Annotated in this window: 66 protein-coding genes (1 of these 66 only partly in view); 57 read left to right on the top strand and 9 right to left on the bottom strand. The window is 66.6% G+C overall.

Annotated elements, in window-relative coordinates:
* The coding region (locus K7W41_RS02990; protein ID WP_224604537.1) for a DUF418 domain-containing protein at nucleotides 1-1,212 on the bottom strand (1,212 nt) is incomplete at its 3' end.
* Between the two features lie 46 nt (nucleotides 1,213-1,258).
* On the opposite strand from K7W41_RS02990, the gene K7W41_RS02985 reads away from it, so the two are divergent.
* Nucleotides 1,259-1,846: a TetR/AcrR family transcriptional regulator gene (locus K7W41_RS02985; RefSeq protein WP_224604536.1), complete on the top strand. Its 588-nt coding sequence runs from the start codon at nucleotides 1,259-1,261 to the stop codon at nucleotides 1,844-1,846.
* A 190-nt stretch (nucleotides 1,847-2,036) separates the two neighbouring features.
* On the opposite strand, the gene K7W41_RS02980 is transcribed toward K7W41_RS02985, so the two are convergent.
* Both K7W41_RS02980 and K7W41_RS02975 read right to left on the bottom strand, forming a co-directional pair.
* Nucleotides 2,037-3,053, bottom strand: a complete 1,017-nt coding sequence (locus K7W41_RS02980; protein WP_224604570.1) for an acyltransferase family protein — start codon at nucleotides 3,051-3,053, stop codon at nucleotides 2,037-2,039.
* Nucleotides 3,054-3,281: 228 nt separating this feature from the next.
* Nucleotides 3,282-4,388: a prephenate dehydrogenase gene (locus K7W41_RS02975; protein ID WP_224604535.1), complete on the bottom strand. Its 1,107-nt coding sequence runs from the start codon at nucleotides 4,386-4,388 to the stop codon at nucleotides 3,282-3,284.
* A gap of 73 nt (nucleotides 4,389-4,461) precedes the next feature.
* Here K7W41_RS02975 and K7W41_RS02970 point away from each other — a divergent pair, with 73 nt between their 5' ends.
* Nucleotides 4,462-5,214: a TSUP family transporter gene (locus K7W41_RS02970; RefSeq protein ID WP_224604534.1), complete on the top strand. Its 753-nt coding sequence runs from the start codon at nucleotides 4,462-4,464 to the stop codon at nucleotides 5,212-5,214.
* Between the two features lie 241 nt (nucleotides 5,215-5,455).
* A complete protein-coding gene (gene msrA, locus K7W41_RS02965) occupies nucleotides 5,456-6,007 on the top strand; it encodes a peptide-methionine (S)-S-oxide reductase MsrA (RefSeq protein WP_224604533.1) in 552 nt (183 codons plus the stop codon).
* Between the two features lie 79 nt (nucleotides 6,008-6,086).
* Here the strand turns inward: msrA and K7W41_RS02960 are convergent, their stop codons facing one another.
* Nucleotides 6,087-6,749: an MOSC domain-containing protein gene (locus tag K7W41_RS02960; RefSeq protein WP_224604531.1), complete on the bottom strand. Its 663-nt coding sequence runs from the start codon at nucleotides 6,747-6,749 to the stop codon at nucleotides 6,087-6,089.
* Nucleotides 6,750-6,838: 89 nt separating this feature from the next.
* Here K7W41_RS02960 and K7W41_RS02955 point away from each other — a divergent pair, with 89 nt between their 5' ends.
* Complete coding sequence (locus K7W41_RS02955) at nucleotides 6,839-7,288, top strand: hypothetical protein (RefSeq protein WP_224604529.1); 450 nt, start codon at nucleotides 6,839-6,841, stop codon at nucleotides 7,286-7,288.
* Entirely contained in the window at nucleotides 7,285-7,632 is a 348-nt protein-coding gene (locus tag K7W41_RS02950; protein ID WP_224604527.1) for an RNHCP domain-containing protein, read from the top strand. Before K7W41_RS02955 ends, K7W41_RS02950 begins: the two co-directional genes overlap by 4 nt.
* Before the next feature lie 598 nt (nucleotides 7,633-8,230).
* On the opposite strand, the gene K7W41_RS02945 is transcribed toward K7W41_RS02950, so the two are convergent.
* The 4 genes from K7W41_RS02945 to K7W41_RS02930 are packed head-to-tail and all read right to left on the bottom strand — an operon-like array spanning nucleotide 8,231 to nucleotide 11,388.
* Nucleotides 8,231-9,460 carry a tyrosine-type recombinase/integrase gene (locus K7W41_RS02945; RefSeq protein WP_224604524.1) on the bottom strand — a complete coding sequence of 410 codons (1,230 nt, stop codon included), beginning with the start codon at nucleotides 9,458-9,460 and terminating at the stop codon, nucleotides 8,231-8,233.
* A gap of 60 nt (nucleotides 9,461-9,520) precedes the next feature.
* Entirely contained in the window at nucleotides 9,521-10,204 is a 684-nt protein-coding gene (locus K7W41_RS02940; RefSeq protein WP_224604522.1) for a hypothetical protein, read from the bottom strand.
* Nucleotides 10,205-10,213: 9 nt separating this feature from the next.
* On the bottom strand, nucleotides 10,214-10,882 hold the full coding sequence (locus tag K7W41_RS02935) for an ImmA/IrrE family metallo-endopeptidase (RefSeq protein WP_224604519.1): 669 nt from the start codon (nucleotides 10,880-10,882) through the stop codon (nucleotides 10,214-10,216).
* Complete coding sequence (locus K7W41_RS02930) at nucleotides 10,879-11,388, bottom strand: helix-turn-helix transcriptional regulator (protein WP_224604516.1); 510 nt, start codon at nucleotides 11,386-11,388, stop codon at nucleotides 10,879-10,881. The genes K7W41_RS02935 and K7W41_RS02930 overlap by 4 nt, the downstream gene beginning before the upstream one ends.
* A 205-nt stretch (nucleotides 11,389-11,593) precedes the next feature.
* Here K7W41_RS02930 and K7W41_RS02925 point away from each other — a divergent pair, with 205 nt between their 5' ends.
* From K7W41_RS02925 to K7W41_RS02795, 27 genes are all read left to right on the top strand, one after another.
* The gene (locus K7W41_RS02925; RefSeq protein ID WP_224604513.1) at nucleotides 11,594-11,827 is read left to right on the top strand and encodes a helix-turn-helix domain-containing protein; all 234 of its coding nucleotides are present in this window, start codon (nucleotides 11,594-11,596) and stop codon (nucleotides 11,825-11,827) included.
* Nucleotides 11,824-12,105: a helix-turn-helix domain-containing protein gene (locus tag K7W41_RS02920; protein ID WP_224604510.1), complete on the top strand. Its 282-nt coding sequence runs from the start codon at nucleotides 11,824-11,826 to the stop codon at nucleotides 12,103-12,105. The genes K7W41_RS02925 and K7W41_RS02920 overlap by 4 nt, the downstream gene beginning before the upstream one ends.
* Before the next feature lie 57 nt (nucleotides 12,106-12,162).
* Nucleotides 12,163-12,414 carry a hypothetical protein gene (locus K7W41_RS02915; RefSeq protein WP_224604508.1) on the top strand — a complete coding sequence of 84 codons (252 nt, stop codon included), beginning with the start codon at nucleotides 12,163-12,165 and terminating at the stop codon, nucleotides 12,412-12,414.
* Nucleotides 12,415-12,523: 109 nt separating this feature from the next.
* The gene (locus tag K7W41_RS02910; protein ID WP_224604503.1) at nucleotides 12,524-12,907 is read left to right on the top strand and encodes a hypothetical protein; all 384 of its coding nucleotides are present in this window, start codon (nucleotides 12,524-12,526) and stop codon (nucleotides 12,905-12,907) included.
* A complete protein-coding gene (locus K7W41_RS02905) occupies nucleotides 12,904-13,083 on the top strand; it encodes a hypothetical protein (RefSeq protein WP_224604500.1) in 180 nt (59 codons plus the stop codon). The genes K7W41_RS02910 and K7W41_RS02905 overlap by 4 nt, the downstream gene beginning before the upstream one ends.
* Nucleotides 13,080-13,280 (top strand): hypothetical protein, encoded by a 201-nt coding sequence (locus K7W41_RS02900; RefSeq protein ID WP_224604495.1) that lies wholly within the window; start codon nucleotides 13,080-13,082, stop codon nucleotides 13,278-13,280. Before K7W41_RS02905 ends, K7W41_RS02900 begins: the two co-directional genes overlap by 4 nt.
* Nucleotides 13,277-14,554 (top strand): recombination directionality factor, encoded by a 1,278-nt coding sequence (locus K7W41_RS02895; RefSeq protein ID WP_224604492.1) that lies wholly within the window; start codon nucleotides 13,277-13,279, stop codon nucleotides 14,552-14,554. The genes K7W41_RS02900 and K7W41_RS02895 overlap by 4 nt, the downstream gene beginning before the upstream one ends.
* A 52-nt stretch (nucleotides 14,555-14,606) precedes the next feature.
* A complete protein-coding gene (locus K7W41_RS02890; protein WP_224604489.1) occupies nucleotides 14,607-15,311 on the top strand; it encodes a hypothetical protein in 705 nt (234 codons plus the stop codon).
* Nucleotides 15,308-15,484, top strand: coding sequence for a hypothetical protein (locus K7W41_RS02885; RefSeq protein ID WP_224604486.1), 177 nt, complete (start codon nucleotides 15,308-15,310; stop codon nucleotides 15,482-15,484). Before K7W41_RS02890 ends, K7W41_RS02885 begins: the two co-directional genes overlap by 4 nt.
* The gene (locus K7W41_RS02880; protein WP_224604484.1) at nucleotides 15,481-18,204 is read left to right on the top strand and encodes a DNA methyltransferase; all 2,724 of its coding nucleotides are present in this window, start codon (nucleotides 15,481-15,483) and stop codon (nucleotides 18,202-18,204) included. The genes K7W41_RS02885 and K7W41_RS02880 overlap by 4 nt, the downstream gene beginning before the upstream one ends.
* Complete coding sequence (locus tag K7W41_RS02875) at nucleotides 18,201-19,343, top strand: hypothetical protein (protein ID WP_224604482.1); 1,143 nt, start codon at nucleotides 18,201-18,203, stop codon at nucleotides 19,341-19,343. The genes K7W41_RS02880 and K7W41_RS02875 overlap by 4 nt, the downstream gene beginning before the upstream one ends.
* Nucleotides 19,340-20,698 carry a replicative DNA helicase gene (gene dnaB, locus K7W41_RS02870; RefSeq protein WP_224604480.1) on the top strand — a complete coding sequence of 453 codons (1,359 nt, stop codon included), beginning with the start codon at nucleotides 19,340-19,342 and terminating at the stop codon, nucleotides 20,696-20,698. Before K7W41_RS02875 ends, dnaB begins: the two co-directional genes overlap by 4 nt.
* The gene (locus K7W41_RS02865) at nucleotides 20,695-21,498 is read left to right on the top strand and encodes a helix-turn-helix domain-containing protein (protein WP_224604477.1); all 804 of its coding nucleotides are present in this window, start codon (nucleotides 20,695-20,697) and stop codon (nucleotides 21,496-21,498) included. Before dnaB ends, K7W41_RS02865 begins: the two co-directional genes overlap by 4 nt.
* Nucleotides 21,495-21,743 (top strand): hypothetical protein, encoded by a 249-nt coding sequence (locus K7W41_RS02860; protein ID WP_224604475.1) that lies wholly within the window; start codon nucleotides 21,495-21,497, stop codon nucleotides 21,741-21,743. The genes K7W41_RS02865 and K7W41_RS02860 overlap by 4 nt, the downstream gene beginning before the upstream one ends.
* The gene (locus tag K7W41_RS02855) at nucleotides 21,740-22,327 is read left to right on the top strand and encodes a hypothetical protein (protein WP_224604473.1); all 588 of its coding nucleotides are present in this window, start codon (nucleotides 21,740-21,742) and stop codon (nucleotides 22,325-22,327) included. Before K7W41_RS02860 ends, K7W41_RS02855 begins: the two co-directional genes overlap by 4 nt.
* Complete coding sequence (locus K7W41_RS02850; protein ID WP_224604471.1) at nucleotides 22,324-22,506, top strand: hypothetical protein; 183 nt, start codon at nucleotides 22,324-22,326, stop codon at nucleotides 22,504-22,506. The genes K7W41_RS02855 and K7W41_RS02850 overlap by 4 nt, the downstream gene beginning before the upstream one ends.
* Nucleotides 22,506-22,763 (top strand): hypothetical protein, encoded by a 258-nt coding sequence (locus K7W41_RS02845; protein ID WP_224604470.1) that lies wholly within the window; start codon nucleotides 22,506-22,508, stop codon nucleotides 22,761-22,763. Before K7W41_RS02850 ends, K7W41_RS02845 begins: the two co-directional genes overlap by 1 nt.
* Nucleotides 22,760-23,038, top strand: a complete 279-nt coding sequence (locus K7W41_RS02840; RefSeq protein ID WP_224604466.1) for a hypothetical protein — start codon at nucleotides 22,760-22,762, stop codon at nucleotides 23,036-23,038. Before K7W41_RS02845 ends, K7W41_RS02840 begins: the two co-directional genes overlap by 4 nt.
* A complete protein-coding gene (locus K7W41_RS02835) occupies nucleotides 23,035-23,871 on the top strand; it encodes a sce7726 family protein (RefSeq protein WP_224604463.1) in 837 nt (278 codons plus the stop codon). The genes K7W41_RS02840 and K7W41_RS02835 overlap by 4 nt, the downstream gene beginning before the upstream one ends.
* Nucleotides 23,871-24,182: a hypothetical protein gene (locus tag K7W41_RS02830; RefSeq protein ID WP_224604460.1), complete on the top strand. Its 312-nt coding sequence runs from the start codon at nucleotides 23,871-23,873 to the stop codon at nucleotides 24,180-24,182. Before K7W41_RS02835 ends, K7W41_RS02830 begins: the two co-directional genes overlap by 1 nt.
* Complete coding sequence (locus K7W41_RS02825) at nucleotides 24,179-24,589, top strand: hypothetical protein (RefSeq protein ID WP_224604458.1); 411 nt, start codon at nucleotides 24,179-24,181, stop codon at nucleotides 24,587-24,589. The genes K7W41_RS02830 and K7W41_RS02825 overlap by 4 nt, the downstream gene beginning before the upstream one ends.
* Nucleotides 24,579-24,791 (top strand): hypothetical protein, encoded by a 213-nt coding sequence (locus K7W41_RS02820; RefSeq protein WP_224604456.1) that lies wholly within the window; start codon nucleotides 24,579-24,581, stop codon nucleotides 24,789-24,791. Before K7W41_RS02825 ends, K7W41_RS02820 begins: the two co-directional genes overlap by 11 nt.
* Nucleotides 24,792-24,800: 9 nt before the next feature.
* Nucleotides 24,801-24,956 (top strand): hypothetical protein, encoded by a 156-nt coding sequence (locus tag K7W41_RS02815; protein ID WP_224604454.1) that lies wholly within the window; start codon nucleotides 24,801-24,803, stop codon nucleotides 24,954-24,956.
* Complete coding sequence (locus tag K7W41_RS02810; RefSeq protein WP_224604452.1) at nucleotides 24,953-25,198, top strand: hypothetical protein; 246 nt, start codon at nucleotides 24,953-24,955, stop codon at nucleotides 25,196-25,198. Before K7W41_RS02815 ends, K7W41_RS02810 begins: the two co-directional genes overlap by 4 nt.
* A gap of 98 nt (nucleotides 25,199-25,296) precedes the next feature.
* A complete protein-coding gene (locus tag K7W41_RS02805; RefSeq protein ID WP_224604450.1) occupies nucleotides 25,297-25,593 on the top strand; it encodes a hypothetical protein in 297 nt (98 codons plus the stop codon).
* A 4-nt stretch (nucleotides 25,594-25,597) separates the two neighbouring features.
* The gene (locus K7W41_RS02800) at nucleotides 25,598-25,807 is read left to right on the top strand and encodes a hypothetical protein (RefSeq protein ID WP_224604447.1); all 210 of its coding nucleotides are present in this window, start codon (nucleotides 25,598-25,600) and stop codon (nucleotides 25,805-25,807) included.
* Between the two features lie 30 nt (nucleotides 25,808-25,837).
* Nucleotides 25,838-26,521 carry a hypothetical protein gene (locus K7W41_RS02795; RefSeq protein WP_224604444.1) on the top strand — a complete coding sequence of 228 codons (684 nt, stop codon included), beginning with the start codon at nucleotides 25,838-25,840 and terminating at the stop codon, nucleotides 26,519-26,521.
* Nucleotide 26,522: 1 nt separating this feature from the next.
* On the opposite strand, the gene K7W41_RS02790 is transcribed toward K7W41_RS02795, so the two are convergent.
* On the bottom strand, nucleotides 26,523-26,753 hold the full coding sequence (locus K7W41_RS02790) for a hypothetical protein (protein WP_224604441.1): 231 nt from the start codon (nucleotides 26,751-26,753) through the stop codon (nucleotides 26,523-26,525).
* A 48-nt stretch (nucleotides 26,754-26,801) separates the two neighbouring features.
* Between K7W41_RS02790 and K7W41_RS02785 the strand changes: the two genes are divergently transcribed.
* From K7W41_RS02785 to K7W41_RS23455, 25 genes are all read left to right on the top strand, one after another.
* Nucleotides 26,802-26,954, top strand: a complete 153-nt coding sequence (locus K7W41_RS02785; protein WP_224604440.1) for a hypothetical protein — start codon at nucleotides 26,802-26,804, stop codon at nucleotides 26,952-26,954.
* Nucleotides 26,955-26,995: 41 nt separating this feature from the next.
* Nucleotides 26,996-27,226 (top strand): hypothetical protein, encoded by a 231-nt coding sequence (locus K7W41_RS02780; protein ID WP_224604439.1) that lies wholly within the window; start codon nucleotides 26,996-26,998, stop codon nucleotides 27,224-27,226.
* A gap of 205 nt (nucleotides 27,227-27,431) precedes the next feature.
* Nucleotides 27,432-28,124, top strand: coding sequence for a terminase small subunit (locus K7W41_RS02775; protein WP_224604438.1), 693 nt, complete (start codon nucleotides 27,432-27,434; stop codon nucleotides 28,122-28,124).
* Nucleotides 28,111-29,715 (top strand): YlaK family protein, encoded by a 1,605-nt coding sequence (locus K7W41_RS02770; RefSeq protein WP_224604437.1) that lies wholly within the window; start codon nucleotides 28,111-28,113, stop codon nucleotides 29,713-29,715. Before K7W41_RS02775 ends, K7W41_RS02770 begins: the two co-directional genes overlap by 14 nt.
* 12 nt (nucleotides 29,716-29,727) lie before the next feature.
* Entirely contained in the window at nucleotides 29,728-29,994 is a 267-nt protein-coding gene (locus K7W41_RS02765; RefSeq protein WP_224604436.1) for a hypothetical protein, read from the top strand.
* A 296-nt stretch (nucleotides 29,995-30,290) separates the two neighbouring features.
* On the top strand, nucleotides 30,291-30,596 hold the full coding sequence (locus K7W41_RS02760; RefSeq protein WP_224604435.1) for a hypothetical protein: 306 nt from the start codon (nucleotides 30,291-30,293) through the stop codon (nucleotides 30,594-30,596).
* Between the two features lie 71 nt (nucleotides 30,597-30,667).
* Entirely contained in the window at nucleotides 30,668-32,422 is a 1,755-nt protein-coding gene (locus K7W41_RS02755; protein WP_224604434.1) for a hypothetical protein, read from the top strand.
* A gap of 34 nt (nucleotides 32,423-32,456) precedes the next feature.
* Nucleotides 32,457-32,666, top strand: coding sequence for an MbcA/ParS/Xre antitoxin family protein (locus K7W41_RS02750; protein ID WP_224604433.1), 210 nt, complete (start codon nucleotides 32,457-32,459; stop codon nucleotides 32,664-32,666).
* A gap of 36 nt (nucleotides 32,667-32,702) precedes the next feature.
* The gene (locus K7W41_RS02745; protein ID WP_224604431.1) at nucleotides 32,703-33,326 is read left to right on the top strand and encodes a DUF5662 family protein; all 624 of its coding nucleotides are present in this window, start codon (nucleotides 32,703-32,705) and stop codon (nucleotides 33,324-33,326) included.
* Between the two features lie 3 nt (nucleotides 33,327-33,329).
* Entirely contained in the window at nucleotides 33,330-33,575 is a 246-nt protein-coding gene (locus K7W41_RS02740) for a hypothetical protein (RefSeq protein ID WP_224604428.1), read from the top strand.
* Nucleotides 33,565-33,807, top strand: coding sequence for a hypothetical protein (locus tag K7W41_RS02735; protein ID WP_224604426.1), 243 nt, complete (start codon nucleotides 33,565-33,567; stop codon nucleotides 33,805-33,807). The genes K7W41_RS02740 and K7W41_RS02735 overlap by 11 nt, the downstream gene beginning before the upstream one ends.
* Nucleotides 33,804-34,568 carry a minor capsid protein gene (locus K7W41_RS02730; RefSeq protein WP_224604424.1) on the top strand — a complete coding sequence of 255 codons (765 nt, stop codon included), beginning with the start codon at nucleotides 33,804-33,806 and terminating at the stop codon, nucleotides 34,566-34,568. Before K7W41_RS02735 ends, K7W41_RS02730 begins: the two co-directional genes overlap by 4 nt.
* Nucleotides 34,569-34,571: 3 nt before the next feature.
* Nucleotides 34,572-34,868, top strand: a complete 297-nt coding sequence (locus K7W41_RS02725; RefSeq protein WP_224604421.1) for a hypothetical protein — start codon at nucleotides 34,572-34,574, stop codon at nucleotides 34,866-34,868.
* Between the two features lie 79 nt (nucleotides 34,869-34,947).
* Nucleotides 34,948-35,784 (top strand): hypothetical protein, encoded by an 837-nt coding sequence (locus K7W41_RS02720; protein WP_224604420.1) that lies wholly within the window; start codon nucleotides 34,948-34,950, stop codon nucleotides 35,782-35,784.
* Nucleotides 35,781-36,203: a hypothetical protein gene (locus tag K7W41_RS02715; RefSeq protein WP_224604418.1), complete on the top strand. Its 423-nt coding sequence runs from the start codon at nucleotides 35,781-35,783 to the stop codon at nucleotides 36,201-36,203. The genes K7W41_RS02720 and K7W41_RS02715 overlap by 4 nt, the downstream gene beginning before the upstream one ends.
* Nucleotides 36,200-37,348, top strand: a complete 1,149-nt coding sequence (locus K7W41_RS02710) for a major capsid protein (protein WP_224604416.1) — start codon at nucleotides 36,200-36,202, stop codon at nucleotides 37,346-37,348. Before K7W41_RS02715 ends, K7W41_RS02710 begins: the two co-directional genes overlap by 4 nt.
* Nucleotides 37,349-37,350: 2 nt before the next feature.
* Nucleotides 37,351-38,079, top strand: coding sequence for a hypothetical protein (locus K7W41_RS02705; RefSeq protein WP_224604413.1), 729 nt, complete (start codon nucleotides 37,351-37,353; stop codon nucleotides 38,077-38,079).
* A complete protein-coding gene (locus K7W41_RS02700; RefSeq protein WP_224604411.1) occupies nucleotides 38,076-38,465 on the top strand; it encodes a TraB/GumN family protein in 390 nt (129 codons plus the stop codon). Before K7W41_RS02705 ends, K7W41_RS02700 begins: the two co-directional genes overlap by 4 nt.
* Complete coding sequence (locus tag K7W41_RS02695; protein WP_224604410.1) at nucleotides 38,465-38,776, top strand: hypothetical protein; 312 nt, start codon at nucleotides 38,465-38,467, stop codon at nucleotides 38,774-38,776. Before K7W41_RS02700 ends, K7W41_RS02695 begins: the two co-directional genes overlap by 1 nt.
* Nucleotides 38,773-39,219, top strand: a complete 447-nt coding sequence (locus tag K7W41_RS02690) for a hypothetical protein (RefSeq protein WP_224604407.1) — start codon at nucleotides 38,773-38,775, stop codon at nucleotides 39,217-39,219. Before K7W41_RS02695 ends, K7W41_RS02690 begins: the two co-directional genes overlap by 4 nt.
* Nucleotides 39,216-39,644 carry a hypothetical protein gene (locus K7W41_RS02685; protein ID WP_224604404.1) on the top strand — a complete coding sequence of 143 codons (429 nt, stop codon included), beginning with the start codon at nucleotides 39,216-39,218 and terminating at the stop codon, nucleotides 39,642-39,644. The genes K7W41_RS02690 and K7W41_RS02685 overlap by 4 nt, the downstream gene beginning before the upstream one ends.
* Nucleotides 39,641-39,895 (top strand): hypothetical protein, encoded by a 255-nt coding sequence (locus K7W41_RS02680; protein ID WP_224604403.1) that lies wholly within the window; start codon nucleotides 39,641-39,643, stop codon nucleotides 39,893-39,895. The genes K7W41_RS02685 and K7W41_RS02680 overlap by 4 nt, the downstream gene beginning before the upstream one ends.
* Nucleotides 39,895-40,833, top strand: a complete 939-nt coding sequence (locus tag K7W41_RS02675) for a phage tail tube protein (protein ID WP_224604401.1) — start codon at nucleotides 39,895-39,897, stop codon at nucleotides 40,831-40,833. Before K7W41_RS02680 ends, K7W41_RS02675 begins: the two co-directional genes overlap by 1 nt.
* 86 nt (nucleotides 40,834-40,919) lie before the next feature.
* On the top strand, nucleotides 40,920-41,450 hold the full coding sequence (locus K7W41_RS02670; protein ID WP_224604398.1) for a hypothetical protein: 531 nt from the start codon (nucleotides 40,920-40,922) through the stop codon (nucleotides 41,448-41,450).
* A gap of 193 nt (nucleotides 41,451-41,643) precedes the next feature.
* A protein-coding gene (locus tag K7W41_RS23455) for a peptidoglycan DD-metalloendopeptidase family protein (RefSeq protein ID WP_263489437.1) crosses the window boundary here: on the top strand, nucleotides 41,644-45,239 show its 5' portion. Its footprint extends 2,101 nt past the window's final position; 3,596 of the gene's 5,697 nt are visible here — the first part of the coding sequence; the start codon lies at nucleotides 41,644-41,646; its stop codon lies off the right edge, out of view.

Here is a 45,239-nt window from a genome sequence, read left to right as displayed (position 1 = left end):
ACGCGGCACTTTCGCCGGCACCCGGGGCTGACGCCGCAGTGGGCCCCAGCGGCCGTTGGTCCAGGCCCGCAGCAGCCACTCGAACGGGCCGACTCTGAAGTGCCGCAGCCACAGGTGGGCGAACAGTTCCAGGGCCAGCCACACCCCCAGGGTGACCAGCACCGTGACGCTGAGGCTCAGCTGCCCGTACCAGCCCAGGCCCCAGCCGGCAAACAGCAGCCCCAGCAGCAGCGATTCGCCCAGGTAGCCGGTCAGCGACATGCGCCCAGCCGGCGCTGCCAGCCGCAGCACCCGCGCGCCCGGGTTCAGGGCCGCCAGCGCCACATACGCCCCCGTGAGGGCCGGCGCCGTGATGAACCCCAGGGCCACCCCCAGCACCTGCTGGGCCCCGTCGCTGCTCAGGGTCAGCCACGCCGAGGCCGCGCCGCCGGGCAGACCCACGGTCGCTCCCAGCAGCAGCAGGCGCCGCCAGAGGGTGCCGTAGCGTTCGGGCCGGCGCAGGACCCCCAGCCGGCCCGCCGCCAGCCCCAGCAGGAACATGCTCAGGGCCAGCGACCAGTTCAGCACGCCCAGGGTCAGCAGCACCCCGGGCAGTGCGCTCAGGCGGGCGTGGGCGGCCTGTAGCACCCCGCCGGCCTGCACGGCGCGGTCCAGCACGGCGACGTCTTCCACAAACCCTCCCGACCCCGGCCCTGCCGAGCCCGCCCCGGCCGCCAGCGACCCCAGGGCCACCACTGTCAGCAGCCCCGCCCCCACGAGGTAAGCGCCGGCGGCGCCCCGCAGGGCCGTGCGGGTGCGGCGCACGGCAAACCACGGCAGCGCCAGCCCCAGCACCGCGTAACTCAGCAGAATGTCGCCAACAAACAGCAGCGTGGCGTGCAGCAGCCCCAGGACCCCCAGCGCCAGCAGGCGGCGACGGTAGCGGCGCAGGCCGTCGCCCGGCCGGGCCTGCGACTGCAGCAGCAGGGTGAGGCTGTAGCCGAACAGAAACGAGAACAGCAGGTAAAACTTGCCCTGCGCCAGCGCCACGATCAGCCACGCCAGCACGCCGTCCAGCCCGGAATGCACCAGCGCCGGCGTCAGGCCGGCGTGGGTCATGGCGAGGTACGGCATGTTCACGAACACGATCCCCAGCAGGGCCAGGCCGCGCAATTGGTCCGGCAAGGGCTGACGGCCACCTTGAACCACCTTCGTTTCTTTTGGAACAATCATGTTCCAGATCATAGAGGATGGGCTGCTCACCCGCTAGGCTCTGGCCATGAGCCCAGCTCGCCGCGCCCCCCCAACGCCCCTTTTAGAGGTGCTGACCCAGGCGCTGGTGGAGCGGCCCCAGGCCAGCCTGGGCGAACTGGCGGCGCTGGCGGGTGTGGGCCGCACCACCCTGCACCGCCTGTACCCCACCCGGGAAGCGGTGCTGCGCGCTGTGGCCCTGGACGCCCTGGCCCACCTGCGGGCCGTGGACGAAGAGGTGGGGCTGGCCGCCGCCTTTGCGCCGGGGACGCCGCCAGCTGTCTCCTGGCAGACGCTGGAACGCTGGATTGAACGGCTGGTGCCGCTGGGCCCGCGCCTGATGTTTCTGGTGCGCGCCTCGGAACTGGACAGCGACGCCGAACTGACGCGCGCCTCGGCCGCGCAGGACGCCACGCTGCTGGGCGCCCTGGAACGCGCGCAGGCGCAGGGGTTCCTGAGCCCCCGCCCGCCCGCCGCGTGGCTGATGGCGTCCCTGCACGCGCTGATTTATGTCTGCTGGGAACAGGTGGCGGCGGGGACGGTGGCCCCGCGCGACGCCGCCGGGCTGGTGTTCCGCACCTGGCTGGGCGGGGTGGGGGAGAAGGCGAACGGCTGAGACGACTTCCGAAACATTCCGTCAGGTGTGGCGGAATTTTTCCGGCCGGACTGACCGGGCTGCGCCGCAGAGGAAGAAGAAAAGGGTGCGGATGTCCGGGCATTGGGCTGGAACAGCGCCGAAGGCGGGGACCATCCCGTTCGTTTCTGGATGTTCCGGAAATGGACGGCCGTCCGTATAAGCGGCGCCTCTACCGGCCGAACAGCAAGGGACTTAAGCGCGTGCCCAGCAGGGCCCGGCCCAGCAGCGCAGGCCCCAGCAACGCCACCACGAAGTAGCCCAGCATGGTCAGGGCCACCTGCGCGGGCGGGCCGTCCGGGGGCAGGGCGCGCTCCAGGGCCTGCAGCACGGCTGGGTGAATCAGGTAAATCTGCAGGCTGACGGTGCCCAGCAGGCCCACCGCCGCGCGCAGCGGCGCTGTCCGCACCAGCCGGAAAGCCGCGCCCAGCAGGCCCAGGGCCACCAGACTGGTGTACAGCCAGCTCAGGCCGCTGTAGACCACCGGGGTCACGTTCTCGCCCCGGGCATAGGCCAGCGCGGCGGGCAGGTACAGGCCATACGCCAGGGCCAGCACCGGCAGCAGCACCCAGCGGCGGCGCCGCCACCACGCCTGAAAGTCGTCCAGGCGCGCGCCCACCGCCACGCCCAGCGTGATGGGCAGCATGTACCACAGCACCGTGCTGGCCGGAAACGGCAGGCGCAGCACCTCGCGGTTAAGAAGGTACAGGCCCAGTTGCAGTGCCAGCCCCAGCAGCAGCGCGGCCGTGATGCTGGGGCGCCGCCGGGCCAGCGGGAGCAGCAGCGGCAGCACCAGATACACCTCCAGCGCCACCAGCAGGAAATACAGGTGATAGCTGGCCTTGCCGTACAGCAGCCAGTCGCGCCAGCGTTCCGGGTCGGTGAGGGTGCTCGCCTCGCGCTGGCCGGTCCACACGTACCAGACGATATACAGCGCGCTCCACAGCAGGTAGGGCCAGCCGCCGCGCGTCAGGCGGCGCCAGAAATAGCGCCCCGGCTCAAAGCGCTTCAGCAGGCTGCGCGTCAATACCACCGCCGAGAGAAACACGAAGGCCGGCACCGCAAAATGCAGCGTGCGGTTCAGGACCAGCACCAGCAGGTGGGCCGTGGAGGCCGGGTCCAGCGAGCGCAGGGCCACGCCGGTGGTGTGGTGGCCCACCACCTCCAGAATGGTCAGGCCCCGGAACATGTCAATGGCCGAGAGACGGGGGGCGGCGGGGGCTGGCGCGGGGGCCTGCGGCGGCGCTGCCCCGGCGGGCACAGGGGCCACCGGGGCAGGCAAGGCAGAGGGCGGGTGATCGGGGGCGGGGTCAGCCATTGAACGCCCCACGGTACCGCCACAGGTTCAGTGGACTGCTGAACGTTAAGCAAAGAGGAACTCAGCAGGAAGGGCGGGTCCATGCCCCCCCGGCTTTGCTTAGCCCCGCCCGCGCACCTCGAAGCCCGCGCCGGTCAGGATGCCCGCGGCACGCGCCACGTCCTCCGGGCTTTCCAGGCCTAGGCGAATGGCGCCGCCGTCCTCGCGGATGGCCAGCACCTCAATGTCCTTAATGTTGACGCCGGCTGCCCCCAGCGCCTGCGTGACCGCGCCAATCTGGTTGGGTTTGTCGGGCACCGCCACCACAAGGTCGTGGCGCTGCGGCAGCAGGCTGCGGCGCACCACGGGCAGGCTGTCGCGGGTGCGCTTGCCTTCCTGGGCGCACAGCAGCAGTTCTTCGGGGTCGTCCAGATCGGCCTCCAGGCGGTCGAGCTGCCGGCGGAATCTGGACAGGGCCTCGCGCAGCGCCGCGCGGTTTTCCACCACCATGTCGCGGCTCATGCGGGGGTCGCCGCTGGCCACGCGCGTCAGGTCCCGGAAGCCCCCGGCGGCCAGCAGGCTCAGGCGTTCGTCGCGCGCCACCATGTGCGTCAGGGCGAGGCTGGCGAGGTACGGCAGGTGGCTGATGGTCGCCACCAGCGCGTCGTGGGCGTCGGGGGGCATCACCACGGGCGCGGCGCCCAGGCCCTCGACCAGCGCGCGGGCGCGGCTGAGGGCGGTTAAGGGCGTGTGGTCGCCAGGAGTGAGCACCCACACCGCGTTTTCCAGCAGCGCCGCGCGGGCGTGGGTCACCCCGCCGCGCTCGCTGCCCGCCATCGGGTGCCCGGCCACGAAGTTGCGCACGCCCAGCCGCTCCATCTCGGCGGCAATGCCCGCTTTCACGCTGCCCACATCGGTCACCAGGGCGCCCGGGTTCAGAAAAGGCGCGAGGTCGCGCGCCAGCGGGGCCAGGGCGCGCATGGGGGCGGCCAGCACCACCAGATCGGCCTCGCGCAGCCACTCGCCCGCCGAAGCGCGCACCTCGTCCACCACGCCCAGGGCCTCGGCCTCGCGCAGCACGTCCATGCTGCTGTCCAGGCCCACCACCTTTTTCGCCAGCAGGCGCTGGCGCAGCCCCAGGGCCACGCTGCCCCCGATCAGCCCCACGCCCGCCACCACAGCGGTGCCAAAGGGGGTGGAATCGGGCGCGGCGGGCGGGATCGTCATGGGGGCGAGGCTAGCATGCCCCCGGCGGCCCGCCGCGCCGTTGCCCGGCGCGCGCCGCGCTACAGTGCCCGGCGTGCCTGGTCCCGAAGTGCTGCTCTACGGCCTGCCCCTGGCCTTTCTCGCCGGTTTTCTGGATGCGGTGGCGGGCGGCGGGGGCACCATCACCCTGCCCACGCTGTTTCTGATGGGCCTCAGCCCGGCGCAGGTGGTGGCCACCAACAAGCTGCTGGCCATTTTCGGCTCGGGCAGCGCCACATGGCAGTACTGGAAAAGCGGCCATGTGGAGCGGCCCCTGGTGCTGCGCCTGATTCCCCTGGCCCTTCTGGGCAGCGCGCTGGGGGCCTTTCTGGTGCGCTTTGTGGACCCGGCGCTGTTTCGCACGCTGGTGGGCGTGGTGATTCTGGGGGTCGGCGCGCTGGTGCTGATCAACAAACGCTTTGGCCTGGAAGACCGCTACCCGGGCCTCACTGCCCGCACCCTGGCCCTGACCCTGCCCGGCACCCTCCTCATTGGCATGTACGACGGCTTTCTGGGGCCCGGCACCGGCACCTTTGCCATGTTCCTGTTCTCGCTGGCCGGCTTCAATCTGGTGCGCGCCAGCGGCAACGCGCGGACCCTGAACTTCGCCACCAATCTGGGGGCGTTTGGGCTGTTTCTGCTGGGCGGCCACATGGTCTGGTGGCTTGGCCTGCCGATGGGCGCGGCCAACGCCCTGGGCGCCTTTCTGGGCGCGCGCATGGCGATGCTGCGCGGCAGCGCCTTCGTGAAATGGGTGTACGGCGTGATCGTGGTGCTGGTGGCTGCCCGGCTGTTTTTTGGGCGCTAAGCCAGCTGGGAACAGTTCGGGAACGCCTGACCGAACATTTTCGATCAGAGCGGCTTGCTGAATTGTGGAGCAGAGAGGGCCCACAGGTGGAGGTCTGGGCGTCGGGTTTGGACAGCGCCGACGGTGGAGAACAGCCGGTGGGGCTCTGGATGTGACGGTGAGGCCAGAACGTGCCAGGGCTTAGGTCCAACCGTGCGCCTGCGCCCCGTCTGCGGGCGGGCCACGCGCCATGATGCGGGCTATGACCACTCCCTCAAGCCCAACCCAGCAGGCCATTTTCGCCGGAGGGTGCTTCTGGTGCACCGAAGCCGTGCTGAAGGACGTGCGCGGCGTGCAGAAAGTGGAAAGCGGCTACATTGGCGGCCACACCCCCAACCCCGATTACCGCAGTGTGTGCAGCGGCCAGACCGGCCACGCCGAGGCGGTGCGCATCACTTTCGACCCGGCGCAGGTGAGCTTCAAGGATCTGCTGGGCCTGTTTTTCGCCACCCACGACCCCACCACCCTCAACCGCCAGGGCGCCGATGTGGGCACCCAGTACCGCAGCGCCGTGTTTCCCCTCAGTGCCGAGCAGGAAACCCAGACGCGCGAGGTGATCGAGGACCTGACCCGGCAGGATGTGTTCGGCCGCCCCATTGTGACCACCATCGAGCCCGCCAGCACCTTCCATCTGGCCGAGGACTACCACCAGGACTACTACGCCAACAACCCGCGCCAGCCGTACTGCATGGCCGTGATTGCCCCCAAGGTGGCCAAGATGCGGCAGTACTACGCTGACCGGCTCAAGGGTTAAGGAGCCCAAACGCTGAGGGGGCGCGGGGCCGGCATGGAGGCCCTGCGCCCCCTTTCGCCCAGGGCGACCAGCCTCTGCTTCAGCCCAGCTTTTTCAGGCGGCCTTCCAGATCGCGGCGGGTGCGCTCGGCCACGGGAAAGGCCAGCCACGCCTCCAGGCCCTCGCGGGTCAGGGTGGGCTCCCCCACGTACACGTCAAACAGTTCGCCCACGGTGGGGGCGGCTGGGTCGCCGGGGAGGTGCGTGACGGGGTCGCCCGCGCCCACCGTGCCCTCGGTCAGCACGCGCAGGTACAGCCCGGGGCGGCGCATGCGAGCAAAGCGTTTCACAAAGGACCCCTCGCGCACATGCGCCGCCAGCGTGCCGCAGGGAATGCGCGGCGCGGTGACTTCCAGCACCACTTCGCCCGCCACGCCGTGGACCGTCAATCGGTCACCCACTCGCACCTCGGCCGAGGAGAGCCCGCTGAGGGTGAGGTTCTCGCCAAAGAGCCCCGGGCGCGCGGGGGCAGCGAGTTCGGCGGCCCAGGCGGCGTAGTCGGGCATGGTGTAGGCGTACACCGCCTGATCCGGGCCGCCGTGGTGCTTGCGGTTGAGGACGTGGTCGCCGTCCAGCCCGGCGCGCGTGACCCGCACATGGCCCGGCAGGGGGTGCTTGTCAATGCCCGTGACGGTGGCGCGCCCGCCCACTTTGAGCGCGGTGGGCTGACCGACGCACACCGCCGTAACCCGGAGTTCGTTCATGCCCCTCAGCGTAGCAAAGGCCCCGCCCTGGGGCGCAGCGTGACCGCCGTCCTGGCCGTCCTGGGAGCCCCTGTGCTGAAATACCGGGCGTGAGCAAGCCTGCCCGCCCCGCCCCCGCTGGTCCTCAGCCGCCGACCCCTGAGCCGGTGGCCCCCGAACAGCTGGCCCAGGGCCGCACCCTGACCCTGGCCACGCTGTGGGCGCTGTTTCTGCTGACGGTGCTGCCCTTCGTGGCCGGGCTGGTGCAGGGGCAGACAGAAGGGGCGCTGCGCCAGAGCCTCTACGCGGTTGCCACCGCCTTTCTGCTGGGCATGGTGTGGCGCGGCAGCATCTGGGCGTGGCGCCTGACCGTCAGTTTTGGCATGGTGGCCGGGCTGCTGGTCTTTGTGGTGGGCATGCTGGCGGGCGGCGCGTCGTGGCGGGGTTGGGTGGTCAGCGTGGCGGGTCTGGGCTACCTGGTCCTGGCCACCGCGCTGGTGGGCACGCCCAGTATCCGCGCGTTTCTGGACAGCCGCTGGGCGGCGCGGCGGCGGCCATGAGCGGCGAGCGGCGCTTTACTGTGCAGGGCACGAACAATGCCTTTACCTGCGGCCACTGCGGCACCCAGGTGCAGCCGCTGCAGAACGGCAGCGTGCGCAACCACTGCCCCCAGTGCCTGCACAGCAAGCATGTGGACCTCCTCCCCGGCGACCGCGCCTGCGACTGCCACGGCCTGATGCGGCCGGTGGGTGTGGAACAGAGTGGCAAGAAAGGCTGGGTGCTGCTGCACCGCTGCCAGAAGTGCGGTTTTCAGGGCCGCAACCGCGCGGCGCTGGATGACCCCGCGCAGCCCGACAGCTGGGACGCCATCGTGGCCCTGAGTGCCCGCAGCGGACAGGGGTAGCAGGCGGCGCCCCGGGTATTCCGCCGCGCCTCCTGTACATCCTGCATGGACGTTCCGGGCGTAGACCGCTTCAAGAGGGGCTGGGCTGCTTCAGCGGGCTTGCAGGATTGCCCCCTTCTTTTGTGCCGCTCTGCCAGACTGCTCGCCTGTACTGTGGCCGGGGGGATGGACAGCAGTGACTTTTCTGGCTGATCTCCCAGATTTCGGCACCTCCACCCAGCGCATGATGGATTTTGTAGGTCGGTGGGACTGGGATGCCATCGACCCTTGATCTGGTCGTCACTTGCCGCTACCCAGCAGTACGGTGGACATCCTGCGGCAGGCGCGGGCAGCGCGTTTGGTTGTACCGGAGTGGGAAGGGAAAGATAGCCTTAAGGGCCCACCCCACACTCGTAGAAAGTCCGTTGCTATGCAAGTTGCTCCACTCGCTGGATTCTCGATTTCACAGCCCCACTTCAGAACAAGAAAAGCTCCGCCTTGGACGGAGCTTCTTTCTTCTGGTGCCGGTGAGGGGACTCGAACCCCTACGGTTTCCCGCTCGATTTTGAGTCGGCGCCCCCCCGTCCACCCCCATCCATACCCGTCCAGAAACAGCGTCTCAGCCTGCCTTCTCATCCGCGCCCGTCCAACTCTGTCCAGCCCCGTCCGTGCTGATTGCTGTACGCGTTGCTGTACGGAGTGAGGTCCGTTCCGCCGTCTCCAACAGACTTCCCAGGCCAATCGCCGAGCGCCGGCGCTGACTGGCCAGCACATGGCTGTACACCTTCAAGGTGATGCTGGCGTCCGCATGGCCCAGGCGTTCAGCGAGCATCCGCACGTCCATGCCACTGGCGATGGCCAGTGAGGCGTAGGTATGCCGCAGATCGTGGAATCGGATAGGGGAGACTTCACAGCCGTCCCGAAGCGTCCGCCAGTGGTAGTCGATCCGCCAGGGCATGAGCGGCTCACCGTTCTGGTCGGGGAAGATCAGGTCATGGTCCGGCCAGACGCTGCCCGCCCCCAGCACGGCCGCCCGTTCCGCTTCCCAGGCGGTGCGCCGGGCACGCAACTGGTCCAGGCTGTCCGGGTCCAGCACGAGGTCACGCACGCCCGCAGCGGTCTTGGGCGTTTCAATGGTGGGCGTGTAGGCCACGCGCACCACGGTTTGCCGCACGCTGAGCGTGTCGCCCTGCAGGTCACTCCAGCGCAGGCCCAGCAGTTCCGCCTTGCGCATACCGGTGGTGAGCGCCAGGTAGAACAGTGCCTCTAAGCGGTGACCGCTGATGGCCTTGAGGAAGGTGCGGACCTCGCCCGGCTCCCAAAACGACATCTCTTTGCGTGGGGCCTTGGGTGGCCGGGTGTTCTTGGCGACGTTGCGGGGCAGCATGTCCAGGCTCACCGCGTAGTTCAGCATCATGCTGAGCAGCGTGCGGGCGTACTGGCTGGTGCGCGTGCCCTTTTCCTTGGCCAAGGCGTTCACCATGGCGCTCACGTCACGGGCGGTGAGCTTTTCCAGCCGGATCTTGCCCAGGTAGGGCAGGACGTACAGCCGGATGTTCATCTCGTAGGACTGGTACGTGCCGGCCTTCAGGCGGGTCTTGGCGTTCTCCAGATATTCCTTGGACCAGTCCTCGACGGTGGTGCTGTCCGGGGCGCGCAGGGTGCCCTCAGCCTGGGCCTTCTTCAGCTGATTGATCTTCGCCTGAACTTCCTTCTGAGTTTTGCCGTAGACGGTGCGCCGAGTGATTTTCCCTGTACCGGGGTGCCGGGCCAGGGTGACTTCAGCGCCCCAGATCTTCTTGTCTTCACGGTAGAAGATGGTGCCTTCACCATTCGCGCGCTTAGCCATGGGGAAAGCTCCTTTGAATAACCGTGCTGACGCAGGCGTAGGAGAGGGTACGGGGAGGGTTCACTTGGCGGGGAAAGGCGTGTTGTGCTTGATCGTAATGCCCTTGTTCTTGAAATCAACTTTGATATAGGAGAACTGCGCGTGTTGACCCTTCACGTAAAGCTCGACAATGTCATTTTGATCATGCGGGATAGGGCTAATCTTACCTTCAAAGAAGGCAGGTTTTAACGCGGCTCCATTGATTCGGTAACCTACAACAACATCTCTAAGAACGCCTGCGTATGGTTCGTAGCTGATCACCAGTTTTCCATTTTTGAGCTGAAGCGCGAGACGATCTTGATACCAGTCCTCACGAATGGACTCATAAACAAAATCACCTTCAAATGCCAGATCAATCTTTCCCGGCACATAGTTGGTTCTATCTGGATGCCCCTCGCGCCAGTAGGAAATCAGGCGTTGAAAATTCTGCTGAACATTACCTGTCAGAGTGAACGTGCCCATTTTGGATGTGGCTTTGAATCCAGAGCACGTCATAGTGTACGGTTGGCCAAATTCCTTGTATTCCGCTGGATTCGGAAATTTTGCAGGCACATAAATGTATGCCTCTGCTGTCACATCAAGGATGCTCCCATAGAAAATTCCATCAATGATTTTGAAATAAGTTGTCTGTGAGCATGGCAGTTTCGTTTGGGCAAAAGCAGAAGACCAGAGGGAAAGCAAGAGGACAGAAGCTATTCTTTTCATCTGATCTCCTTATTCTTCGATGACAACTAGGCCAACTGTCATGCTGGGATAACCTGGGACTTCAAACAGCGAGACGCCCTCTCCCTGGAAATCATCGTCAGGGTCAGGCATGGGGTCACCAATCCAGCAGGGCATGTGCCAGCGGAATGAGTAGGCGTAACGAATCTTGCCCTTGATAGCAACAAACCCGCCGAGGCGGGCGTTTTGGTTGTGGTGCACCACGCGCCTTAGCGCCTCATGCAGCAGCACCTTCTGTTCCTGGTGCAGCACCCACACCATCTGCGCGGTCAGGCCGTGCAGCTCGATGGCTTCCTGCACCGTTCCATCTGGAATCAGCAGGGCGTCCTGACCGACCGTAATGATGCTTTCCACGTGCGCTCTGATATTGGGCACGCTGGAATGGCGGTGCTGAATAACTTCCTCATAGGTGGGGTACTCAGGCTTCCCGCGTTCCCGGGCCAGCTTGTGACTGAGCTCATGGGCAATGTCACTGCGACGCCTCAGGGGATGTTGTTTCCGCTTGACGTGGATTTCAGTGCCCACCAGACGACTTTGATCCGCTTCAACGAGGGTGCAGCCCAGCCGTTCCGGCAGCTTTTCCATGTCCGTTTCGTTTTCAACCTCGTCATGCCTCGCTTTCTGGTAGGCGAAGAGGTTGTAGACGTCTGGGTCAATCATTCCTCTGGTTCCTCAGGGTCATAACCCATCCCCTTGAGGGCTTGGAATTCCTGTAGCCAGCCCTCGACATCCTGCGGGGTTTTCTTGCGTGGGGTGGTGACCATGAAATGCTGCCAGCGGTATTCGCGGATGCCCTGGAACATGGGCAGGTCACCGTACTGGTCAGCGGCTTCTTTCAACACATCGGGAATGACCGGGCGCTGTTTGGGAATGCGGTAACCCATGGCGCCCGCACTGAGAGCGGCTGACCTAGCGTTTGCAGCTGGCGGCTCATCAGGGAACAGCTCTGCGAACTCATAACCAGCAGCTTCAGCCAGCTCAGCCGGCGTGATGCGTAAAACTTCAGCGTAGGCCCGCAACTTGCGAGGGTGGACGTTCTTCAGGTTGACCTTCCCGTTCTCCCAATAACTCACTGCCTGCTGTCCAATCACCTCTCCGATACGGTCAGAAATCTGATTCGCGACCCAACCTTGAGAGGGTCGATCAGGCAGGGCCAGCCGCTTCAAGGTGAGCGGGGATGGTGTTGGTGAGGTAGTAGGGGGACGAACCATCACTTGCCACATGCTCCTTCGTTACGCGTCAACGCTTACACAAGTTGCTTTAACCGTACCTGTGTAAGTGTGGCAAGTCCACAAACAGCCGTGTAGGACGGCGGCAAAGCAAGACGGGAGAGGTCTTGCCTGTTACACACATATGTGTAATAATGAACCCATGCCAGAAACGCCTTCTACACTTCGCGAACTTCGCGAGCGAACCGTCAACCCGGAAACTGGGAAGGCGTTCACTGGTGAAGAAATCGCCCGCAAGCTCAGCGTCTCAACGAACACCTACTTCCGCTGGGAATGGGGTCAATCCGTCCCGAACGGCATCAACCTCATGCGTCTGGAAAAGATTCTGCCCGGTTCTACACATACACTGGTAGATGTAGAGGCTCAGTCCGCATGACCCCCGCCCGCGCTCTGTCCCCCACCGAACTGCTGGTGCTGACGCCTGAGCAGGCGGGCCAGCTGCTCGGCATCAGCCGCAGCAAGGTCTACGAGCTCATTCAGGCGGGCCAGCTGCCCACCATCACCGTCTTTTCCGGTGGCCCGGCCCGCATCACCCGCGCGGACCTGGACGCCTACGTCGTCGCCCGCAAGCGCGAGGCCACGGAAGCGCACGCCAACTACCTCACCCTGACCGCCCCGCGTGGGCGTGGGCAGCGCGCGGACACCCGCCGCTGAAACGAAAAAGCCGCGTTCCTGACCCTGAGAAGTCAACGCGGCAAAGGAGCGAATCCTATGAACAAAGTAACACGCGCCCAACTGATCGCCAACCTGAAAGCCGCCGGAGTGATTGCCCTCCAGTGCGAGGACTGTGGGTACAAGCACCCCCTGACCCGCCTGGGCTTCGGCTGCAACGCTGCGCACCCCGACATCGACGGGGAAACCTGCGACGGCTGGAATCTGAAGGAAGTCCGTTCCACCGTGAAACCCGCCCGCGTGCTGGCCGTGCCCTTCCAGCCCGTCACCGTCCAGGGCGGCGCGGCGTGAACCGCGACCGTTTTGGCGTCCACAGCACCGCCCGCCTGACCGGCCCGCTGGTCGGGGCGGTGCTCATCGCCGCGTGCGTGGTCCTGGCCGCGCTCTCCGGGGTGCTGGGATGACCAGCCACGCAGAACGCAACCTGCAGCAGATCGAGTGGCTGCGCGCGGACCTGCGCGAGAACGGTGCGCTGCGCCGCAGCCTCACCGGCGCCATGGCGGAACTGGGCCCGGATCACCCCGACTACCAGCACTACCGCGAGGCGGTGCGCGCCCAGCAGCAGGCCCGCATTGAACAGATCGAGCAACGCGCCGGGTACCGCCCCACGGTCTGGTGCCTGAACCCCGGCTGCCATATGCCCTACGCCGCCGAACTGCCCGCGTGCCCGGAGTGCGGCACGGCCACCCGGCCGGCGCCCACCGTGGCCACCACCCCCTGCCAGTGCGGCCAGCCCCGCCCTGAGAACGCCGCGTTGTGCCGCGACTGCGAGGACCATCTGTGAAAGCCCTGATCCTTGGCCTGACCGTTAGTGGTGGCGCCCTGCTGTTCCTGTACAGCCTGGGCCGCATCAGTGGCCGCCACCTCCCCACCGCTCCCGGCGCAGGCCAGTGCTGGACCTGCGGGGAAGGCTGCGCCGTCGGCACGCTGGTGTGCCCCAGTTGCGGGAAGGCGCTGTGAAGCCGCTGCCCATCCTGCTGCTCACGCTGCTGGGCCTGAGTGCCTACGGCCTGCTGCTGACCCTCGCCCCTGACTTCGGTCCCCGGATGCCTGCGTGGCAACGCGTGGCCTGCCCGGTGCTGCTCACCGTGGCGGTCATGTCGCTGCTGCAGGTGTGCCGCCTCGTCACCCGCACCAAAAAGGAGCTGAGCGCATGACGGCCATCGAATCCACCCGCACCGAAGAGCACATCACGCTGCTGGACGTGTACGCCGAGAACGGTGTGCGTGAAGTGACGCCCCGCGTCGACGCGCTGGCCACCATCAGCGCCGGTGCCAAGGCGAAGAACGCCAGCAACCCCACGATCAACCGCGACGGCACGATCAGCCTGCATGACCCGGAAGGCCGCGCCTCCGGTTTGGCGGCCACCCTCGCGGCCAGCGGCGGCAAGGTGCTGACCATCGCCTTCCCCTTCAATGACTGGGACAGCGTGGTGCAGATGCGCTTCGCCGAGTACAGCGCTTCTCGGCTGCTCTGCTTCGGGGACCAGCACAGCATCACCGAGATCACGGATAAGGGTGAGCGTAAAGTGCACCCCGCCGGCACACCCGAATACGACGCGCTGCGCAAGCGCTGCAAGGTCACGGTGAACGTGTATTTCGTGCTGGCCGCCTGGGACCTGAAAGACCCACAGGGCGGCAGCATGGGCCCCGGCGTGCTGTTCCCGGACGGCCTGGGCTTCTACCGCCTGCGCTTTACCAGCCGTAACTCGCTGGACAACCTGCTGAACACCTGGAAACTGATCAAGAAGATGTCGGGTGACCGCATCTCCGGCGTGCCGCTGGACCTGCAACTGGTGAACCGTGAAGTCAGCGGCCCCGACGGCAAGCGCCGCAACGTCCCGGTGTGGACCTTCACCATGAAGCCCCCGCAGGGCCTGCAGCTGACCAGCCGCAACTTCCAGGCCACGCTCAGCCAGGCGCTGAAGAGTGGGGAAGAGCTGATGCTGCCCGCCCCGGACGGGGACGAGATCGACGCCGCCTTCGAGGTCATCACCCCCGATCAGGACGAAGCGCCGGCCCTCACCGAGCGGCAGACCCGGGAACTGACCAACGGCTTCAACGCGGCGGCCGTGCGCACCAAGTACTTCGCCATCACGAACAACACCCCGTATGCGCACCAGCCCGGCCGCGCCCGCCTGATCACGGCCGTGACCGCGTACCACTATCAGGGCGACACGGAACACGTCACGGACAGCCTGAGCGAGGTGCTGAACCGCGCGGATCAGGCCCTGGCCGATGTGCTGCTGGCCAGCGCCGAAGCGTGGGCGGCGGGTTGGGAGGCACAGTGTGGTGCCATCCGCCGCGCCTACTCGGCCGCCAAGACCGCTGGCAAAGACACCGACGCCCTGAGCACGGAATTTGACGGCTGGCGCACCGATGAGGAAAAAGCGGCTGAACTGCTGGACCGCCTGCAAGCCCTGACGGCCTGACGCCTGCTGGGGCTGGCCGGCGCTGGCCCCACCTTACCCCCCGAGGTCTGCCATGAAAAACGAATATCTGGTCCGCGCGCACCGCACCGAAACCAAACTCGACACCCGCGACAACCTGATGAGCCAGTTGGACGTGCAGGTGCCCGCCGACGCGCTGGAATTCCTGCGCGCCGCCCACAACGCGCAGGAAACCAAGGACGTGACCTTTCAGGTGCAGGTGGTGAACACCCGCGACGGTGACTACCGCACCCTGAAGTTCACCAGCAAGGGCAGCAAGATGAAGGACTTCGTGCCGGTGGCCACGCTGGAAAAGTTCTGCGACCCGCATGACAACCTGACCGCCCTGTTCGACCGGGCCGCCTTCGAGCTGAACCTGATCGTGGAGGTGAAAGAGCGCCAGCGCCCCGACGCCAAACCCCTATTTGAAGAGGAAGAGCAGGAACCCACCGTGATCGTGGCCGGTGTCCTGAACGCCCCGAAAGAAGTGCTGGCCCTGCCCGGTACCGAGGACATTCAGGACGCGGAATTCGTTGACGCCTTCCCCGCTGCTTTTCTGGATGCCTGCACCGCTGACCAGTTGGGGCAGCTGTTCGCCCACCTGAACTTCGGCAAGCTGACCGATCCCACGGAAGAGGAACTGGCCGGCGCCCGCGCCAAGCTGCTGAAGTACTGGCACCTGCTGGAAGGCACCAACATCGTCGCCAAGATCCGTGATGAGCAGGCCACTCGCAGCACCGAAGACGGTGACGCAGCATGAGCGAGCTCAGCCCCCGACAGATGACGCCGGGGCTGCATTACGCCTGGGTGCGTGACCTGCGGCCCCTGGACAACCGGCAGCGCGAAGCGTTCCTGGCCAGCCTCGCCATGCACTACGGGCAGAGCGCCGCAGACAAAATCCGGCGCGACGTGAACCGGGGCGTGGCGGCATGACCAAGGGCACCCCCGACTACCTGCAGGCCGTGAGCGCCGACGGCCACCTGATGGGCAGCACATGCGACTGGCCAGCCGGGTACGGCGCCGAGTGGCAGAGCCTGATGGAAGGGCAGGGCGGCACCGTCACCCGCCTGACCCATGACGAGTACCGGCAGCGTGCCCTGGCCCTCCCGAAGCACGGCCAGACCATCACGCATGCCGAGTACGGCGAGGGGACCGTGAAGGCGGTCCTGCCGGAGCTGGACGCGGTGGTGGCGAAGAGCCAGCGTGGTGAGTTCCTGGCGCGCCCGGGCACCTTCACCATCGGTGACCGGTTGACCTACACCCATGAGGGCCAGCAGATGACTGGCACGGTGCGCGGCGTGTTCCCCGACGGCCAGCTGCGCGTGGTGGGTGACGGGCTGAACGTGATGCACGATATTCCTGCCCCCGCCGTCGCCCGGGATGCTTACACCGACTTCCTGAACGCCAAAGTGGTGGAAGCCCAACCCATGGGTTTCACCCCGGCGGACCTGCCCGAGGTCCTCAAGCCCTTCCAGCGTGACCTCGTGACCTGGGCGCTTGAACAGGGCCGCGCCGCTCTCTTCGCTGAGCGTGGCCTGGGTAAGGCGCTGATGGAGCTTACCTGGGGGCATCAGGTGGCGGGGCACACCGGCCGCCCCGTGCTGATCCTGGCCCCACTGGCCGTGACTTTTCAGCTGGAAGCGGAGGCGCAGAAGTTCGGCCTGCCCGCCATGGTGTGGGACGGGGGCGCGCTGCCAGACGCACCCGTGGTGCTGAGCAACTATGAAAAGCTGGACGCCCTGACCGAAGCCGGGCACATCGGCACCTTTGCCGGGGTGGCACTGGACGAGAGCAGCATCCTCAAGAGCTTCATGGGCCGCACCAAGATGGCCTTGATTGAAGCCTTCCAGGGCACGCCCTACCGCCTCGCGGCCACGGCCACGCCCAGCCCGAATGACATCGTGGAGCTGGGTAACCACGCCGAGTTCCTGGGGATCATGGAGCCGGGTGAAATGCTCACCCGCTGGTTCATCAACGACACCACGCAGGCGCAGACCTTCCGCCTGAAGCGCCATGGTGAGGCTGAGTTCTACCACTGGTTGAGCACCTGGGCCCGCGCCCTGCGCCTGCCCAGCGACCTGCAGGAAAGCTATTCCGATGAGGGCTACGCCCGCCCCGCGCCGGAGTACGTGGTGCACACGGTGCAGACCGATCACACCGGCGCGGCCGAGGAAGAGGGGCGCTTGTTCCGGCAGGTCAGCGCCAGCGCCACCAGCCTGCACAGGGAACTGAAGCTCACGCTGGATCAGCGCGCCGCCCAGGTGGCCGCGCTGGTGGCGGCTGAGTCCCAGGAACCCTGGGCGATCTGGGTGCACACCAATCAGGAAGCCGAGGCGGTGTGCCGGCTGATTCCGGAGGCCACCGAGGTCCGGGGCAACATGACGGCCGCGCAGAAGGAAGAGGGGCTGCGCGCGTTCAGTGAGGGCCGCGCGCGGGTGCTGGTGACCAAGCCCAGCATCGCGGGCTGGGGCATGAACTGGCAGCACTGCGCCCGCACCGCCGTGGTCAGCCTGAACTACAGCTTTGAAGAGCTGTACCAGGTGGTGGGCCGCTTTGACCGCTACGGCCAGCAGCGGCCCGTGCAGGTGCACCTCGTGACCACCGACACGCATCAGACCGTGCTGGGCACCCTGCGCCGCAAGGAAGCCGAGCACCGCGCGATGCAGGACAAGCTGATCGCCGCCACCCGCACGGCCGCGCGCGGCCAGAGCGTCCGGCTGGACGTCGGGCCGGCGCACCGGCGCACCGTGGAAGGGGACGGGTACCGGCTGTTCAACGGGGACTGCTGCGAGGTCATCAAGGGGCTGGACACCCACTCACACGACTTCCAGATCTTCAGCCCGCCCTTTTCCAACCTGTACAGCTACAGCCCGGACCTGCGGGACATGGGCAACACGGATGACGATCAGCACTTCTTCGCCCACTTCGCCTTCCTGATCCCGGAACTGCGCCGCACCCTGAAGCCGGGGCGCCTCTGCGCCGTACACGTCAAGAACCTGCCCATCTATGCCAGCCAGGAGGGCTACACCGCGCTGCGCGACTTCCGGGGTGACACCATCCGGGCCTTCCTGAACGCGCCTCGCGGCGAGGATGGCAGCTTCTGGAGTTACCACAGCGAGATCTGCATTGACCTGGACCCGGTGCGGGAGATGCAGCGGACCAAAGCGGACGGCCTGCTGTACAAGAACATCCGCGAGAACGCGGCAAAGAACCGCCAGGGCATGGCCGAGTACGTGGTGGTGTTCCGGAAATGGGGCCCAGGGATGGATGAAACGCCCCGCGTAACCCATGACCCAGCCGAGTTCACCCTGCCGATGTGGCAGAAGTACGCGGCGCCGGTCTGGTACGACATCAACCGCACCGACGTGCTGAACGCCAAGATTGCGCGCAGCGACGATGACGAGAAACACCTGGCGCCCTTGCAGTTGGACGTGATCCGCCGCTGCGTGACGCTCTGGACCAACCCCGGCGAGGTGGTGTTCACGCCTTTCCTGGGCATCGGCTCCGAGGTGTACGGCGCCCTGCAGGTGGGCCGCAGGGGCGAGGGCGTGGAACTGAAGCCCGAGTATTTCACCTGGGCTGAGCGCCACGTGTCCCAGGCGGCTGAGCAGGCCGCCACGCGCCTCTTCCCGCTGGCCGCTGGGGGTGCATGATGGCCCCCGCGAAGAACCTGAAGCTGCACCCGGAGGGCCCCACGTCCCAGGAACCCGCCAAGGGCCGTCAGGGCTTCACCACCCTGGATAACGAACAGGACACCTCGGTGCTCTACGCCCTGGATAACGCCCTGGTCAAACCCGCGCTGGTGCTGCTGGCCCACCGCAAGATGCGCCCCATCCACTGGGGTGAGGTGGCCCAGCTGATCGGCCGGGGCCACACCCAGGTGCAGGCCAACCTGCAGCGCCTCGCGGACCTGGGGCACGCGGTGGGGCATGACGGGCAGTGGGCCTGGGCCGGATCGAAGGCGGCCGGGCAGCTGGAACTCCGGAAGACCGGACGGAAACCCGTTCGGAAATCCGTCCGGAAATCCGGATTCAACGCACCGAAAAATGACGTGTGGGTGGGGAAAAGTGTCAGCCCTAAAGAAGTGAAGCTAAGTGAAGCTAAGAAAATAAACCCAACCAACAACGTCTCTTCCACGAATTGGCCAGCCCAGCCCGCACCGGTTGGTGTTGCTGGGGGGGCAATGGTCGGAACAGATCAGAACCCCAGCACGGCGCCTGACGGCGCGGCCTCTGGCGAGGCCGGGGCCACACACCTGAACCCGTTTCAGGTTGAAACCGCATACCACCACGGAGGGGGCGAGAACGTGACAGACACGGAACATGTTCCGGCCGCCGCGCCGGCCACGTACCGCGCCGCGCAGGAGATCCTGACCGCCGCCGGGGCGTGGGACATCTGGGCGGCCTGGACGAAGGCCCGCAAGCTGGACCGCGCCGCACAGGACGCGCAGATCATCCAATTCGCCACCTGGGTGCAGGAAGGCCGCGCCAGCGAGCTGCGCCAGCACGCCGGTGAGATCACGGTGGCGGGCAGCTACGCCCACCCGTATCTGGCCCTGGCGGATCGCATGCGGCGCGCGGCGAAGGTGCAGCAAGCTGAGACCGCCAACCGCGCCAACGTGCGCAAAGGCGCGCAGTGCCAGCCCGGTGAGCGGCGCCGCGCCCCGAACGGGCAGGTGTGGACGATCGAGAGTGTGGAGCACGGTCTGGTGTACTTCGCCGAGTCCAACGCCCCCCTGGACCTGGGTGACTTCATCGTGGCCCGCTGGTCACTGGAAGGGGGTGCGGCATGAACGACCTCACCCCCCGCGTTGCCCCGCATGACACCGCTGCCGAAATTGCCCTGCTGGGCAGCGTGCTGCTGGACAATGATGCCCTGACCAACACGGCGGTCAGCCAGCTGCAGCCCGCGGACTTCTACCAAGCCAAGCACCGCCTGATCTGGGCGGCCGTGCCGGCGCTGCGGGATGCCCGCACCCAGGACGGTCAGCCCGGCCCGGTGGACCTCATCACCCTCAGCGCAGAGCTGACCCGGCGCGGCCAGCTCGACGAGGCCGGAGGCCTGACCTACCTGATGGGGCTGGCCGATCAGGTGCCCACCGCTGTGTACGCCGAGCATTACGCGCGGATCGTGCTGGAAAAGGCCACGCTGCGCGGCAAGATCGCGGCGGCCGGGAAGTTGATGCAGGCCTGTTATGACCAGGCCGTCCCGCTGGAAGAGATCGACGCCATGACGGCACTGATCCCCAACCTCACCCGCTTTGACTCCGGACTGGAGCGGGTGGGGGACACGGTGCGCGCCGTGCTGGAACAGGCGGCCCAGGGCACCGGCCCGAACGGCGCGCCCACCGGCCTGAAGGACCTGGATGAACTGATGGGCGGCCTGGAACCCGGGCGCCTGTACGTCCTGGCCGCCCGGCCTGCGATGGGCAAGACCGCTGCGGCGTTCCAGATGGCGGTGCACGTGGCCAGGGTGCGCGGCCGGGTGCTGGGCTTCAGCCTGGAAATGCCCACGGAAGAGATCACGGCCCGCCTGCTGTGCAGTGAGGCGCGCGTGGACCTCAAGCGCTTCAGTGAATCCCGCCGGGGCCAGGGCAACCTGAACGACCGGGACTGGGAGCGCCTGACCCACGCGGGTGCTCACCTGGACGGCCTGCGCCTGGACATGCTGGCCAAGCCCGGCCTGAAGCTGCAGGAACTGCTGGACGCGGTGCGGCAAGCGCACCGGGACGAACCGCTGAGTCTGTTCGTGCTGGATTACCTCCAGCTCGTGCAGGTGAGCGGCCGGGCGGGGGAGAACACCGTGCAGCGCGTGACCATGATCAGCAGCGCGTTGAAGGGCCTGGCCATGGAACTGGGCATTCCTGTGCTGGCTCTCTCCCAGCTCAGCCGCGCGGTGGAACAGCGCCCCAACCACCGGCCCATGCTCAGTGACCTGCGTGAGTCGGGCAGCGTGGAACAGGACGCCGACGTGGTGATGTTCATCTACCGCGACGAGTACTACAACCAGGAGACCGATCAACGGGGCATCGCGGAGTTCATCCTGGGTAAGCAGCGCAACGGGCCCACCGGCACGGTGAAGACCCAGTTCCACAGCGCCTTCACCCGCTTCAACGACCTCGCCCCGGAATACGTGGGGTCGGCATGAGCAGTCGGCTTGAGGACCTGAGTCTGATCCGCTTGACCGAGATAGCGGCGGACTATGGCGTGACCGCTGACGCCGTTGCAGACACGTTCAAGCGGCACGGCAAGCGCCTGTACAAGCTGGGACGGGTGCAGGCTGCCAGCCTGTCGGAGCTGGAATGGTACGCCTCACACCGCGAGCGCCGCGCACCCACCGTCCTGAAGCGCCCCGCTGGGTGGCTGGGGATCAAGCAGGTGGTAGATCGACTCAACCTCACCGCCTCGACGGTGGGTGAACTCAATGAACGGGGTGACCTCGACGCCGTGCGCGTGGGGAACCAGTACTTCTACAACCCTGAGCACGTGGAACGGGAGCGGCTGAAGCGCAGTGGCGTGCCGCCCGCCTGGGTGGCCATTGCGGACCTGATCCATGAGCACGGTTGGCGGGATGACATTCCTTACCGGCACGTCCGGCGCCTGGGGTTGCAGACCTTGAACTGCATGGTGCGCGGCGACAAGGGCACCGCAAAGCGTCTGGCCATCCGCCGGGAAGATGCCCCGCGTCTCGTGGCCGTGATGAGCCTCCCCTTCAACTACCCCGGCCGCATGACCACCACGCAGCTGTGTGCCGCCTGTGGCGTGACCTCCCGCACGGTGCACAGCTGGGTGTACCAGGGCATGCCCACGCTGCAGTGCCGGCATTCCTCGTACTGGTTTGACCCAGCAGAGGTCCTGGCCTTCTTCGATCAGCACAGCCCTGCCCAGGATCAGCGCGCCGCCCGCCTGCGCGCCCACCTTGCCGAGCAGGACAGGAGCGCCGCATGAGCAGCTATTGGAAGCGGCGTGCCGGCCGCGTCATCTGGCCCCTGGTGCAGGCCGGTCAGAAGGCTGGCACCCCGGCAAAAGAGATCCTGCGCCAGATTGACCAGGCCTACCCGTTCGGCACCCGGGAGCATCACCCCTACAAGATGTGGCTGGAAGTCCGGAAAGAGGCGATCAAGGCGCTGGGCCTCGAAACCAAATCCACGCAGCCCCGCCTGATCGGGCCACTGTTCGGGGGTCAGGCATGACGGCCCTGCAGATTGAGGTCCGGGCCCTGACCCTGGAACAGGAGATGCAGGCCTGGGGCGCGGCCTACCACACCGCGCAGCGCACCCTGAATGACCGCGCCCGGGAGGCGTACCAGCTCTACCTGCGCTGGACCGCCGCCGGGCACACCGGGGACTTCAGCGCCACCCTCGCGCGGCACGCTGGCCTGTCCCGCACCACCGCGTGGCGCGCGTGGCGGGCCGGGTACGCCCTGAGCCTGGGCGCCACATCCGGCACGGATCAGGGAGACCTGATCGACGCGGCGCGCGCCCTGGACGGCGGGGCCAGCACGGCCGAGGTGAACACCGCTCTGGCCAACCACACCGTGCGGGATCTGGCCCAGCAGCTCGACACCGGCCACGTGGGGCGCCGCATGACCAGCGAGGCGGCCCAGCTGCGGGAACAGGTGCAGCGCCGCCTGGGCGTGCTGGGCCTGGATCACCTGCAGCCCGCCGAGCGTGACGAACTCGTGTTCCGCGCGTTCCTGACGGTTTCAGATGAAACGCTCACCGGGATCGTGCGCGCCTACCGCGCCGGCACGGAAAACAAGGGGGATGAGGCATGAACACGGTTCAAGGTCTTTGGCTCGTGGCCTGCGCGCTGGCGCGCGGCCGTCGCTACACCCGGAAGCAGGAGATCCGCCAGCGCCTGAGCACCCTGCACCTCGTTGACTCCGAGTCCTGCATCAGCCTGGACGATTACATCCAGCGCCGTGAAGCGCGCCTGCCTGGGGGTGAGGACTGATGGCCAGCCACGCGCAGATGGTTGAACAGTTCCGGGCAGGGAAGTACGTCGACACACGTGGTGACGTGGGCTTCGTCGCCCTGAAGCATGTCCAGGCGCTGGGCCACATTGAAGTGGAGCAAGGCCAGCACGTGGCCTATGTGGTCACGGTGCGGATTCATCCGCTGCGCATTCCCCCCTTCGCAACGGCACAGGCGGCTGACGACTTCATTCAGCAATGCAGGGCAGCGTGCCCCCTCGGGAAGGTCTTCGCATGAAGGCGCCGCGCCCACTGTTTCTGGTGGCCATGCAGCTGGACTCCATGGCCTCGGCTGTCCGGTCTGGCATCCCCGTGCGGCCCGAAGCGCTTGAGGAATACGCGGGCAAGGTGCGCGCGGATCTGGAAGTGCAGACCGCCCAAGCCAGGCGGTTGACCTACCTGCATCAACTGGCCGTGGAGGCCAGCCGCACGGATAGCACGGGCCACGCCGTCCGGGCTGCGCGTGACGAGCTGGTGCGGGCCGCCCTGGCACTGGGGGGTGAGGGTGCGTGAGCGTGACATGGTTGTGCGGCAACCCCAGGCACTACGGTCGGACTCGGATTGAAGCGCCGGACCGCGACACTGCGGCCCAGACTTACGCGGGCAAAACCCTGGGCCCAGAGGCCACGATCAGTTACGTGGGGCAGGGCTGGTACGACGCCACCTTCCCTGGATACAACGGTGGACCGCCTCACACCTACGCGAAGCGGTTCAGAGTGGCGAAGGCACCCGCTCAGGCGCGGCGCGGGGTGGATGAGGGTGCAGCCCGCCGCGCTCTGATGGGGTTGCATCGGGCGGGTTGGGCCGTGACTGAAGCCGCGCTTCGCACCCCGCCCCGTGGGGAGCGTCACGAGGAAGGCCGCGCCGATCTCCTGGTGCTGCCTGACGATGAGGGCAGCATCGGGTACGAGATCAAGACGGACCGGGACACCCTGCACCGCCTGCCCCGGCAGGTGCGCGGCTACGACCGCACCTTCGGCCGCCGGGTGCTGGCCACCACACCCCGCCACCTCGACGCCGCCCTGCCCCTGCTGCCCCAGGCCTGGGGTGTGGTGCTGCTGGACTCAGCGACACACGAGGTGCGTGAGTGGGTGCGGGAGCCGCAGGAAGGGGCGGGTGAAGCAATCCGGGCCGGGTTGCTCACCGGTGAGCTGTGGAGCACGGAACTGAACGCCCTGCTGCGCGACATCGGCCACGTCCGCAATCGCAGCCTGACGAATGATCGGCGCCTGGAGATCCTGCGCCGGCACTACAACACCGCTGCACTGCTGGAGCTTACGTTCCGCACCCTGGCCGCCCGTCAGGGCACCCGCGTCACGGCTGTGCGCCTGGACGGTGACCGCTGATGCCCCGAAAGCTGTTGACCCTGGAAGGCACCTCTGTTGCGCTGCTCGCCGTGGCCTGTCTGGAACCACGCACGAAAGTGGAACTGCTGGAGTGTGCTTCCGGGCGCGACGCTGAACTGCTGCAGGTCGGACTGGAAACCGCCCGCAACGCCGTGGACCGCCTGTTCAATCTGGGCCTGCTGGCCCGGCAGCGCCTGAAGGGGCGCCAGCCGGGCCGCGTGTACGGGTACACCCTCACGCCCGCTGGCGAGGACATGTTGAACCGTGTGTGGAAGGAACGGGCGCAGCGCTCCCAGCAGGGGGCAGCATGATCCGCTTCGTCATCCCCGCGATGCTGTGCCACGCCAAGAAGAAAGGCCTGGACGGCAAGATGCGCAAAGTCCCAGGCCCGCCCACGGTGCGCAAGCTGGTGGGCTACTACACCAACGGCAAATCGCCGAACTTTGACCGGGCCAGGGAGTACAGCGACTGGAAGCAGCACGTGGCCCGGCACGCGCCCGCCATGGTGCTGGACGCCACCCGCGCGCACCCCATCCGGGTGGACGTGTGGTGCTTCTTCCCCAATGGCGCCCACAGTGACCCGGAAAACGTGCGCAAGGGCATCGTGGACGCGCTGTTTCCGGGCGGGGACAAGTACGTGTACGGGTATCATCACTTCCCCCAATACGACCCGGCCCAGCCCTGCGTGGTGGTGGAGGTGACCCCTTGTGGACGTTGACGCGCTGGCCGAGCTGCGCGCCCGGCGGGCAGAAGCGGTCTTTGACCACGCCGCGAAGGGGCTGTGGGTGCGCTACGGCATCGGCATCACCCCCACCGAGTACCTGCGCCTGTGCCAGGCCCTCGACCGGGTGCTGCCCCGATTGCACGTCCGGCCCAGTGGCAGCCACCCGGGGCGGTGCTGCGTGATCTATCCGGTGTAGGGCCGCTGGGTGGAATTCGTCTTCGACCCAGCCCAGGGCCTGATCATCACCGCGCTGACCAACCGGGGCACGGTGCTGCCCCTGAAGGGTCGGGTGCGCCGTCAAATCGAGCGTGCCCGGCGTCACCGCCGATCCCGCCGCCGCATTCAGGAGGACTTCCTGTGACTGATGACTTTCCATCCGCCGCTCAAGCCCGCGCCACGCTGGATCAGCGTTCCAATCTGCGCGCCGAGTCCGAACTGCTGCAGCTGCGCACGAAGATCAACCACGCCATTGAACGGGGCGAGTGTGAAGTGAGGGTGTCTGGACTGCAGCCGGTCACGGTGCACCGCCTGCAGGGTCTGGGGTACCGGGTCCAAAGCCGTCAAGCGGGGCCCAACGAATCCGAAGTGGTGGTGAGCTGGTGACCCTGCGCCTGTTGCCCTGCCCGCACTGCAGCGTCGCCTTGGGCGTTAGCAGTCGCACTGATGAAGGTGAGCGGGCGAAGTGTGGTGGGTGTCGGCAGGTGACCATCTACCGCGACGGCCAGCTGCGCACTCCTGCTCAGGATTTCTGGGCTGAAGTCAGTGAACAACTCCGCGCGGCAGCCCAGGCCGCCTCTGCCGCCTTCCAACAGTTCTGCGAGGCGATGAAGCGGGTGGTACAGGACAAGTTCATGCTCCAGCGCGTCCGACCTCGCCAGCGGATGTGGCCCGAGGTGCGGCCCCGCACCCTGCACCTCGCCCTGCAGGCCAACGCCCGCGCACCGCACCGCCCCCAGGACCGCCGCCCCGCTCGCACGGCCGCCACCCGCCGGAGGTAACCCTATGCCCCGCAAGCCTCGCAGCTACGTTGACCAGGCCGCCCGGCGCATCACGCGGGGCACGGTCCATAACAGTCCCGCCTTCGTGATCCGCATCGCCCGCACGGAAGAGTTCTGGAATGCCCTGCTTGATGGTCAGCGCGGAATCTTCTGGAGCCGGAACGGGAAAAAGGCGCGTCGCAAGGTGGTTCGTAGGCACCCTGTCAAACACTAAAGAAATCCCCAAGAGTTTTGGCGCGTTTGCGTGCCGCTGAGGTACACGTTGTTAGACGCCCCCACCAACACGAAGGAAGCGAAGCGCTACCGGGTCAGCCCCCAGGACATTCAGGTCCTCGAAGGCCGGGCGGCCCGGTGGCCGGGCGCCGGCACGGTCAAGGATCAGGCCCGGGCGGTGTACCAGCTGCAGCTGGACTTCCTGCGCGCCGGGGTCTTCGGGCTGGATTACCCCCGCTGGCTCGCCCGGCACAGCGGCCTGAGCGTCTACACCTGTTACTACCGCATGCGCCTCGGACTGGCCCTGGCCGTCACCAGCAACCCCGACCAATCCGTCCCCGCCCTCCTCGCTGAGTTGCGGGAACGGGAACGCACGCCGTTTCAGGCTGAAACGTGGCTTGACGAGCCCCCCGCGCCACCCCGGCGCCGCAACCGGAAGCGCGGCCGTTCCAGAGTGAAACGGCGCCCGGGGAACCGCAGCGCCCAGCAAGCCCTGACCGAAGCGGCCCAGGCCTGGGCGAAGCGGGAGTGGGGGAAACGCCCGGACGCGAGGCAGGCCGCCCAGATCCGCCTGATGCAAGAGGTGCACGCGCAACTGGCCCTCTCGCGCAGCTTCCCCCGTTGGCTCAGCCGTGCCACCGGCCTTCCGGAAACGAGCGTGCGCCGGTACCTAGCTCAATGTGCGGCGCTCGACGCCTATGTCTACAGCGACTGATCTAACTCAAGCGTCTGGCCAGAACCTTGTGCCCCATCACGTGATGCGGTTCGGCGCGGCTTAACACCTCCACAACTTCCCACACCTCTTCAGCGGGATCTTTCCAACTCCATACAACGATTGAGCCGGGGACAACCTCCCATCCCTGCCCGACCTTGATTGTTGCGAAGTTGCGGTCCTTGTGAAACTCGCGGTGTGCGGCCTGGATTGGTGGTTCACTGCCGTCTGACATGAGTTCAGTCTAGGGTTTTGTTGTCACCTTCAGGTCCAATCTTGCCCTATGGAAAAAGAAGCGGTTATCGCCCTGATCAATGCCCTTGAGGCTGGCCGGATCACACCAGAACAGGCCCGCGCCCATGTGGCGGCCGGTCTGAGTGCTGAACAGGTCAAGACCCTGGCCAATGCTGAGAAGCCCTATTACGGTCCGGGCTGATGTATTCCCAGGCGCCAACCCTGGTACCGGAGCAGGAATACATGCTGGACAGGCTCATGCCCGTGTCTGGTATCGCGGTGGACTATGCCCGGCGGGAACTTGACCGCACCGCGCTGAGTGACGGCATCAGCCCCAAGGCGTACATCACTGCGTTCCGGGTGATTGAGCCGCCCTCAGCGCCCTTCCCGAAACGCGCCGCGCTCAGCCCAGCGGCCCGAAAGAAACAGGCCCGCAAGGCCAGGAAGGCCGCCCGGAAACGCCAGCGCGTTTAACCCGACACCTGACTGCCGAACCCCGCCTAGTGCGGGGTTTTTGCTGTCACACACGGCACGAAACTACCCGCATGACCACCACCCGCAAGGCGGGCGGCACGGCCGGCCCGCAAGGCGACGACGCCACCCCAACAGACCCCAACAACAGCTTTTCTCCACAGCGCTGCCCTCACGGCCCTCGCAGTGAACTGGTCAGGGTCCGGCGATGAGCGGGGAGAAGAAGCGCGGCCGGAAAGCGGGCAAAGCTCCCGCCAAGACCCCCGGCCGCAAGCCTGACAAACTCACCCACCTGGAAGAACTGTTCGCGGTCGAATACGTGATCGACTGGAACGGGGCCGCCGCCGTGCGCCGCGCCGGGTACAAGGTGAAGAGCGACGTGGCCGCCGGGGTGCAGGCCAACCGATTGCTTAAAAAAGCTAAGGTCCTGGCCCGGGTCGAAACGGCGAAGGCGGAAGCGCTGGAGCGGGCGGGCATCCGGGCAGAAGCCGTGCTGCTGGAATTGGCCAAGATCGGCTTCGCCAGCAAGCGCCGCATCATGGGTGTGGATGAGGATGGGCAGCCCTTCCTCCGGCCGGGCAGCGAGATCCCTGACGCGGATCTTGACGCGGTGCAGGACTTCAGCTTCCAGGTGATTGAGATCGAGACACCCACCAAGGAAGGCATCAAAGTGGAACGCCGCCGCTCTGGCCGGGTGAAGATGCACGATAAGCGGGCCGCGCTCGTCGATCTTGGGAAGTACATTGGGATCTTCGGGCCGGAGAAGGTGCAGGTCAGCACGCCGGAAGGGCAGCCCCTGCAGGTGGAGAACGTCAACGCCATTCCGGAAGTGGACCGGGCCGAGCGGGTGGCTGCCCTGATCGCCGCTGCCACCGCACGAAAGACCGATGCAGACCGCTGAGGTGCAATCCGCGCTGGACCAGCTCACACCCAATGAGCTGCGGCTGATCGACATGCTCAGTGATCCGAACTGCATCTGGGCGCCCCAGCCCGGGCCGCAGCTGGAAGCGTACTTCAGCCCGGCAGACATCCTCTTCTATGGCGGCGCGGCTGGCGGGGGGAAAACGGACCTGGCGCTGGGCCTGTCCCTCACCGCACACCAGCGCGCCGTGATCTTCCGCCGCGTGTACCCCGAGCTGAAGGGCATCATTGAGCGCCTGAAGAACCTCACCCACGGCATGGGAAAGTACAACGCCACGGAACACGTCTGGCGCGGTGTGGTGGGTGGTAAGCGTCGCGTGATTGAGCTGGAATCCATCCAGCACGAGGACGATAAGAAGAATCAGCAGGGCCGTGACCGAGACCTGCATATCTTCGACGAGGTGCCCAACTTCAGTGAGTCCCAGGTGCGCTTCGTGATCGGCTGGAACCGCACCGCTGACCCGCAGCAGCGCACCCGCGTGGTGCTGACCGGCAACCCGCCCACCGATCCGGAAGGCGAGTGGGTGGTGAAGATGTTCGCGCCCTGGCTGGTGGCGGAGTACCGCGTCACCCTCACCGACCCCCTGACCGGCAAGGTGATCCTGGGAGAGGACGGCCTGCCCATCGAGCTGGGCCCAGCCGAACCCGGAGAGTTGCGCTGGTTCGTGGTGGATGCCCAGGGTAAGGACCACGCCGTGCGGGACGGTACGCCCTGCTACGTGAAAGGTGTGGTGGACAAAGACGGTGACCTCACCCTGGTCACGCCTAAGAGCCGCACCTTCATTCCAGCCCGCGTGACAGACAACGAGTTCTACATGCGGACCGGGTACATGGCCACGCTGCAGGCCCTGCCCGAGCCGCTGCGCTCGCAGATGCTGGAAGGGAAATTCGACCTGAAGACCGATGACCACCCCTGGCAGGTCATTCCCACCGCCTGGGTGGAAGAAGCCATGGCCCGCTGGACTGAGCAGCGCCCCGACGTGCCGCAGAGCGCCTTGGGCGTGGACGTGGCCCGCGGCGGCAAGGACCGCACCGTGATCTCGCCTCGCTACGGCACCTGGTACGCGCCCCCACTCGTCTACCCCGGCACCGTGACCCGCGATGGGGACGCGGTGGCCGCCCTGGTGCTCAACGCCCGAGAGGGGAACGCGCCGATCTTCATCGACGCCACGAACGTGGGCACCAGCGCCTACGACAGCCTCAAGCGGATGGACGGGGTGCAGGTCACGGCGGTGGTGAACAGCTCTGGCACCAAGGAACGCGACATGAGCGGCGCTCTGACCTTCGCCAACCTGCGCGCCCTGACCTACTGGCGCCTGCGGGAAGCACTCGACCCGGTGAAAGGGGATGGGCTGGCCCTGCCCCCAGATCCGGTACTGAAGGCGGACCTCTGCGCCCCCCGGTGGAAGCTCACCGCGCGCGGCATCCAGGTGGAGCTGAAAGAAGACATCATCGCGCGCATCGGCCGCAGCCCTGACGTGGGTGACGCTGTGGTCATGGCCCTGATGACACCAGCCAAGCCGCCGCAGTTCCACGTGCCCGGAACCTACAGCCAGCCGCTGGGTGGGTGAGTAGAGTGGAGCATGATCAAGATGACCTGGGAGAAGGGTGAGCTGGATGATCGGGCGGAAGGCATCGTGGTGGAAACCACCACCAGCTGGGCCCGGGTTGGTGAGCGTGCCATCGTGGAATTTGACGTTCCGTATGGCACCTTCGACGGTCAACCCCGTTCAGAAGAGTCTTCAGGTGAGGTCATTCGCTTCCCTGATCGTGGGAATGCCACGCACCGCATTCCCTATCCAGCAGTCGAAACAGGTATGCCCCCGCACCTGCTGATTGACCTGGACTGATCCGCACAGTCACCTGCCCGGGCATCCTCACCTCAGCTCGGACATGGCTTCACGCCTGGCAGTGCATCTGACCAGCGGAGTGTCAGCAGCGGGCCACCACAACCCAGCCCATCGCCGAACACCAGCCCGGTGCATCGGCGCGTTCTGCTGTCCTCACAAACTGGGCCAAATGCCGCTTTGGGTCAAGGAATGCGTCAATTGGAGTGAACCTGGACACTCTTCAACCTGTCACGCGCCGCCGGACCATAACTGCGTGCCTGGGGGCAACGTTCCGCCCGGCTCACACGAGGTGCGTCATGAGGAAATCGATTTTGCTGATCCCCCTGTCCCTTTTCTCTACTCTCGGCATCGCCACCCGCAGTTATCTGGATGACGGCTGGGAGATGGTGACCCACATATGGGACAACGTGACCCGCTGGGATTACCTGAAGCCTGCAATGTTCAAACTGAGTGATGCGACGGCAGAACTGCAGCGTGCGGATCTGGCGCAGAGCCAGATGCCCATGCAGGCCGCCCCGACGCAGCGAACCATCCGTGTGACCCTGGATCAGCGCCCCGCCCTGCGAATGTTTACCCTGCCGCGAAACGACTTCGCGTACTGAAGATTGATGATGAATCAAACCCCTCGAATTCGAGGGGTTTTTCCTGTCACGCCGCACCCGACCATGCACCCATGACCGCGCCTGCACCTGTCTCAACCAAAACCCCGCTGCAACGCGCGAAAGACGCCCAGCAGGCCCGTACCAGCAACGAAGTCCTGAAGCTCACCTACCAGATCATGCAGGACAACCATTGGGCGGACGGCCAGGGCTGGACCGGCCCCCTGCCCAAGTTCGATGGCAGTGCGGACGGGGCGCGCAACGTTGCCCGGGTCACCGAAGAGATCCGGCGCCAGTTCGTGAGTCGCAACCTCGTGGATAACGTGGTGGGCCGCCACGTCTGGGGTATCGCGGGGCGTGAACCGCTGATCGGCATCCGCCCCCGCCGCCGGGTGAAGGACGGGCAGAAGCCCACGGTGAAGGAACAGGGGTTTATCGACGAGTACTGGGACGCCTTCACCGATTGGTGGGACAACAGTGGCGTGTGGCTGGCGATTCAGCAGGCCCTGCGTAATGCGGTCTGGAGCGGTGCCGGCACCCTACGCCTGTTCGTGCCGCGCAGCAAGCTCCGGCAGGTGGGGCGGACGGTAGAAGGGCAGCCCGTCATGGGTGTGCCGGGCGGGTTGAAGCTCGCTGAGGCCATGGGCTTCATCAGCGTGCACGCCCCGGAGTGGGACAAGGCAGGGATCGTGCGGGACAGTGAAGGCCGCGTCACCAGCGCCTACTACCGCTACACCAACGAGCAGGATCAGGAGCGGTGGGAGCTGCAGGAACGCAGAACTGAGGGCGAGGTGCGCGGCACGCTCGTCACCCCGGCCGCCACTGGCCAGGACACCGACCCGGCGGACTTCTACCCTCTGCCCGACCTGATGCTGTTCGAGATCAACCTCAAGCCCCTGGTGACCGAGAGCATCCGGCGCCTGTCCCAGTTCGGCAACAAGATCATGACGATGGGCAGCCGCAACATCGACCTGGGCGGCTTCATCGAGCGCACCATCCTGAACGCGCAGATGCCCGGGGAGTGGGTTGAAGACAAAACTGCGCTCGACGGCCGCCGGTTCGTGCCCAGCACCTACAACGTGGGCGCCGGCGTCACGAACTTCCTCAACGGCACGGCCGTGTTCACCCACGATGAAGCCACCGGGCAGATGATCCCGACCGGCAACTTCGCCACGCCCAACATCGTGTACAAGGACCCGGTGCAGTGGGCCACCTTCGGGGAGACCTTCGCCGCGGTGCGTGAAGCCGTGTTCGATGAAGCCCGGCAGCTGCACGTCCTGATCGCCGGGGATGCGATGGCCAACGGCATCTCCCGGGTGCAGGCGGTGCAGGACTTCATCACCTCACTGGAGCCCACCCGCATGGCCCTGGAGCAGCTGCTGCGCTGGCTGATCAGCACGGTGGTGTCTCTGGCCCTGCACTTCACCAACCGCCGCGCGGAGTGGGAGGACTTCAAAGCCACAGCCCAGGCCCGGATCAGCGCGGTGCAGCCCACCCCCGAGCAGATCAAGACCGCCAACGAGATGCGTGATGCCCGGCGCATCTCGTACAAGACCTGGTGCGCCCTGGTGGGCATAGAGGAGAGCGAGGCGGAGCTGACCGGGCTGGCCTCGGAGCCCATCACGCAGGACGTGGCCCTGGTGCTGCTGGAGAAAGCTCCTACCTGGGTGGGCCTGAAAGCCCTGAGCCTCGCCTTTCCCGCGCTGGGCATTTCGGAAGAGGACATCACCATGCAGCGTGAGGCGGATCTGGGTGGGCCGCCGCCAGTGCAGGGTGACCAGGGTGAAGGTGACGAGGAAGAGACAGAAGAGGAACAGGGCGCGGCCTGAACCCGTTCTGTCACGCCCGGGCAGACGCTCAGCTATGACCCAAGATCATGTTCAACAGTTGATGGAGTTGGGGATTGCCGCCTGTGTGTACTTCAATGATGCCGAAGAGGCGACCCGGTGGCTGAAACGCCCCAATATCGCCCTGCATTTTGCCTGCCCAGGGGAATACGCTTCACGAGGCCTCGCTGAGATAGCAGAGCTTCGTCTCATGCTGAACCGAATGGAACACGGCGTTTACACCTGAATCCAATCCTGTCACGCCCAGGCAGACGCTACGGGCATGAACACCTACGATTCCCGCCCCGACACCCACGCGCATATCGCCGAGGTGCGGGGCTTGCTGCTGGCCGCTGTGCAGGACCTGACCCGGCGCGCGCACGTGCATGACCTGAGCAAATTGGCCAGCCCGGAAGTCGAGGTATTTGACACGGTGACGCCCCGCCTGCGTGAACTCGAGTACGGCAGTGAGGCGTACAAGGCCAGCCTGAAAGAGATGGGTGCGGCGCTGCAGCACCACTACCTGCACAATGACCACCACCCCGAACACCACCTGAACGGCATCCGGGATATGAACCTGCTGCAGCTGCTGGAAATGCTGTGCGACTGGATGGCCGCCACGAAACGTCACGCCACCGGGGACATTCGCAAGAGCATCCAGATCAACGCGGAGCGGTTCGGCTACGGCGAAGGGCTGACCGCCCTGCTGCTGAACACCGTGCCGGCACTCGAGTACTTGGCCGATGAGCAGCGGGACGTTGAACTGCTGCGTGAGTTCCGGGCGGCCCAGCGTGACTTCAACCTGTGGAAGGTGCAGGACAGCCATGGCGTGCTCTCCGACGGGTACCGCGTGGCAGAGGCCCGGTACTGGGCCGCACACACCGCGCTGACCGGCCAGGGGCGATAAACCATGCCGCCGATTGTCAATGCCTGGACACAAGCGGACCGCGCCCGCATGGCTGAGTTCACCGTGGCCCTGGACGCCCTGGCCCGTGAGCATGGCTTCCGGTTGGAAAGCAACCTTCAGGTGATTGAGGATGTGAGGTCCTTTCCGCGCCTGCGGCTGACCTTCCAGCAGGGGGATCAGCCGCAGGCGCAGGCGGAACGTGCCCTGGCGGCGCAGGCCATCCGCGCCCACTTCGCCAATGAGTCCTGACCTTCACCTGTACCAGATCCGCTGCGCGTTCTGTCGGTACTGGCAACCCACCCTGCCGCGCGACAATGCCAACTGGGGATACTGCGAGGTCTGGGAGGTGATGGAGTCCCCGCAGGTGGCGAAAGAGAATCCGGGCCCCACGCTGATCCTGACGGACCCCAGCCAGCTGGACCGGAAGATGGTCACCAATGAGAGCTTCGGGTGCAACCACATCCGGCGGATTGACGAATGAACCCGGCACAGAAGCGCCTGATCGAGCAGGCCCGCGCGGCGGAGGAAGAGGCCCTGGCCCAGGCCAGAGGGGCCGCCCTGCGGCAGTTCCAGCAGGTCAACCTGAAGGCCGCCGAGCGTGCTTTGAAGGCGGCGCTCAGCCTGCCCCGTGCCCAGCGCCCAGCCGCGTTGCGGGGCGTGCTGCAACTGATCAGTGAAGCGGCGAAGACCACCGGCCTTCCACCCGCTGAGCTGCTCAGGGTGGTGCGGCGATCGGTGCAGGACCGGGCGCTGAACACGCGAGACCTATCCGTGCTGACAGACCCGGCCCTGGTCTTTCCCGATCCACGTGAGGCGGCAGCGGCAGCGGTGCAGCGCCAGCGGCGGGAGATGAACCGGTACTGGGCCAAGGAAAGCCAGCGCTTCCGGGATGACGCGGCCCGGACCGCGCGTGAAGCCCTGCGAAAGAACCTGTCCGCAGAGCAGGCCGCTGACCTGCTGCAGGAACGTTTGAACGTGAGCCGTAGCCGGGCCGTCCTGATCGCCCAGGATCAGCTGCTGACCGCTGCCGCCACCGCTGAGCGCAACCTGCTGAAAGCCGCTGGGGTCAAAGAGTTCCAGTGGCGCTCCCTGATGGACGGCAGACAGCGCAGGGCCCACGAGTTGCTGCACGGCCGGGTCTTCACCTGGCGCAGCGCCCCAGAGCTGCCCGGGCAGGCCATCCGCTGCCGCTGCCGGGCGGTGGTGCCGCTCAAGGACGTGTCACGCGCAGGGGAAGGCTGAGCCATGGAACCTCAGCGCCTCGCCTCGCACCCGCACTGCCTGACCGCGCCCGGCACCACGGTGGCCATCCAGAACGACCCCCGCACCTTCACGGTGCGCAGCGGCTGGGTGGCGTACCAGAGCGGCAAGAAGCGCAACGCCTACATTCTTGAGGACGAAGAGGGTACCTTTCACTGCGCCCTGAACGGTTGGCTGACCCCGTTCGCGTGGGTGAGTGACCACCTCGCCTCCCTGCAGGCCTGTCAGCGTGAGGAACTGGAGCTGCGCGCCGCACTCCGGCAAGCCGCTGGCGAGAACTGAGGCTCAGCGCCGCACAGCGCGTCCCACACGGGGCGCGTTTTTCGTGTGGGGGTGTCACGCGCGGTTTCACGCTGGAACCATGACGCAAGGCGTTCAGCCCACCACCAAGGCGCAAGGCGCCGCCGTCCCCTCGCTGGCCCTCCTGGGCCTGTACGAAACGCGGCGCGGCATGTTCGGCCCCCAGCTCACCCTCTGGGAAGGCGGGGCGGCCACGGCGGCCGGCACCACCACTGTGCAAGGCACAGGTGACCAGACCGCCCAGGGTGGCGGTGAGCGACGCATGACGGACGCCGAGTGGCGCCAGATGCGCCGCACCCAGCTCGACGGCGCAGACCTGAAGGAACTGGTGAACAAGGTCATTGACCTGGAAGCCAGCAACTTCAAGCTCCGCCAGCGCGAGACCCCGGAGGGCGGGAAGTCCCTCACCCCCGACGAGGCGAAAGAGTGGGAAGCCTACCGCGCCCTCGGGAAGCCTGCCGACCTGAAAACCGAACTGGAAACCGGGAAACTCGCGGTCACAGAACGGGACACCCTGAAGCGCAGCGCGGAAGTGGCCACGGTCGCGGACGTCGCCAAGGCCAAGGCCAGCGTGCTCACGGAGCGCCTGGACCGGGACAGCCTGAGCGCCAAGGTGCAGGGCGAAGGCGACAAACGCGCCGTTCACGTCTTCGACAAGGACGGCAAGGATCTGGGCGAGCTGAAAACCTACGCCCAGCAGCACTGGGCCGATTACGTGCCCGCCCTGTTTCCCACTGACACCCAGACCACGCAGTCGCAAGGCGGCACCGCGGTCACCGGGCAGGCCGGCGCCAGTGCGGGCACAGGCAGCAACGGGCTGCACGGGTACGCCGCCAAGGTGCTGGCAGACCGGCAAGCCGCCGCCAATCCCACTCCCCCCGCTGGAGGAACCGCATGACCGTAATTAAGAAGTTTGGTCTGGCCGCTTTCGTGGCTGACCGCGCCAGCATGGCCACCTTCGGAACCGGCGTTCAGATCGATTTCGCCGCGTTCACCGACGCCAAGTACGGCACCGCCGGGAAGCGTGTTATTCCCGCCGGCACCATCATCGAGCCCACTGGCAACAGCACCACGGGTGAGTACCTGTGCGGCCCTGGCGCCGGCACGGCCGGCAAGCCCCAGCTGATCCTGAAAACGGACGCGGAGGAAGACGGCCGGGGCATGGCGGCCAGCGGCTACGGCGCCTACGTGGGCGGTGTGGTGTACGAGAACGTGCTGCCTGACGCCAGTGGCAGCCCGCGTGTGCTGGCCAACGCCACGGTGCGTGCGGCCCTCGCCACCCGATTCACCTTCATGAAGTGGGAGGACCGTCGATGAACCTGTCCTGGGCTCAAGTCATTGCCGCGCTGTCGGTGAACCGCGCGCTGATCGAGATCGCCAACACGCCCCCGTCCGCCGCCGAATACCTGTCCGGCCGCTTCCTGCCCCGTGTCCAGATGCCGGACTACGACGTGGACGGCGGCATGATGGAGATCCGCACCGTCATGGCCGGTCACGTGGGGATGGACAGCCGCTACCCCGAAGGAACGGCCATCCAACTGTCCACCTACGGCCACAAGACCGCCAAGCTGGCGCAGGCCATCCGCCTGGATGAAGCGCCTGCCCGCAGCCTGCAGCAGCTCCTGCTGCGCGCCACTGCTGGCCAGATCCCCGGCCGCACCGTGAATGACTTCATGGGCGAAGCGGGCATGAACCTGTTCAACAAGGGCGTGATTCAGTCCCTGGATGACAGTGCCGAGTACCTGGCCATGCAGGCCCTGACGCAGGGCAAGATCGACTGGATGTTCAACGGCCGTCGCCTGCTGGTGGACTACAAGGTGCCGAACAGCAACATCATCACCCTGACCGGGACGGACCACGTGGGAGGCACCACCTCCAAGCTGTGGACCGCGCTGAGCCAGGCGGAAAAGATCGTGAAGGGCAGCGTGGGCATCGTGATGAGCCAGAACACGCTGCAGGCCGCGATCGACAACCCCGCCAACCGCATGGACATCGTGAGCGACGTGTACAGCCCGGAGCGGAACATCCGCACGGTGACGGTGCGCCGCACGCAGAGCCTGCAGAGCGACGGCAACGGCGGCTTCACCATCGCCAGCACGGGCGATCAGGCCCGCAGCGCCACCCTGATCGGGTACGGCCGTGAGGGGCAGATCATCGACCCCACCACGCCCGGGGAAACCATCGGCGTGCCCATGGTGGATGACGATGTGATCAGCGTCATCGGCCGCAACACCACGAACCAGCTGGTCAGCCTGACCGGCACCCAGATCCCGGAGCAGGCGCTGGGGTACTACCACGTGGCGCCCACGGTGGAAGGCACGTGGCGCGGTGAGCCCCTGGGCCGCTGGGGCCGTCTGTACACCCCCGAGAATGACCCGTTCGCCCTGGTGGGCGAAGGTGTGGAGAACGGCCTGCCCGTGATCCGCAACAGCCGCCGCCTTGTGCTGATCCGGAGGCAGTGAGCATGACGCAGACCGTGAAGGTGACTGAACTGGCGCGCACCTACACCAAGAACGGTGAGCGCTTCGGGCCCTTCAAGGCGACGGCTGAACAGCCGTTCCTTGAGGTGCCCGCCGCCATCGCTATGGCCAGCGGCGCCCCCGTGTATGACGGGGAGGCCGCTGAGCCGGACGCGGGGGCAGATGTTGAGGACCTGCTGCAGGCCAACCGTGACCTGAAAGCAGACCTCGACAAGAGCGACGCCGAACTTGGTGCGGTGTTGGACGCCATGGGGTGGGTGCCTGGGCAGGGCATTGCCCCCGCTGACCTGATCCGCAACATCAAGGGCGGCGCCGAGACCAATCGCCAGCTGCTGGATCAGGCACAGGTCCGCATTCTGGAGTTGGAGCGCGAGACTGGTGAGCTGCGCCTGCAGGTGACTGACCTGCAGGCCCTGGTGCCGCCCCTGGAAAGCGAGGCTGCCCCGGACCAGGGCAGTGAGGCGCAGGGGGATTCCACCGGTGAGCCCTCCACTGAGCCGGACGCCCCGGCCACCGGCACGCCCCTGCCGGATGACATCGCATTCCGCACCCTGCTGCTCGACAACGGCTTCGACACGATGGAGAAGCTGGAAGCGGGCCTGAAGGTGGCGGAAGGTCAGACCGAAAGCCCGGTGCAGCAGATCAACGGCATCGGCGGGAAGACTGTGAAGGCGTACCAGCAGCTGCTGGCTGATCGGAAGGCCCAGCAGTGACCCTCACGGCCCCCACCTTCCCGCTCACCCCGGCAGTGGCCCTGCAGCACCTGCGGGATGCGCTGGGGGCCAACTATGGCGCGGAGACGGATGACACCACCCTGAGCCGCGCGCTGAGCGTGGATGGGGTACGTGACGCGCCGCCCACCGACCCCGCCGCGCAGTTCCACGTCCGCCCCTGGGCCACGGCCGCGCGCCTGCTGAAAGACAACACGGAATACGAGGTGGATAAGGGCCTGAAAGCCCGGATCGACCGGAAGATTCAGGGTCTGGAAGCCACGCAGCGGCAGATGGATGCCCTGGCCGGCATCACGGCCATGGTGCCCGGTGCCCAGCAGAGCTGGGGACCGGTGAGTGGCGCCGTGCCCACCCGGGGGAACTGGTAATGCCAGTCGATGCCCGTCCGTTCCTATGGCTCACTACCGAGGGCGGGGGCCGGATCAAGTGCAGCCGGGTGGAACTCGTGCCCCTCGCACTGGGTCTGGCCAGTGGTCCCCAAGGTGGGGCGCTCACTGACAACCCCACCCACAAAGTCACGGTCTACACCGTGTTCGGCACGCCCCCTGCTGACCTCGCAGAGAACAGGCGCGTGACCATTGACGGCATCGCCTACACCATCCTGCGCAATGGTATCCAGCGTGATGCCGGAACCTGGACGGTGTACCTGCGCGCGGTGCGTGAGACGGTGCGGCCATGATTGTCATTCGCACCGACGCCAAGTTGCCCCGCACCCTGCAGCGCCTGGAAGGGGCCCCGCTCGAAGCCACCCGCACGGCCATGAACACCGCGCGGGACTTCCTGCGGGAGGAAGCGCGGCGCAACGTCTCCAAGGGCGGCAGCCGTGGTCTGAATGTCCGCAGTGGCGCCCTGCACCGGTCCATCCGCACCTACATGCGGCCCACGCCGCATGGCGCCCAGCTGAGCCTGGGCAGCCTCTTCTACGGGCTGGTGCACAACAAGGGCATGACCATCACAGCCAAGGCCGCGCCCATGCTGAAGTACTACATCCCGGGCGTGGGGTGGCGACAATCCAAGAGCGTCACCTTGCCACGCAAGCCCTGGGCGGATGACGCGGCGAAGGCCCTGCAGGAACGCTTCCCCGGCATGCTGCGCCAGGCATTGCGCCAGAGGCTGTCGTGAAGCCTCTCAGCGTGATCGCGGCGCTGGAGGATCAGCTGCGTGAGCTGCTGCCCCAGTACTCCGTGCTGGCCCGCCCGCCGGTGGAATCTGAATTGGCGCCCGGCCAGATCTGGGTAACCACGGAAAGCATCGAACCGGCAGACGGTCAGACCGCTGACCAGGGGCAGACCACCCGCCTGCGCGTGCCCGTGTTCGTGGTCATGGTCATGGACGTACCCAACAGCCCGGAGTACGCCCGCGCAGGTACTGCCCGGCGCCTGCAGGTGGTGCAGGCCGTGCAGCGGGTCTGCCGGGATTACGAAGATCCAAGCGCCCTGCTGCTGTACCAGGGTGAGCAGCTGTTCGTGGATGAGGGGTTCAGCGTCAGTGGTACGCGGCTGGACATCGAATTCTCACTGGACGCCGATGAGGAGGCACCCGAATGAGCGACAAATGGTTTGAAGGGAAGAAAGATGCCCCCGAGGGCACGATTGCCGGTGTGGGCAAGGTGGGCCCGGGCGTGAAGGTGCGCGCCCGTGATGAAGCACACGAGAAGGCCATCAAGGCCACCGGCTACTACGTGACTTCGACGGCCCCGAAGGTTGAGAGCGCACCCGCTGAAGCCGAGGGGCAGACGGACCAGACCCTCGCCCCCACGCCCGCCGCGCCTGAGAAGCGCGCAAAGGACGGTAAATAATGCCCTGGGATAAACGTCCAAACCTGGGCCGGTTCGGCGGCATCATGTTCGCGCTGCAGACCGCCGTGGGCAGCGCCGCCGCTGCACCCACCCACACCCTGAAGGCCACGCAGTTCATGCCCCCGCTCGAGCAGCTGATCCGCACCAAGGACGAAGGGTCCAACGGTACGATCCGCAACCGCCGCAGCCGTGTGCAGGGCGTGCAGGCCGATGCCCGCACCGTCACCGTGGAACTGACCATGGCGGCACTCAAGGAGCTGCTGAAGGTGTTGGGGCCGGTGGCCACGAACGTGATCACCCCGTCCGACATGAATTTCGACAACCTGGCCCCCGGTATTCCGCTGACCATCTGGCAGCTGCACCCCACCGGCGACCGCGTGGCCCAGGATGTGCAGGTGGGCAGCATTCAGATCAGCGTGAACAGCCGCGCGAATGTCACCGCCCAGATCAGCTTCATGGTCACCAGCAGCCAGAAACTCGTGGCGGCCGTCACCGCGCCGGTCACGCCCGACGATCAGCTGCAGTTCAAGCACTGGTGGCTCAAAATCAACGACGTGCTGTACAAGCCTGAAACCGGCGGGGTCAACATTCAGATCCCGATGCAGGTGGTGGACGGCGCCAACGGCACGAACGCGGCCCTGGCGGATTACCCCGTGGGGTGGGAGCGCACCGACAGCCCCACCATCACCACCACCTTCAGCCTGCCCGTGCTGGTGACCGCCCTGCGCGATGCCTACGAGCAGAACACGCTGGTGAAGGTGGAGAGTGGCTTCACCCTGCCCGGCGCGACGCCCAAGACGCTGAAGTTCACCGTGGACACCGCCGAGGTCAACAGCGTGAACGTGCCGTCCGGCATGGAGCGCGTGGTGGTGCCGTATGAAGCCGTGGGGGTCAGTGAAGACACCCTGGCGGAATACGAGATCGCGCTGCCAGCCTGAACCCGGAACGCTGACCTGCCCCCGCCGCCCTGCGCGCGGGGGTTTCCCGTTCCGGTGGGTGTCACGCGCCCAACCACACTGCGGATGTGAACAGATCAAAACGGCCGGTCCTGAAAAACTTCTTTGAAGAAGTGACGCTGAGCACAGGCGTGGTGGTCAAGATCCGCAAGGTGGACCTGCAGGCAAACTCGCAGGCCAGCATGCGTGAGATGGTGACCGCCGCCATCACCCGGGTGGGCGCTGAGAATGCCATGGAAGGCAGCAACCTGCTGAAAAAGATCCTGGCCGGCGATGAGCGCGCCGATGAAGTACTTGAAGACCTGGTTCAATTCCCCGACCTTGTGGTGGGGATGGAGCACGGCGGCAAGGTGAGCCTGCTGGAGCGCGCCTGCGTCAGCCCGACCCTCGATGAGTTGATCGGCTGGTATGAAGGCAACCGCGCGCTGCCGGACCTGGGCCTGGGGCCGGACTTCAACATCCTGCTCACCTACGTGCGCCAGCACAGCCAGATCGGCACGGCCACCGCCCGCGAGGTGGCGGAAACCAAGATGTTTCCTGATGGAGTGGGGGACCGTGCTGGATCAGGTGGGGAAGAGGTACAGCAAGCGGCCGAGTGAGCTGGTGCCCTGGCCTGAAGGGACCACGGAACGCGAGCGGTTGTCTTTCGACCTCGGGGTGTACTACTGGGCCAGGGGTGAGGACGCAAAAGATGAGTGGTGGCGCCGCGCCCAACCTGGCCGCCCAACCGACTGACCCCCGCCCGGCGGGGGTTTGTCCATTGGGTGTCACGCCCGGTTTCAGGCTAAAACCATGGCGACCCCTGACGACATCCTGCTCAGAATCAACGCCGGTGTTACGGGTGCCAACGACGTCACCAACCTGTCCCGCCTGATCGGGCAGATGAACAACGAGCTGCGCGCCACGGGCACGAACAGCGCGCAGACCCGCACGCAGCTGGAACGGGTGCGCGACGGCCTGCTCACCGCCAGCCGTGGCTTCGCGGCCGGCAGCACCGAAGCCACCCGCCTCGCCCAGGCTGCCGCGCAGGTGCAGAGCCAGCTGAATGGCCTGACCCGCGCATCAAACGCCGCCACCGAAGCTCAGCGGCGGCAGGCTGACGCTGCCGCGCGCGCCGCTGCTGCCGCCGCCCAGGCCGCCCAGCAGCAGGCCCATGCAAACAGCCTTACCAGTCAGATCGGGGGGTTGGCGCAGGGGGCCACGTCGGGTTTGAACACCCTGCGCGCGGGCCTGCTGGCCGTGATTGGCCCGCAGATTATTGGGGGTCTGCAGCAGCTTGCGGCAGGAATGCGCAGTCTGGCGGATCAGGCGAACAAGGCGGACACCACGGTCAAGGTGTTCGAACTGACCATGAAACGGTTCAAGGTGCCGCTCGTGGAGGCGGACGCCACCGCGCAGCGTCTCGCGCAGCGGTTCGGGGCCAGCATGACCAGCGTCAAGGACAGCATCACGGTCCTGGTGCGCGCCGGCTTCCGCGACATGGGCGTGCTCGAACAAACCATGACCGGCGCTGCGGCCAGTGCCATCGCCTTCGGGCGCAGCGCTGAGGATGGTTTCGACCGGGTAGCGGACGCGGCTGTGACGGGTCTGAGCGCGGCTCTCAACAGCATCGGCATCAGCGAGAACCTGGGCCCCGCCATGGACAAGTACGCGAAGTCCATTGGCAAAACCGCCGACGAGCTGAATGAAATGCAGCGCGCCCAGATGGTGGCCAATCTGGTTATGAAGGCCACCGCCACCGAAGTCGATGCCCTGGACGCGGTGCTGAACGATTACACCCGCGCCCAGCAGGAAAACAAGCGCGCCATCACTGAAGCGCGGGAGGAAATCGGGCGCGAACTGATGCCGGTGGTGGCCGCCCTCACCCGGGAGACCACCCGCGCGATCCAGAGCGCGATGGACTGGGCACGCGAGAACCGCGGCACCCTCGTCCCCGCCCTGAAAGAAACGGCCGTGTTCCTCACCCAGACCGCGCAGGCGGTCAAGGTGCTCATTGCTTTCCTCGGAGACCTGGGCGCCCTGGTGGGCGGAGTGGCCACCGCCCTCCTGGGCTTCGGCATGATCGTGACCGGCGGCCTGAAGGGCGGCATTGACGCGGCGCTGAGTGAGATTCAGCGGCTGTTCAGCACCACCATGACCAGCCTCACCGCGCTGCAGACCGCGTGGAAGCAGCTGATGAGTGGTGACCTGACCGGCGCCCTGCAGACCGCGCGCGGGGCGTTTGCCAGCCAGTGGGACGCCCTAGCGGACATTGCCCGCAACGGGGCGGGGAACGTCTTCGCCGGGGCGCAGCAGGGCGCGCAGTGGGGCATTGAAACCGTGTTCGCCGGGCAGGACAGCCTGAACACGGTGGGCAGCCGGACGAACGGCGCCATCATGCAGGGGAATGCCAGCGTGGTCCGGGTGCAGGACGCGCTGGGCCTGATTTCCCTGCCGGAGTTCCTGAAGGCCCTGGGTGTGGGCGGGTACCAGGTGACGCAGGACTTCGGGGCCACCCCCTACGCGCAGCGCATGCGCGGCAAGCCTGGGTATGAGGACGGCACGCACAAGGGGGTGGACATCGGCACCCCGATGAACACCCGCGTTTACGCGCCCACAGACGGCACCATTGCCTTCGCCGGGTGGGACAAGTCCGGGTTCGGCAACCTGGTCAAACTCATTGACCAGCAGGGCCGCCAGATCCTGCTCGGGCACCTGAACAGCATCAGTGAAGACCTGAAGAAGCAACTGGCCCAGGGTAACCTCAAGGTGTCCGCCGGCACCCTGCTGGGCCGCACGGGCAGCACGGGCCAGAGCTCCGGGCCGCATCTGCACGTCGAGGTGCGGGACGCCCAGGGCCGCCCCCTGGACCCCCGTACCCTCACCCCGAACCCCAACCTGGGCATGTCTGGGCCTGCCCCCACTGGCACGGCAGGGGGGACAGGCCCCAGTAATCGCTCTACGGTGATTACCGACGCGCAGATCATCAAGGCCCGCCAGTTGCAGGCCGCGATTGACGCGGCAGTGAAAGCCAACGACCCCAAGGCCTGGAACACGGCCACCGCCGCGCTGCAGAAGTGGGAGAAGCAGTCGGAGAGCAACCGCGCCGCGCTGGAAGCTGTGCGGGCCACCGCGGAGCGCACCGCCCGCGCGGCCACCGACGCGACCGAGAAACAGGTGCAGGCCCAGATGGCAGCGGCCCGCAAACTCGCGGACGAAGAAGCCCGGGTGAAGGAGAGTGGCACGCGCGCCGAGCGGGAAGCCCTGGCCGCGAAGATCAAGGGATTTACAGATGATGGCGTAGCCCAGCGTGAGGCCCTGCAGCGCGCCCGTGACGCCCTGGCTGGTGAGCAGCAGATGCGTGAGCGTCAGGAGCGGGAACGTGAGCAGGCCACCCGTGAAGCCGAGCGCAAGGCAGAAGAGGCCAAACGCAAGGCCGAAGCGATCCGGCGCGATCAGGCCCAGGCTGAAACCCAGCTCACCCGCCTCAGCCAGGACCAGCTGCGCCAGCGCACCAGCGCGGAACAGGACGCCCTGAACGCCATTGAACGGGCCCGCACCGCCCGCTTGAAGCAGACCGAGGGTGACCTGAGCCTCACCCTGAAAGTCGAACAGAACTACGCCCGGCGCATCACGGAACAGGCCCGGCAGGTGGCTGGCGCGCAGCTGCTCGAAGCGAAGCGCACCGCCCGGGCCGCCTATGACCAGGCGGTGGCCTCAATCCCCCAGGGGGCCACGGATGCCCAGCGCCGGGCGATCAAGGACAGCGCCGCCCTGGTGCAATCTGGCGCGGTCACGGCCGCTTACCGCTCCTATTACACCGCCCTGGGTCAGGCCGCCGAGGCGGGCGCCGAGCGCGTGCAGGTGGCGCAGCAGGCCATTAAGAACGCACTGATCGAGGGGGCAGAGGCGGGGCAGGCGGCCCTCGCTGAACTGGGCAACCTGAACCTGGGCGGCATTGACGCCCGCGGTGGCCAGAGCGTGCCCAGCCAGATCCCCCTGGCAAGAATCATCAACAACATGCCCAAGCTCAGCAGCGAGGTGGCCGGGTTTACCCAGGCGCTGCGCGATCTGGCGGCAGAGGGCAAGATCAGCGCGAGCGTGCTGGAAACCGCGCTGCTGCTGATCCCCAGATTCAGTGACAGCGCCGCGCAGATTGGTGACGCCTTTGCGGAAACCGAGGCGCGGCTGGAAGGGCAGAGCAAGCGCCTCGACGATCTGAATGACCAGTATGAGCGGGGCGAGATCGACGCGGACGGGTACGCGCAGGCGCTGCTGGCCCTGGCCGGCAGTTACGCCCGGCAGGCCGAAAGTGCCGAGCGCCTGGGACAGACGAACCTCGCCGCCTTCTTCCGCAGTGCCGAGAGCGAAGCGGTGCGGCTGGCCGAAAGCGTGGGGTACGTGTCCGA

This window comes from Deinococcus multiflagellatus, from assembly GCF_020166415.1.
Classification (GTDB): Bacteria; Deinococcota; Deinococci; order Deinococcales; family Deinococcaceae; genus Deinococcus; species Deinococcus multiflagellatus.
The sequence above is the reverse complement of the archived record's forward strand: the minus strand, read 5'-3'. Positions and strand labels throughout refer to the sequence as shown.

What these genes read in the sequence shown, in the direction of transcription:
- K7W41_RS02940 (WP_224604522.1), bottom strand. Translation starts at nt 10,204, where the DNA reads ATGAAAAGAATAGCTTCTGTCCTCTTGCTTTCCCTCTGGTCTTCTGCT.
- K7W41_RS02695 (WP_224604410.1), top strand. Translation starts at nt 38,465, where the DNA reads ATGCCAGTCGATGCCCGTCCGTTCCTATGGCTCACTACCGAGGGCGGG.
- K7W41_RS02785 (WP_224604440.1), top strand. Translation starts at nt 26,802, where the DNA reads ATGGAAAAAGAAGCGGTTATCGCCCTGATCAATGCCCTTGAGGCTGGC.
- K7W41_RS02895 (WP_224604492.1), top strand. Translation starts at nt 13,277, where the DNA reads ATGACGGCCATCGAATCCACCCGCACCGAAGAGCACATCACGCTGCTG.
- K7W41_RS02920 (WP_224604510.1), top strand. Translation starts at nt 11,824, where the DNA reads ATGACCCCCGCCCGCGCTCTGTCCCCCACCGAACTGCTGGTGCTGACG.
- K7W41_RS02985 (WP_224604536.1), top strand. Translation starts at nt 1,259, where the DNA reads ATGAGCCCAGCTCGCCGCGCCCCCCCAACGCCCCTTTTAGAGGTGCTG.
- K7W41_RS02730 (WP_224604424.1), top strand. Translation starts at nt 33,804, where the DNA reads ATGAACCCGGCACAGAAGCGCCTGATCGAGCAGGCCCGCGCGGCGGAG.
- K7W41_RS02770 (WP_224604437.1), top strand. Translation starts at nt 28,111, where the DNA reads ATGCAGACCGCTGAGGTGCAATCCGCGCTGGACCAGCTCACACCCAAT.
- K7W41_RS02945 (WP_224604524.1), bottom strand. Translation starts at nt 9,460, where the DNA reads ATGGCTAAGCGCGCGAATGGTGAAGGCACCATCTTCTACCGTGAAGAC.
- K7W41_RS02745 (WP_224604431.1), top strand. Translation starts at nt 32,703, where the DNA reads ATGAACACCTACGATTCCCGCCCCGACACCCACGCGCATATCGCCGAG.
- K7W41_RS02790 (WP_224604441.1), bottom strand. Translation starts at nt 26,753, where the DNA reads ATGTCAGACGGCAGTGAACCACCAATCCAGGCCGCACACCGCGAGTTT.
- K7W41_RS02885 (WP_224604486.1), top strand. Translation starts at nt 15,308, where the DNA reads ATGAGCGAGCTCAGCCCCCGACAGATGACGCCGGGGCTGCATTACGCC.
- K7W41_RS02825 (WP_224604458.1), top strand. Translation starts at nt 24,179, where the DNA reads ATGATCCGCTTCGTCATCCCCGCGATGCTGTGCCACGCCAAGAAGAAA.
- dnaB (WP_224604480.1), top strand. Translation starts at nt 19,340, where the DNA reads ATGAACGACCTCACCCCCCGCGTTGCCCCGCATGACACCGCTGCCGAA.
- K7W41_RS02725 (WP_224604421.1), top strand. Translation starts at nt 34,572, where the DNA reads ATGGAACCTCAGCGCCTCGCCTCGCACCCGCACTGCCTGACCGCGCCC.
- K7W41_RS02765 (WP_224604436.1), top strand. Translation starts at nt 29,728, where the DNA reads ATGATCAAGATGACCTGGGAGAAGGGTGAGCTGGATGATCGGGCGGAA.
- K7W41_RS02740 (WP_224604428.1), top strand. Translation starts at nt 33,330, where the DNA reads ATGCCGCCGATTGTCAATGCCTGGACACAAGCGGACCGCGCCCGCATG.
- K7W41_RS02980 (WP_224604570.1), bottom strand. Translation starts at nt 3,053, where the DNA reads ATGTTCCGGGGCCTGACCATTCTGGAGGTGGTGGGCCACCACACCACC.
- K7W41_RS02935 (WP_224604519.1), bottom strand. Translation starts at nt 10,882, where the DNA reads ATGATTGACCCAGACGTCTACAACCTCTTCGCCTACCAGAAAGCGAGG.
- K7W41_RS02890 (WP_224604489.1), top strand. Translation starts at nt 14,607, where the DNA reads ATGAAAAACGAATATCTGGTCCGCGCGCACCGCACCGAAACCAAACTC.
- K7W41_RS02915 (WP_224604508.1), top strand. Translation starts at nt 12,163, where the DNA reads ATGAACAAAGTAACACGCGCCCAACTGATCGCCAACCTGAAAGCCGCC.
- K7W41_RS02850 (WP_224604471.1), top strand. Translation starts at nt 22,324, where the DNA reads ATGAACACGGTTCAAGGTCTTTGGCTCGTGGCCTGCGCGCTGGCGCGC.
- K7W41_RS02925 (WP_224604513.1), top strand. Translation starts at nt 11,594, where the DNA reads ATGCCAGAAACGCCTTCTACACTTCGCGAACTTCGCGAGCGAACCGTC.
- K7W41_RS02715 (WP_224604418.1), top strand. Translation starts at nt 35,781, where the DNA reads ATGACCGTAATTAAGAAGTTTGGTCTGGCCGCTTTCGTGGCTGACCGC.
- msrA (WP_224604533.1), top strand. Translation starts at nt 5,456, where the DNA reads ATGACCACTCCCTCAAGCCCAACCCAGCAGGCCATTTTCGCCGGAGGG.
- K7W41_RS02800 (WP_224604447.1), top strand. Translation starts at nt 25,598, where the DNA reads ATGCCCCGCAAGCCTCGCAGCTACGTTGACCAGGCCGCCCGGCGCATC.
- K7W41_RS02910 (WP_224604503.1), top strand. Translation starts at nt 12,524, where the DNA reads ATGACCAGCCACGCAGAACGCAACCTGCAGCAGATCGAGTGGCTGCGC.
- K7W41_RS02750 (WP_224604433.1), top strand. Translation starts at nt 32,457, where the DNA reads ATGACCCAAGATCATGTTCAACAGTTGATGGAGTTGGGGATTGCCGCC.
- K7W41_RS02780 (WP_224604439.1), top strand. Translation starts at nt 26,996, where the DNA reads ATGCTGGACAGGCTCATGCCCGTGTCTGGTATCGCGGTGGACTATGCC.
- K7W41_RS02845 (WP_224604470.1), top strand. Translation starts at nt 22,506, where the DNA reads ATGGCCAGCCACGCGCAGATGGTTGAACAGTTCCGGGCAGGGAAGTAC.
- K7W41_RS02710 (WP_224604416.1), top strand. Translation starts at nt 36,200, where the DNA reads ATGAACCTGTCCTGGGCTCAAGTCATTGCCGCGCTGTCGGTGAACCGC.
- K7W41_RS02975 (WP_224604535.1), bottom strand. Translation starts at nt 4,388, where the DNA reads ATGACGATCCCGCCCGCCGCGCCCGATTCCACCCCCTTTGGCACCGCT.
- K7W41_RS02830 (WP_224604460.1), top strand. Translation starts at nt 23,871, where the DNA reads ATGCCCCGAAAGCTGTTGACCCTGGAAGGCACCTCTGTTGCGCTGCTC.
- K7W41_RS02705 (WP_224604413.1), top strand. Translation starts at nt 37,351, where the DNA reads ATGACGCAGACCGTGAAGGTGACTGAACTGGCGCGCACCTACACCAAG.
- K7W41_RS02675 (WP_224604401.1), top strand. Translation starts at nt 39,895, where the DNA reads ATGCCCTGGGATAAACGTCCAAACCTGGGCCGGTTCGGCGGCATCATG.
- K7W41_RS02875 (WP_224604482.1), top strand. Translation starts at nt 18,201, where the DNA reads ATGATGGCCCCCGCGAAGAACCTGAAGCTGCACCCGGAGGGCCCCACG.
- K7W41_RS02865 (WP_224604477.1), top strand. Translation starts at nt 20,695, where the DNA reads ATGAGCAGTCGGCTTGAGGACCTGAGTCTGATCCGCTTGACCGAGATA.
- K7W41_RS02720 (WP_224604420.1), top strand. Translation starts at nt 34,948, where the DNA reads ATGACGCAAGGCGTTCAGCCCACCACCAAGGCGCAAGGCGCCGCCGTC.
- K7W41_RS02775 (WP_224604438.1), top strand. Translation starts at nt 27,432, where the DNA reads ATGAGCGGGGAGAAGAAGCGCGGCCGGAAAGCGGGCAAAGCTCCCGCC.
- K7W41_RS02880 (WP_224604484.1), top strand. Translation starts at nt 15,481, where the DNA reads ATGACCAAGGGCACCCCCGACTACCTGCAGGCCGTGAGCGCCGACGGC.
- K7W41_RS02860 (WP_224604475.1), top strand. Translation starts at nt 21,495, where the DNA reads ATGAGCAGCTATTGGAAGCGGCGTGCCGGCCGCGTCATCTGGCCCCTG.
- K7W41_RS02735 (WP_224604426.1), top strand. Translation starts at nt 33,565, where the DNA reads ATGAGTCCTGACCTTCACCTGTACCAGATCCGCTGCGCGTTCTGTCGG.
- K7W41_RS02950 (WP_224604527.1), top strand. Translation starts at nt 7,285, where the DNA reads ATGAGCGGCGAGCGGCGCTTTACTGTGCAGGGCACGAACAATGCCTTT.
- K7W41_RS02960 (WP_224604531.1), bottom strand. Translation starts at nt 6,749, where the DNA reads ATGAACGAACTCCGGGTTACGGCGGTGTGCGTCGGTCAGCCCACCGCG.
- K7W41_RS02840 (WP_224604466.1), top strand. Translation starts at nt 22,760, where the DNA reads ATGAAGGCGCCGCGCCCACTGTTTCTGGTGGCCATGCAGCTGGACTCC.
- K7W41_RS02690 (WP_224604407.1), top strand. Translation starts at nt 38,773, where the DNA reads ATGATTGTCATTCGCACCGACGCCAAGTTGCCCCGCACCCTGCAGCGC.
- K7W41_RS02760 (WP_224604435.1), top strand. Translation starts at nt 30,291, where the DNA reads ATGAGGAAATCGATTTTGCTGATCCCCCTGTCCCTTTTCTCTACTCTC.
- K7W41_RS02680 (WP_224604403.1), top strand. Translation starts at nt 39,641, where the DNA reads ATGAGCGACAAATGGTTTGAAGGGAAGAAAGATGCCCCCGAGGGCACG.
- K7W41_RS02755 (WP_224604434.1), top strand. Translation starts at nt 30,668, where the DNA reads ATGACCGCGCCTGCACCTGTCTCAACCAAAACCCCGCTGCAACGCGCG.
- K7W41_RS02855 (WP_224604473.1), top strand. Translation starts at nt 21,740, where the DNA reads ATGACGGCCCTGCAGATTGAGGTCCGGGCCCTGACCCTGGAACAGGAG.